The organism is Pseudomonas sp. MF09150, assembly GCF_059862355.1.
In genome coordinates this window covers 1-55803 of record NZ_JCBCUS010000010.1, presented here as the reverse complement: position 1 = coordinate 55803, position 55803 = coordinate 1, and the positions used below count along the sequence as shown (strand labels likewise).

At 60.9% G+C, this 55803-nt stretch carries 52 protein-coding genes and 4 tRNA genes; 27 read left to right on the top strand and 29 right to left on the bottom strand.

All coding sequences use genetic code 11. From position 1 onward, the window contains the following. Positions 1 to 342 precede the first annotated feature (342 nt). Entirely contained in the window at positions 343 to 576 is a 234-nt protein-coding gene (locus AC19YX_RS29045; protein ID WP_020296465.1) for a PP0621 family protein, read from the bottom strand. 128 nt (positions 577 to 704) lie between these two features. Further along, a complete protein-coding gene (locus AC19YX_RS29040) occupies positions 705 to 1727 on the bottom strand; it encodes an outer membrane protein assembly factor BamD (RefSeq protein WP_078471771.1) in 1023 nt (340 codons plus the stop codon). 150 nt (positions 1728 to 1877) lie between these two features. Between AC19YX_RS29040 and rluD the strand changes: the two genes are divergently transcribed. From rluD to AC19YX_RS29005, 7 genes are all read left to right on the top strand, one after another. Continuing rightward, positions 1878 to 2840, top strand: coding sequence for a 23S rRNA pseudouridine(1911/1915/1917) synthase RluD (gene rluD / locus AC19YX_RS29035; RefSeq protein ID WP_020296467.1), 963 nt, complete (start codon positions 1878 to 1880; stop codon positions 2838 to 2840). Continuing rightward, positions 2837 to 3562 (top strand): peptidoglycan editing factor PgeF, encoded by a 726-nt coding sequence (gene pgeF, locus AC19YX_RS29030; protein ID WP_078471772.1) that lies wholly within the window; start codon positions 2837 to 2839, stop codon positions 3560 to 3562. Before rluD ends, pgeF begins: the two co-directional genes overlap by 4 nt. Before the next feature lie 130 nt (positions 3563 to 3692). Beyond that, positions 3693 to 6257 (top strand): ATP-dependent chaperone ClpB, encoded by a 2565-nt coding sequence (gene clpB, locus AC19YX_RS29025; protein ID WP_020296469.1) that lies wholly within the window; start codon positions 3693 to 3695, stop codon positions 6255 to 6257. Positions 6258 to 6558: 301 nt separating this feature from the next. Continuing rightward, positions 6559 to 6634: transfer RNA gene (locus AC19YX_RS29020), tRNA-Asn, on the top strand. Positions 6635 to 6643: 9 nt separating this feature from the next. Continuing rightward, positions 6644 to 6720 (top strand) — tRNA-Pro (locus AC19YX_RS29015). 5 nt (positions 6721 to 6725) lie between these two features. Further along, positions 6726 to 6801, top strand: a tRNA-Lys gene (locus AC19YX_RS29010). 94 nt (positions 6802 to 6895) lie between these two features. After that, a tRNA-Pro gene (locus AC19YX_RS29005) sits at positions 6896 to 6972 on the top strand. 114 nt (positions 6973 to 7086) lie between these two features. Here the strand turns inward: AC19YX_RS29005 and AC19YX_RS29000 are convergent. The 3 genes from AC19YX_RS29000 to AC19YX_RS28990 form a co-directional block, all read right to left on the bottom strand. Continuing rightward, positions 7087 to 8385 (bottom strand): NAD(P)/FAD-dependent oxidoreductase, encoded by a 1299-nt coding sequence (locus AC19YX_RS29000; RefSeq protein ID WP_500607633.1) that lies wholly within the window; start codon positions 8383 to 8385, stop codon positions 7087 to 7089. A 60-nt stretch (positions 8386 to 8445) separates the two neighbouring features. Continuing rightward, positions 8446 to 8619 carry a DUF3094 domain-containing protein gene (locus tag AC19YX_RS28995; RefSeq protein WP_020296471.1) on the bottom strand — a complete coding sequence of 58 codons (174 nt, stop codon included), beginning with the start codon at positions 8617 to 8619 and terminating at the stop codon, positions 8446 to 8448. 106 nt (positions 8620 to 8725) lie between these two features. Then, on the bottom strand, positions 8726 to 9355 hold the full coding sequence (locus AC19YX_RS28990) for a DUF1780 domain-containing protein (RefSeq protein WP_020296472.1): 630 nt from the start codon (positions 9353 to 9355) through the stop codon (positions 8726 to 8728). 117 nt (positions 9356 to 9472) lie between these two features. On the opposite strand from AC19YX_RS28990, the gene AC19YX_RS28985 reads away from it, so the two are divergent. The 3 genes from AC19YX_RS28985 (at position 9473) to AC19YX_RS28975 (ending at position 10904) form a co-directional block, all read left to right on the top strand. Next, on the top strand, positions 9473 to 9940 hold the full coding sequence (locus AC19YX_RS28985; RefSeq protein ID WP_500607632.1) for an FAD/FMN-containing dehydrogenase: 468 nt from the start codon (positions 9473 to 9475) through the stop codon (positions 9938 to 9940). Continuing rightward, a complete protein-coding gene (locus tag AC19YX_RS28980; RefSeq protein WP_078471776.1) occupies positions 9937 to 10626 on the top strand; it encodes an energy-coupling factor ABC transporter permease in 690 nt (229 codons plus the stop codon). The genes AC19YX_RS28985 and AC19YX_RS28980 overlap by 4 nt, the downstream gene beginning before the upstream one ends. Before the next feature lie 62 nt (positions 10627 to 10688). Continuing rightward, positions 10689 to 10904, top strand: a complete 216-nt coding sequence (locus AC19YX_RS28975) for a hypothetical protein (RefSeq protein ID WP_020296475.1) — start codon at positions 10689 to 10691, stop codon at positions 10902 to 10904. 17 nt (positions 10905 to 10921) lie between these two features. Here the strand turns inward: AC19YX_RS28975 and yacG are convergent, their stop codons facing one another. Genes yacG through AC19YX_RS28955 form a run of 4 tightly spaced genes read right to left on the bottom strand, consistent with a single transcriptional unit; the run spans position 10922 to position 13834 of the window. Continuing rightward, positions 10922 to 11125 (bottom strand): DNA gyrase inhibitor YacG, encoded by a 204-nt coding sequence (gene yacG / locus AC19YX_RS28970; RefSeq protein ID WP_020296476.1) that lies wholly within the window; start codon positions 11123 to 11125, stop codon positions 10922 to 10924. Further along, positions 11122 to 11745, bottom strand: a complete 624-nt coding sequence (gene coaE, locus AC19YX_RS28965) for a dephospho-CoA kinase (RefSeq protein WP_078471777.1) — start codon at positions 11743 to 11745, stop codon at positions 11122 to 11124. Before coaE ends, yacG begins: the two co-directional genes overlap by 4 nt. Beyond that, positions 11742 to 12614: a prepilin peptidase gene (locus AC19YX_RS28960; RefSeq protein WP_201128034.1), complete on the bottom strand. Its 873-nt coding sequence runs from the start codon at positions 12612 to 12614 to the stop codon at positions 11742 to 11744. The genes coaE and AC19YX_RS28960 overlap by 4 nt, the downstream gene beginning before the upstream one ends. A gap of 2 nt (positions 12615 to 12616) precedes the next feature. Beyond that, positions 12617 to 13834, bottom strand: a complete 1218-nt coding sequence (locus AC19YX_RS28955; RefSeq protein ID WP_500607631.1) for a type II secretion system F family protein — start codon at positions 13832 to 13834, stop codon at positions 12617 to 12619. Positions 13835 to 14181: 347 nt separating this feature from the next. Between AC19YX_RS28955 and AC19YX_RS28950 the strand changes: the two genes are divergently transcribed. Then, positions 14182 to 14598 (top strand): pilin, encoded by a 417-nt coding sequence (locus tag AC19YX_RS28950; RefSeq protein ID WP_020296480.1) that lies wholly within the window; start codon positions 14182 to 14184, stop codon positions 14596 to 14598. Between the two features lie 331 nt (positions 14599 to 14929). Next, positions 14930 to 15286 carry a BON domain-containing protein gene (locus tag AC19YX_RS28945; RefSeq protein ID WP_078471780.1) on the top strand — a complete coding sequence of 119 codons (357 nt, stop codon included), beginning with the start codon at positions 14930 to 14932 and terminating at the stop codon, positions 15284 to 15286. Between the two features lie 184 nt (positions 15287 to 15470). Here AC19YX_RS28945 and AC19YX_RS28940 read toward each other — a convergent pair whose 3' ends face one another. From AC19YX_RS28940 to dksA, 15 genes are all read right to left on the bottom strand, one after another. Next, complete coding sequence (locus AC19YX_RS28940; protein ID WP_078471781.1) at positions 15471 to 18392, bottom strand: DUF748 domain-containing protein; 2922 nt, start codon at positions 18390 to 18392, stop codon at positions 15471 to 15473. Positions 18393 to 18500: 108 nt separating this feature from the next. After that, positions 18501 to 19517, bottom strand: coding sequence for a class I SAM-dependent rRNA methyltransferase (locus AC19YX_RS28935; protein ID WP_500607630.1), 1017 nt, complete (start codon positions 19515 to 19517; stop codon positions 18501 to 18503). A gap of 147 nt (positions 19518 to 19664) precedes the next feature. Next, the gene (locus tag AC19YX_RS28930) at positions 19665 to 20531 is read right to left on the bottom strand and encodes an oxygenase MpaB family protein (RefSeq protein ID WP_500607629.1); all 867 of its coding nucleotides are present in this window, start codon (positions 20529 to 20531) and stop codon (positions 19665 to 19667) included. Positions 20532 to 20582: 51 nt separating this feature from the next. Beyond that, a complete protein-coding gene (gene acs, locus AC19YX_RS28925; RefSeq protein ID WP_500607628.1) occupies positions 20583 to 22520 on the bottom strand; it encodes an acetate--CoA ligase in 1938 nt (645 codons plus the stop codon). A 218-nt stretch (positions 22521 to 22738) separates the two neighbouring features. Further along, on the bottom strand, positions 22739 to 24403 hold the full coding sequence (pgi, locus tag AC19YX_RS28920; protein WP_078471785.1) for a glucose-6-phosphate isomerase: 1665 nt from the start codon (positions 24401 to 24403) through the stop codon (positions 22739 to 22741). A 241-nt stretch (positions 24404 to 24644) separates the two neighbouring features. Then, the gene (gene panD / locus AC19YX_RS28915; RefSeq protein ID WP_020296487.1) at positions 24645 to 25025 is read right to left on the bottom strand and encodes an aspartate 1-decarboxylase; all 381 of its coding nucleotides are present in this window, start codon (positions 25023 to 25025) and stop codon (positions 24645 to 24647) included. 105 nt (positions 25026 to 25130) lie between these two features. Further along, positions 25131 to 25991 (bottom strand): pantoate--beta-alanine ligase, encoded by an 861-nt coding sequence (gene panC, locus AC19YX_RS28910; RefSeq protein ID WP_078471786.1) that lies wholly within the window; start codon positions 25989 to 25991, stop codon positions 25131 to 25133. Continuing rightward, the gene (gene panB, locus AC19YX_RS28905) at positions 25988 to 26788 is read right to left on the bottom strand and encodes a 3-methyl-2-oxobutanoate hydroxymethyltransferase (RefSeq protein ID WP_078471788.1); all 801 of its coding nucleotides are present in this window, start codon (positions 26786 to 26788) and stop codon (positions 25988 to 25990) included. The genes panC and panB overlap by 4 nt, the downstream gene beginning before the upstream one ends. 235 nt (positions 26789 to 27023) lie before the next feature. Then, positions 27024 to 27503, bottom strand: coding sequence for a 2-amino-4-hydroxy-6-hydroxymethyldihydropteridine diphosphokinase (gene folK, locus AC19YX_RS28900; protein ID WP_500607627.1), 480 nt, complete (start codon positions 27501 to 27503; stop codon positions 27024 to 27026). Between the two features lie 4 nt (positions 27504 to 27507). Next, positions 27508 to 28902, bottom strand: a complete 1395-nt coding sequence (locus AC19YX_RS28895) for a polynucleotide adenylyltransferase PcnB (RefSeq protein ID WP_078471790.1) — start codon at positions 28900 to 28902, stop codon at positions 27508 to 27510. A 721-nt stretch (positions 28903 to 29623) separates the two neighbouring features. Further along, entirely contained in the window at positions 29624 to 31060 is a 1437-nt protein-coding gene (locus AC19YX_RS28890; protein WP_078471793.1) for a sigma-54-dependent transcriptional regulator, read from the bottom strand. A gap of 22 nt (positions 31061 to 31082) precedes the next feature. Further along, positions 31083 to 34037, bottom strand: a complete 2955-nt coding sequence (locus AC19YX_RS28885; protein WP_161955754.1) for a sensor histidine kinase — start codon at positions 34035 to 34037, stop codon at positions 31083 to 31085. After that, on the bottom strand, positions 34021 to 34197 hold the full coding sequence (locus tag AC19YX_RS28880; RefSeq protein ID WP_003176118.1) for a hypothetical protein: 177 nt from the start codon (positions 34195 to 34197) through the stop codon (positions 34021 to 34023). The genes AC19YX_RS28885 and AC19YX_RS28880 overlap by 17 nt, the downstream gene beginning before the upstream one ends. Positions 34198 to 34274: 77 nt before the next feature. Further along, positions 34275 to 35168, bottom strand: coding sequence for a tRNA glutamyl-Q(34) synthetase GluQRS (gene gluQRS, locus AC19YX_RS28875; RefSeq protein ID WP_421549023.1), 894 nt, complete (start codon positions 35166 to 35168; stop codon positions 34275 to 34277). 135 nt (positions 35169 to 35303) lie between these two features. After that, positions 35304 to 35747: an RNA polymerase-binding protein DksA gene (gene dksA, locus AC19YX_RS28870; protein WP_020296495.1), complete on the bottom strand. Its 444-nt coding sequence runs from the start codon at positions 35745 to 35747 to the stop codon at positions 35304 to 35306. A 343-nt stretch (positions 35748 to 36090) separates the two neighbouring features. Between dksA and AC19YX_RS28865 the strand changes: the two genes are divergently transcribed. Beyond that, a complete protein-coding gene (locus AC19YX_RS28865; RefSeq protein WP_078471797.1) occupies positions 36091 to 37263 on the top strand; it encodes a pyridoxal phosphate-dependent aminotransferase in 1173 nt (390 codons plus the stop codon). After that, entirely contained in the window at positions 37263 to 37976 is a 714-nt protein-coding gene (gene sfsA, locus AC19YX_RS28860) for a DNA/RNA nuclease SfsA (protein WP_500607626.1), read from the top strand. The genes AC19YX_RS28865 and sfsA overlap by 1 nt, the downstream gene beginning before the upstream one ends. On the opposite strand, the gene AC19YX_RS28855 is transcribed toward sfsA, so the two are convergent. Beyond that, positions 37973 to 38290: a Rieske (2Fe-2S) protein gene (locus AC19YX_RS28855; protein WP_078471799.1), complete on the bottom strand. Its 318-nt coding sequence runs from the start codon at positions 38288 to 38290 to the stop codon at positions 37973 to 37975. The genes sfsA and AC19YX_RS28855 overlap by 4 nt on opposite strands. Before the next feature lie 215 nt (positions 38291 to 38505). Here AC19YX_RS28855 and AC19YX_RS28850 point away from each other — a divergent pair, with 215 nt between their 5' ends. From AC19YX_RS28850 to AC19YX_RS28835, 4 genes are read left to right on the top strand one after another with little or no spacing between them, the layout of a single operon-like run. After that, positions 38506 to 39390, top strand: a complete 885-nt coding sequence (locus AC19YX_RS28850; protein WP_500607625.1) for a heme/hemin ABC transporter substrate-binding protein — start codon at positions 38506 to 38508, stop codon at positions 39388 to 39390. Between the two features lie 50 nt (positions 39391 to 39440). Next, positions 39441 to 40424 carry a FecCD family ABC transporter permease gene (locus AC19YX_RS28845; RefSeq protein ID WP_178102972.1) on the top strand — a complete coding sequence of 328 codons (984 nt, stop codon included), beginning with the start codon at positions 39441 to 39443 and terminating at the stop codon, positions 40422 to 40424. Then, the gene (locus AC19YX_RS28840; protein ID WP_500607624.1) at positions 40424 to 41191 is read left to right on the top strand and encodes a heme ABC transporter ATP-binding protein; all 768 of its coding nucleotides are present in this window, start codon (positions 40424 to 40426) and stop codon (positions 41189 to 41191) included. Before AC19YX_RS28845 ends, AC19YX_RS28840 begins: the two co-directional genes overlap by 1 nt. A 21-nt stretch (positions 41192 to 41212) precedes the next feature. Next, a complete protein-coding gene (locus AC19YX_RS28835) occupies positions 41213 to 42076 on the top strand; it encodes a ChaN family lipoprotein (RefSeq protein ID WP_500607623.1) in 864 nt (287 codons plus the stop codon). Positions 42077 to 42326: 250 nt separating this feature from the next. Here the strand turns inward: AC19YX_RS28835 and AC19YX_RS28830 are convergent, their stop codons facing one another. The 4 genes from AC19YX_RS28830 to AC19YX_RS28815 all read right to left on the bottom strand — a co-directional run bounded on the left by AC19YX_RS28830 (position 42327) and on the right by AC19YX_RS28815 (position 45626). Beyond that, complete coding sequence (locus AC19YX_RS28830; RefSeq protein ID WP_500607622.1) at positions 42327 to 43127, bottom strand: Crp/Fnr family transcriptional regulator; 801 nt, start codon at positions 43125 to 43127, stop codon at positions 42327 to 42329. A 17-nt stretch (positions 43128 to 43144) separates the two neighbouring features. After that, positions 43145 to 43417: a TfoX/Sxy family protein gene (locus AC19YX_RS28825; protein ID WP_020296504.1), complete on the bottom strand. Its 273-nt coding sequence runs from the start codon at positions 43415 to 43417 to the stop codon at positions 43145 to 43147. Positions 43418 to 43633: 216 nt separating this feature from the next. Further along, complete coding sequence (locus tag AC19YX_RS28820) at positions 43634 to 43978, bottom strand: pentapeptide repeat-containing protein (protein ID WP_078471807.1); 345 nt, start codon at positions 43976 to 43978, stop codon at positions 43634 to 43636. Between the two features lie 91 nt (positions 43979 to 44069). Next, entirely contained in the window at positions 44070 to 45626 is a 1557-nt protein-coding gene (locus AC19YX_RS28815; RefSeq protein ID WP_078471808.1) for a bifunctional aminoglycoside phosphotransferase/ATP-binding protein, read from the bottom strand. 117 nt (positions 45627 to 45743) lie between these two features. Between AC19YX_RS28815 and mrcB the strand changes: the two genes are divergently transcribed. The 9 genes from mrcB to msrQ all read left to right on the top strand — a co-directional run bounded on the left by mrcB (position 45744) and on the right by msrQ (position 55669). Further along, a complete protein-coding gene (gene mrcB, locus AC19YX_RS28810; protein WP_500607621.1) occupies positions 45744 to 48068 on the top strand; it encodes a penicillin-binding protein 1B in 2325 nt (774 codons plus the stop codon). Positions 48069 to 48084: 16 nt separating this feature from the next. Then, entirely contained in the window at positions 48085 to 48795 is a 711-nt protein-coding gene (locus tag AC19YX_RS28805; protein ID WP_078471811.1) for a tetratricopeptide repeat protein, read from the top strand. Then, positions 48795 to 49130: a YqcC family protein gene (locus AC19YX_RS28800; RefSeq protein WP_020296509.1), complete on the top strand. Its 336-nt coding sequence runs from the start codon at positions 48795 to 48797 to the stop codon at positions 49128 to 49130. The genes AC19YX_RS28805 and AC19YX_RS28800 overlap by 1 nt, the downstream gene beginning before the upstream one ends. A gap of 555 nt (positions 49131 to 49685) precedes the next feature. After that, the gene (locus AC19YX_RS28795) at positions 49686 to 51410 is read left to right on the top strand and encodes an acetolactate synthase 3 large subunit (RefSeq protein WP_078471830.1); all 1725 of its coding nucleotides are present in this window, start codon (positions 49686 to 49688) and stop codon (positions 51408 to 51410) included. A 2-nt stretch (positions 51411 to 51412) separates the two neighbouring features. Beyond that, a complete protein-coding gene (gene ilvN / locus AC19YX_RS28790; protein ID WP_003176102.1) occupies positions 51413 to 51904 on the top strand; it encodes an acetolactate synthase small subunit in 492 nt (163 codons plus the stop codon). Between the two features lie 48 nt (positions 51905 to 51952). Then, positions 51953 to 52969, top strand: a complete 1017-nt coding sequence (gene ilvC, locus AC19YX_RS28785; RefSeq protein WP_003228216.1) for a ketol-acid reductoisomerase — start codon at positions 51953 to 51955, stop codon at positions 52967 to 52969. A 145-nt stretch (positions 52970 to 53114) separates the two neighbouring features. Then, complete coding sequence (gene pssA / locus AC19YX_RS28780; RefSeq protein WP_020296511.1) at positions 53115 to 53972, top strand: CDP-diacylglycerol--serine O-phosphatidyltransferase; 858 nt, start codon at positions 53115 to 53117, stop codon at positions 53970 to 53972. A gap of 63 nt (positions 53973 to 54035) precedes the next feature. Then, positions 54036 to 55049, top strand: a complete 1014-nt coding sequence (gene msrP, locus AC19YX_RS28775) for a protein-methionine-sulfoxide reductase catalytic subunit MsrP (protein WP_500607620.1) — start codon at positions 54036 to 54038, stop codon at positions 55047 to 55049. Next, a complete protein-coding gene (gene msrQ, locus AC19YX_RS28770) occupies positions 55049 to 55669 on the top strand; it encodes a protein-methionine-sulfoxide reductase heme-binding subunit MsrQ (protein ID WP_421549031.1) in 621 nt (206 codons plus the stop codon). The genes msrP and msrQ overlap by 1 nt, the downstream gene beginning before the upstream one ends. Positions 55670 to 55803: the final 134 nt, after the last annotated feature.

Here is a 55803-nt window from a genome sequence, read left to right as displayed (position 1 = left end):
AGTCTAGGAGCTGCTTGCGGGGTTCGCCGGGGGGCGAGGCCCTGTAAACGCTCGGGAGGCGGGGGCAGAGGCGGCTTTTGTGTAGCCAATTGTTCGATGGCCAGAGGGGGCTGACAGCGCGTTGCCGCTGACTCGTCAGGCCAATGCTCTGGGGCTCGTCAGGTAATGGGTAAGAAGGCGTGGGAAAGTTATCGATCACCCGATTCATGCGCTGATTAAGGCCTTGAATAATCAGCGTCAGACGCCCATTCGGGTGCTTTGTTCCTCAAATGGGGCGGGGTGGGACCAGTGGCTGCGCAGGCATTGTGCCAGCGAACCGGCACTGTCCCTGGCGCAGAGGCCTCAGCGGTGGCCGGGTCCAGGCCCTTGTTCCAGATGAGTCTGGCTGCAGTACCACTGTTGCTGTTGGCTCAGCGCTCGGTCACGGGGCAGATGCAGGCCGCACTGGGCGCAGCGGACCATGGGGGTGGCGCTTTGCTCAGGGGGTGGGCTGCCAGCGGATGCCTGGCGCTTGAATTTGCGCCAGAACCATACCGCAGCGGCAATCAGGGCGATCCAGAACAGTAGACGAACCATGGCAACCAGCTTTATGAGGAAAGATGGCGCAGTTTAGCCAAGGACCCTGCGGGCGCACAGAACAATAAAACACGGGCATGAAAAAGGGAGACTCGAAAGTCTCCCTTTTCTTGACGGCGTCGGTGCTATCAGTCGAACACACCGAAGGTCATGTAGCTGAACCACGAACGATCGTCGTTGTTGCCTTCGGCTTCATGCTGCTCTTCTTCGATCACGTCGCCGTTGGCATCTTTAGGCTTGAGGTCGGAAGGGATCGCGTCCTTGGCGTCCTGGAACTGCTTGACCACGTCCTGGTTGGCGCGGGTTTCGCCCGGCGGCAGCGGCGGACGTGACTCGATCAGACCCAGGGTGGCCTTGCTCAGCCACGAACGGTTGTCGGCTTCGGCCACTTGCGGCACGAACTGGCCATCAACCAGGCTCGGGTGGTTCGGGTAGTTGAGCTTCAGGGTTTCCAGGCTGGTGGCGGCCAGTTCGTCCAGGTGCAGACGCTGGTAAGCCTCAGTCATCACCGCCAGGCCGTCACCGACCGAAGGGGTTTCCTGGAAGTTCTCCACCACATAGCGGCCACGGTTGGCAGCCGCTACATAGGCCTGACGGGTCAGGTAGTAGTCAGCCACGTGGATCTCGTAGGCGGCCAGCAGGTTGCGCAGATAAATCATGCGCTGCTTGGCGTCTGGAGCGTAACGGCTGTTCGGGAAGCGGCTGGTGAGCTGGGCGAACTCGTTGTAGGAGTCGCGGGCAGCACCCGGGTCACGCTTGGTCATGTCCAGGGGCAGGAAGCGAGCCAGCAGGCCGACGTCCTGGTCAAAGGAGGTCAGACCCTTGAGGTAATAGGCGTAATCCACGTTCGGATGCTGTGGATGCAGGCGAATGAAACGCTCGGCGGCGGACTTGGCGGCTTCCGGCTCGGCGTTCTTGTAGTTGGCGTAGATCAGCTCGAGCTGTGCCTGGTCGGCATAGCGACCAAACGGATAACGCGACTCCAGGGCCTTCAACTTGGCGGTAGCGCTGGTATAGCTGTGGTTGTCCAGGTCGGCCTGTGCCTGCTGGTACAGCTCGACTTCGCTCAAGTTTTCGTCAACGACTTCCTTCGATGAGCAAGCAGCGGTCAGTGCGAGGATGGCGATCAGCAGCAGGTGTTTCACTTGCATGGCGGCTTGCGTCCCTATGACGGCCGCTGTCTTGGGCGGGGCCGTCCTGTTATGATGAGCGCCCCGTTGAAAGCCTCGGGGCAAAAGACGCCGTATTTAACCACAAGCGCGCAGCCGAAACCAAAGGCTGTGCCGACGCCTAGTCTGAGCATGTCCGATAAAATTGAACTTCGCGCAGAGGTGCCGTCCGAACTGGGCGGCCAACGCCTCGATCAAGTCGCCGCCCAATTATTCGCTGAGCATTCACGCTCGCGCCTTTCCGCCTGGATCAAAGACGGCCGCCTGACTGTGGACGGAGCCGTTATTCGGCCGCGTGACATTGTGCATGGCGGTGCGATTCTTGAGCTGACCGCCGAGCAGGAAGCTCAGGGAGAATGGGTCGCTCAGGACATCGAGCTGGATATTGTCTATGAAGACGACGATATCCTGGTCATCAACAAACCCGCGGGCCTGGTGGTACACCCTGCTGCCGGGCACGCTGATGGCACCTTGCTCAATGCCTTGCTGCACCATGTCCCGGACATCATCAATGTGCCGCGCGCCGGCATCGTCCACCGCCTGGACAAGGACACCACCGGTTTGATGGTGGTGGCCAAGACCATTCAGGCCCAGACCCAATTGGTGACCCAGCTGCAAAGCCGCAGCGTCAGCCGGATCTACGAGTGCATCGTGATTGGCGTAGTGACGGCGGGTGGCAAGATCAACGCGCCCATCGGTCGTCACGGCCAGCAGCGCCAGCGCATGGCAGTGATGGAAGGCGGCAAGCAGGCGGTCAGTCATTACCGCGTGCTCGAGCGTTTCCGCTCCCACACCCACGTGCGGGTCAAGCTGGAAACCGGTCGTACCCACCAGATTCGGGTGCACATGGCTCACATCAACTTCCCGTTGGTCGGGGATCCGGCCTACGGCGGTCGTTTCCGCATTCCGCCTGCGGCCAGTGTGACCATGGTCGAGTCGTTGAAGGCGTTCCCGCGTCAGGCGCTGCATGCGCGGTTCCTGGAGCTGGATCATCCGACCACCGGCGTGCGTATGAGCTGGGAGTCGCCACTGCCGGACGACTTCGTCTGGTTGCTGACCCTGCTCAAGCAAGACCGCGAGGCGTTCATCGGATGAGTGAATGGCTGATTCCTGACTGGCCTGCGCCGGCCGGGGTGAAAGCCTGTGTCACCACCCGTGCGGGCGGCGTCAGCCTGGCGCCGTTCGACAGCCTCAACCTGGGCGACCACGTCGATGACAGCCCCGAAGCTGTTGCCGAGAATCGTCGTCGCCTGACGGATCACTTCTCTATAAGGCCCGCCTGGCTGCGACAGGTCCACGGTATTGACGTGGTCGAGGCGGATCCGTCCGTCATCGCCAGCGCCGATGCCAGCTGGACGGCCACGCCAGGTATCGCCTGCGCCTCGATGACCGCTGACTGCCTGCCGGCGCTGTTCTGCGATCGCGCCGGGACCCGTGTCGCGGCGGCCCATGCCGGTTGGCGCGGGCTGGCTGCCGGCGTGCTGGAAGCCACCCTCGACACGCTGGACGTTGCGCCGGCCGAGGTGCTGGTCTGGCTTGGACCGGCTATCGGTCCGCGGGCTTTCGAGGTCGGCCCCGAGGTGCGGGAAACCTTCGTCAGCCAACTGGCGCAAGCCGAGCAGGCATTTGTCCCAAGCCACAATCCCGGCAAGTTCATGGCCGACATCTATAGTCTGGCCCGCTTGCGCCTGGCGGCTCGCGGCGTCACGGCGGTGTACGGTGGCGATTACTGCACAGTCAGTGACGCGCGTTTCTATTCTTACCGTCGCAGTCCTCGTACAGGACGGTTTGCCTCCCTTATCTGGCTCGAGCGCTAGACTCTTCTGACCTGCGTCAATTGTCAGGCGCTTGAAACTCCCAGAATCGACCGCATCTATAAGGGTATCTGGCAGGTTTCTTTATTTAGGTGTGTCCATCGCTCCGGCCTGCTCAAAAGGAAGGTGACTAATGCGTATAGACCGTTTAACCAGCAAATTGCAGTTGGCGCTGTCCGATTCTCAATCTTTGGCGGTCGGTCTCGATCATCCCGCGATCGAGCCGGCGCACTTGATGCAAGCATTGCTTGAGCAGCAGGGTGGTTCGATCAAACCCCTGCTGATGCAAGTGGGCTTCGACATCAACAGCCTGCGCAAGGAGTTGAGCAAAGAGCTCGACCAACTGCCGAAAATCCAAAATCCTACTGGCGACGTCAATATGTCCCAGGATCTGGCGCGTCTGCTCAATCAGGCCGATCGCCTGGCGCAGCAGAAAGGCGACCAGTTCATCTCCAGCGAGATGGTGCTGCTCGCGGCCATGGACGAGAACAGCAAGCTTGGCAAGTTGTTGCTTGGCCAGGGCGTGAGCAAAAAGGCCCTGGAAAACGCCATCAACAATCTTCGCGGCGGCGAGGCAGTCAATGACGCCAATGTCGAGGAGTCGCGCCAGGCCCTTGATAAATACACCGTCGATCTGACCAAGCGTGCTGAAGAAGGCAAGCTCGACCCGGTAATCGGCCGTGATGACGAAATTCGCCGGACCATCCAGGTCCTGCAGCGGCGGACCAAGAACAACCCGGTGCTGATCGGTGAGCCAGGCGTGGGTAAGACGGCAATCGCCGAGGGCCTGGCCCAGCGCATCATCAATGGTGAAGTGCCGGACGGCCTCAAAGGCAAGCGTCTGCTCTCGCTGGATATGGGCGCGCTGATTGCCGGTGCCAAGTATCGCGGCGAGTTCGAGGAGCGCCTCAAAGGCCTGCTCAATGAGCTGTCGAAACAGGAAGGGCAGATCATTCTGTTTATCGACGAGCTGCACACCATGGTTGGCGCCGGTAAGGGCGAGGGCTCCATGGATGCGGGCAACATGCTCAAGCCGGCCCTGGCCCGTGGCGAGCTGCATTGCGTCGGCGCCACCACGCTCAACGAGTACCGCCAATATATAGAGAAGGACGCAGCCCTTGAGCGGCGCTTCCAGAAAGTACTGGTGGAAGAACCGAGCGAAGAAGACACGATCGCCATTCTGCGTGGCCTCAAGGAGCGGTATGAGGTCCACCATAAAGTGGCGATTACCGATGGTGCGATCATTGCCGCGGCCAAGCTCAGCCACCGCTACATCACTGATCGGCAATTGCCGGACAAGGCCATCGACCTGATCGACGAGGCCGCCAGCCGCATCCGCATGGAGATCGACTCCAAGCCGGAAGTGCTGGACCGTCTGGAGCGGCGCTTGATTCAACTCAAGGTTGAGTCCCAGGCGTTGAAGAAAGAAGACGACGAAGCCGCGATCAAGCGCCTGGAGAAACTCCAGGAAGAAATCGTCCGGCTGGAACGCGAATACGCGGACCTGGAGGAGATCTGGACCTCGGAGAAAGCCGAAGTGCAGGGCTCGGCGCAGATCCAGCAGAAGATCGAGCAGTCGCGTCAGGAGTTGGAAGCCGCACGCCGTAAGGGTGACCTGAATCGCATGGCCGAGTTGCAGTACGGGGTCATCCCGGACCTGGAGCGCAGCCTGCAGATGGTCGACCAGCACGGTCACAGCGAAAATCAGTTGCTGCGCAGCAAGGTCACTGAGGAAGAAATTGCCGAAGTGGTTTCCAAGTGGACCGGGATTCCGGTCTCGAAAATGCTCGAAGGCGAGCGTGACAAGTTGTTGAAAATGGAAAGCCTGTTGCACCAACGTGTGATCGGCCAGAACGAAGCGGTGGTGGCAGTGGCCAACGCAGTGCGGCGTTCCCGTGCCGGGTTGTCCGACCCGAACCGGCCAAGCGGCTCGTTCATGTTCCTCGGCCCGACCGGTGTGGGTAAAACCGAGCTGTGCAAGGCCTTGGCCGAGTTCCTCTTCGATACCGAAGAGGCCATGGTGCGGATCGATATGTCCGAATTCATGGAGAAACACTCGGTCGCTCGCCTGATCGGTGCGCCACCAGGCTATGTGGGCTATGAAGAAGGCGGTTACCTGACCGAGGCGGTACGGCGCAAGCCTTACTCGGTGATCCTCCTGGACGAGGTCGAGAAGGCCCACCCGGATGTGTTCAACGTGTTGCTGCAGGTGCTCGAAGACGGTCGCTTGACCGACAGCCATGGCCGTACCGTGGACTTCCGCAATACGGTGATCGTCATGACCTCCAACCTGGGCTCGGCGCAGATCCAGGAACTGGTCGGTGATCGTGAAGCGCAGCGTGCAGCGGTGATGGACGCGGTGTCGACCCACTTCCGTCCGGAGTTCATCAACCGGATCGACGAAGTGGTGATCTTCGAGCCATTGGCCCGGGATCAGATCGCTGGCATCACCCAGATCCAGATGGGCCGTCTGCGCAGCCGCCTGGCCGAGCGCGAGCTGACCTTGGAACTGAGCGACGAGGCGTTGGACAAGCTGATCGCCGTGGGTTACGACCCGGTCTATGGTGCACGGCCGTTGAAACGGGCGATCCAGCGCTGGATCGAGAACCCGCTGGCGCAGTTGATTCTCTCTGGCAGCTTCTTGCCGGGAGCAACGGTCAAGGGAACGGTGGAAAACGACGAAATCGTCTTTGCCTGACCGACACGGACGTTGCTGTGAAAAAGGCCTCGCATTGCGAGGCCTTTTTTTTCGATAGGGCGTTGAACTGAAAGGCAAAGGCTTGTAAAGTGCGCCCCGCAGTATGTCAGCCCAACGGTTCCTTCTCCCCAAGAAGAAATCTGAAACAAGTCGCAAATCATTGTCTTAAAAGCAATTTAAAGGGTTGACAGGGGTTTTTAAGATTGTAGAATAGCGCGCCTCAGAGGCACGAACGCAGCGATGCGGACAGGGTCGAAGAGAGTGAAGTACGCAGTAAATGTTTCAAATTGAAATATGTAGTTCCGTGATAGCTCAGTCGGTAGAGCAAATGACTGTTAATCATTGGGTCCCAGGTTCGAGTCCTGGTCACGGAGCCAATTTCAAACCGGGGTATAGCGCAGTCCGGTAGCGCGCCTGCTTTGGGAGCAGGATGTCAGGAGTTCGAATCCCCTTACCCCGACCATTTTTGGGTCGTTAGCTCAGTTGGTAGAGCAGTTGGCTTTTAACCAATTGGTCGTAGGTTCGAATCCCACACGACCCACCATTTTTGAGACCAGCTAACACTGGAATCGAATCTTAAGATCAGAGGCCAAAAGCCTTGATCGAAGAAGGCGACTTGATAGGTCGCCTTTTTTTACCGGGGTATAGCGCAGTCCGGTAGCGCGCCTGCTTTGGGAGCAGGATGTCAGGAGTTCGAATCCCCTTACCCCGACCATATTTAAAGTCCTCGTATCGCAAGATACGGGGATTTTTTTTGCCTCGAATTTGCTCGCCATCTACCGGCAGGCAAAAAAATGCCCCGATCAGTTCGGGGCATTTTTTATGTGGATCAGTGCAGCTTCAACCGCGGATCCGTCCCGCGTCCAATCCGGCTGCCGAGCATCAGCATGGCGGTGCGGAATGCGCCGTAGAGCGCCATCTGATGCATGCGGTAGAGCGAGATGTAGAACATCCGCGCCAACCAGCCTTCGAGCATGACGCTACCGGTCAGGTTGCCCATCAAGTTACCCACAGCCGAAAAGCGCGACAGCGAGATCAGTGAGCCGTAGTCGGTGTACTTGTATTCAGGCAGGGCCTTGCCTTCGATGCGCAACTTGAGCGATTTGGCCAGCAGTGAGGCCTGCTGGTGAGCCGCCTGGGCCCGCGGTGGCACGTTGCGATCGCTACCGGGTTGCGGGCAGGCCGCGCAGTCACCGAAGGCGAAGATGTTGTCATCGCGGCTGGTTTGCAGGGTCGGCAGGACTTGCAGCTGGTTGATGCGGTTGGTTTCCAGGCCGTCGATGTCCTTGAGGAACCCCGGTGCGCGGATCCCGGCAGCCCAGACTTTCAGGCTGGCGGGGATCACCTGGCCGTCGGCGGTAATCAGGCTTTCGGCGGTGACCTCGCTCACTGCAGCGTTGGTCATGACCCTGACCCCGAGTTTCTCCAGGGTTTTATGCACAGGCCCGCCGATGCGCTCCGGCAGGGCAGGCAGCACCCGTGGGCCGGCTTCGATCAGGGTGATGTGCATGTTTTCCGGCTTGATCTTGTCCAGGCCATAGGCGGCCAGCTCGTGGGCGGCGTTGTGCAGTTCGGCGGCCAGTTCGACCCCGGTGGCGCCGGCACCTACGATCGCCACGCTGATCTGTTCAATCGCATCTGTTTGCCCTGCGTGGGCGCGCAGGTAGTGGTTGAGCAATTGCTGGTGGAAGCGCTCTGCCTGTTTGCGGGTGTCGAGGAACAGGCAATGCTGGGCCGCGCCCTGGGTGCCGAAGTCATTGGTGGTGCTGCCAACGGCGATCACCAGGGTGTCGTAGCCCAGTTCCCGGGCAGGCAGCAGTTCTACGCCACTTTCATCATAGGTGGCGGCCAGCTGGATTCTCTTGCGCTCTCGGTCGAGCCCGCTCATGCGGCCCAGCTGGAACTCGAAGTGGTTCCATTTGGCTTGGGCAACATAGTTGAGTTCATCTTCGGAGGAGTTCAGGGAGCCGGCGGCCACTTCATGCAGCAACGGTTTCCAAATGTGGGTGAGGTTGGCGTCGACCAGCATTACGCTGGCGGTACCGCGCTTGCCCAGAGTCTTACCCAGGCGGGTAGCCAACTCCAGGCCGCCGGCGCCGCCGCCGACGATAACAATACGATGGGTCATGGGGATATCTCGCAAGGCTAAAAGAAATCGGTGCAGTTACCCGAGCGAGCGCAAGGCAGCTCATAGCGTCAGGTAACTGATAAAACGGCTCAGCAGGCCCAGGCCGATGGTCACTGCCAGCACTACCACCAGGAGCATCCACGGCCGAAAGGGCCGGCGCTCGACACGGTGTTGGGTCAGTTGCAGATACTCTTCGACATGTTTTTGGTCGTCGGGGTTCAGGCGGCTGCTCATAAAGGCCTCGTCAGGTAGACGTTGCGAAATGTGGGGAAGCTACAGCTCCAGCCGAAGGTTTGCAGGGCCCTCCGGGAACAGGCGCGTGCCGCAGGGCGCCAGGTTCTCACAGGCTGATCCCGACGTCGAACAGGATGCTGCGTCCCAGGTTACTGCGTAAAAAGTCCGGGGCGTCCGGGTGGGCAAACAGGACTCGGGCGAAGGTCGGGCCGACCAGCGACAGCGAGCGCCAGCCTTGGCGCAGATACTCGGTGGGCGGCGGGAAGTGGCTGTTGAGGTCCAGCACTTCACGCTTGAGGCTGGCGAAGGCAATGATGTCCAGCTCGCCCAGGTCCATGCCGCGCTCTTTATAGTTGTGGGCTTTCTTGCGCAGGGTAGGCGCCAGGCGCAGCAGCAGTTCACTGGCCGGAATGCGCTTGGGCTTGGCTTCGCGACGCACCAGTTGGCTCAGGGAGAATGCGCTGCGGCGCCGTTGTAGTTCGTCCCGCCATTCGTCGTTGAGGCGCCGGCCTTCATCGAGGACGAAAAACACCTCGAAGCTGGCCTCGCGAAACAATACGTCCGGTGGTTCCTGCCCGGCTGGGGTGAACTCGTCGGCGCGGTAACTGATGTTCAAGCCTTGCAGCAGGCGTTGGCAGACCCAACGCTCACGCTCCCATTTGCGGGCATTGGACAGGAACGCATTGGCTTGTTCGGCCTGAATGGTGAGCAGGCGCAAGTAATCTGAGTCATCCATAGGCCAAGCTTAGCGTCCAAACGCCGATTGCTGAAAGGTTCGTTTGACTGGAGGGCTGCGAAGGGCGGTGTAGACTGCTGGCCTGAACAATGTGCGATGCCCAGAGGAGAGAATGCGGTGAAGTATGGCGTGATGCTGTTGCTGAGTGTGCTGTGCCTGGGGGCACAGGCGACTGAAATCGGGGAGCGCCTGGCGCCCTGGACCTTGCTCGACCAGTTCGACCAACCCTACAGCCTGGATCAGCAGACCCATACGTTGCTGGTGGCACGCGGCATGGACGCGGCCAAGCTGGTCAAGGCCGCGTTGGAAGATCGCCCCAAGGGCTATCTGGAGGCGCGATACACGGTATTCGTCGCGGATATCCAGCGCATGCCGACGCTGATCGCGAAAATGTTCGCGGTCCCGGCCATGCGCGATTACTCCTACCGGGTTCTGCTCGACCGCGAAGGACGAGTCGCACCGCGTTATCCCGGCGCCGAGAATAAGGTCTTGTGGTTGCAGCTCAATGAAGGGCGGCTGGTTGCGCAACGTGAGTACGCCACGGCTGCCGAACTGCGCGAGGCGCTGGAGCAACTGCAGCCATGATCAGTGCGGCCGTGCTGTCGGCGCCGACCCTGGTGGTCGGCTGGCTGCTGTATGTGCCGGTGTTGATCTGGGCGATAGCGCGGTCGCCCTGGGTCGAGTTGTTCTCCGACCGTCGACGTCAGCATTTGCTATTTGGCACGGTGTTCGCGCTGTTTATGTTGTGGCTGGTGCGCCGGGACTTCGACACCGGCGTATCTTATCACTTTATCGGCATGACCGCCGTGACCTTGCTCCTGGACTGGCCGCTGGCAGTGGTCGGCGGGTTGGTGGCCCAGTTGGGGCTGGTGCTGCTCGGGCGTCAGGACCTGGCCGCCATGGGGGTCAACGGGGCGTTGCTGATTCTGTTGCCGGTGCTGGTCACCGAATGCTGCGCGATCCTCGTGGAGCGGGCGCAACCGCGTAACCCCTTTGTGTACATCTTTTGCTCCGGCTTTTTTGCTGCGGCACTCTCGGCCTTGCTGTGCCTGTTGGTCGGGCTGGGCCTGCTGTGGTTCGACGAGCGTTTTGCCATGCCTGAGTGGCTGGAGGATTTCGTCGGCTACCTTTGGCTGATCATTTTCCCCGAGGCCTTTATCAACGGCATGGTGATCAGCGCGCTGGTGGTGTTCTGCCCCGAGTGGCTGGAAACCTTCAACCGTACCCGCTACCTCTCGGCACCGTGGAAGGACGACGATCCACGTTCTTGATCCATATCAATTACGTCGGCCAGGCGCCGTCTCATGCTCTGGAAAATTTCTGGAGTACGGTCATGAGTGTCTACGAATGGGCAAGGCAGGAAATGCGCAAGAATCTGGAGCAGGCCCAGGAGCAGGGCTTTGAGCCGGGCCTGAGCCTGCGCGCCCTGCTCAGCGCGGTGGTGCAGCAGAGCAAGAGCGTACGCAGTATTGAGGACCTGGCCGACGAATTGCAGTTTCTCGCGGAGAACCTCGACGACCAGCAGGATTACGGGTTTATGCGTCCTTAGAACGATGCAGCCGGGGTTCAGTGGGCGCGGGGCGGCAGGTCTTCGGAGAACAATTCGTCTTCGGCGTCCGGGCTGACCGGAATCTTGTGTTCTTCGGACGCCCAGGCACCCAGGTCGATCAGTTTGCAACGGTCCGAGCAGAACGGCCGGTTGCTGTTCTCGGCGGTCCATTCAACGGGGGCGCCACAGGTTGGGCATTCTACGGTCAGGGGTTGGCTCATGACTGGCCTCCACGCAAAGTTAGATAAAAGTGGTGCAGGCGCTCGACCTCACTGTGCAACCAGGCAAGGTCGCGGTCGTTGGCCAGCACATCGTCGGCATGGCGCAGACGCTCTTCGCGGCTGGCCTGGGCCTTGAGAATCGCCTGGATCTGCTGTTCGCTGATCTGGTCGCGCTGCAGGGTGCGCTCGATTTGCAGCTGTTGCGGGACATCGATCACCAGCACCCGCTGAGTCATTGCCGCCTGGCCGGACTCGATCAGCAGCGGCGACACCAGGATTGCATAGGGCGATTGTGCACGCGCCAAGTGGACGACGATTTCCTCGGCGATCAACGGGTGCAGCAGGGCTTCGAGCCAGCGTCGCTGCTCCGGGACTTCAAAAATCAGCTTGCGCAGGGCGGCTCGGTCCAACTGGCCGTCAGCCTGCAGCACGCCTGCGCCGAAATGTTCAGCGATGCGCGCCAGGGCCGGACGTCCGGGCTCCACCACCCAACGAGCGGCGTGATCGGCGTCCACGACATGGATGCCCAGGTCGATAAAATGTTGCGCCGCAGCGCTTTTGCCACTGCCGATGCCGCCGGTGAGGCCAAGAATCCAGGGTTTGGTTACAGGGTTAGTCATTGGAGCCCGACAAACTGCAAATAGAGGTCGGTTATTTGACCACCCCAGAGCAAGGCAATCCAGCCGGCAATTGCCAGAAAAGGCCCGAAGGGGATCGGGGTCGAGGTTTGCGCATTGCGCCAGCGCAGCATCAGCGCCCCCACCAAGGCTCCCACCAGCGACGCCAGCATGATGGTCAGTGGCAGGCTCTGCCAGCCGCCCCATGCACCAATCATGGCCAGCAGCTTGAAGTCGCCATGGCCGATGCCGTCCTTGCCGGTCAGCAGTTTGAACAGCCAGTACACCGACCACAGGCACATATAACCAAGCACGGCGCCCCACAGCGCATCGTCCAGGCTGACGAACAGCCCGAAACTGTTGACGATCAGCCCCAGCCACAACAGGGGCAATACCAGCACGTCAGGCAGCAGTTGATGCTCGGCGTCGATCAGGCTCAGCGTCAGCAGCCCCCACGTGAGCAGCAGCACCACACCGGCCTGCCAGCCAAACCCGAAATGCCAGGCAATAAAGGCCGACAGCAGGCCGCAAGCCAGCTCGGTAAGCGGATAGCGTGGGCTGATCCTGGCTGCGCACTGTGAGCAACGCCCGCGCAGCAGCAGGTAGCTGAGCAGCGGGATGTTCTCCCAGGCGCGGATCTGGTGGGCGCAGTGCGGGCAGTGGGAGTGCGGCAACAGCAGGTTATAGGTCGGCGCTGGCGACTGCTCGGGCAGACCCAGCACTTCATGGGCCTGGGCCTGCCAGTCGCGCTGGAGCATTTTGGGCAGGCGCCAGACCAGCACATTGAGGAAGCTGCCGATCAGCAGCCCGAGAATCAGCGCGGATAACACGAAGGCCAATGGGTAGATGGCCAGAACTTCAGTCAAAGACATGCTCAGATCGCTGTGCCGAGTTGAAAGATGGGCAGGTACATGGCCACCACCAGGCCGCCGACGATGCTGCCCAAGATCACCATGATAAAGGGCTCCATGAGGCTGGTGAGGGTGTCGACCAAGTTGTCGACCTCGGCTTCATAGTAGGTCGCCACTTTTTCCAGCATGGAGTCCAGGGCGCCGGATTCTTCGCCGATCGCCGTCATCTGGATCGCCATAGTAGGGAACATTCCACAGGTGCGCATGGCGAAGTTCAGTTGCATGCCGCTGGCCACATCCTCCTTGACCTGCTGCACCGCTTTTTTGAACTGGCTGTGGCCGGTGGCGCCGGCTACCGAATCCAGGGCCTGCACCAGGGGCACACCGGCAGCAAAGGTGGTGGCCAGGGTCCGGGCGTAACGCGCCACCGCCGACTTGTACAACAGCGGCCCGGCCAGTGGCAGCTTCAGCAGGCTGACATCCAGCCAGTCGCGCAGTCCCTGGAAACGCCGATAGCCGTAGCGCGCCGCGAGCAACGCAAGGGCACCAGCCAGCAGCATTTGCCACCAGCGCTCCTGCATAAACTGCGAGAGCCCGATGACGGCCTGGGTAAAAGCCGGCAGTTGGGTATTCAGCCCGGCGAACATCGACTGAAATTGCGGCACCACCTTGACCAGCAAAATGCCGCTGACGATCAAGGCGACGCAGATGACCGCCAAGGGATAGGTCATGGCCTTTTTGATCCTGGCCTTGAGGCTTTCGCTTTTTTCCTTGTAGGTGGCTACCCGTTCCAGCAGGGTGTCCAGGGCGCCGGCTTGCTCGCCGGCATCCACCAGGTTGCAATACAGATCGTCGAACTGCCGGGGATGTTTGCGCAGGGCCCCGGCAAAGCTGTTGCCGGCTTCGATTTCACGCTTGAGCGCGTGGATCAGATTGCGCATGCGCGGCTTGTCGAAGCCCTCGGCGATGATATCGAACGACTGTAGCAGCGGTACCCCGGCTTTCATCATGGTCGCCATCTGCCGGGTGAACAGTACGATATCCCGCGCAACGATGGCTTTGCCGCTGCTGAGCAGCGCCACTGGCTTTTTCCGCACCCGCCCCGGGTTGATTCCTTGCTGACGCAATTGCGCCTTGATCAGTGCCGGATTGTGTCCGGTCAACTCGCCGCTCAGCTTGCGTCCGTTTCGGTCGCGGCCTTCCCAGGCGTAGACACTGACTCTTGCTGCTTTTACCGCCATGGTTCGGTCCTTGCTGGCGCCTTTGGACTATTCCGGGCCGCAGGCAATGGGTGTGACGCCTTTAAGGTCGCGCCGACCGCCTGATAGATCGTGATTGCCCCGAGATGTTCCTGAGCGCTGGGGAACGGCGCCTCCCTGGGCCGTTTTCCTGTGCAAGCCTAGCCAGCAAATACCCTCGGCCCCAGGCTGGCGGCTGACGAAAATTGTCAGTTTGTGCGACTCCTTGTGATGAAAGCCATCGGCCATCCCCGCTGCACGCCTTGATCTACGGGCTTTCAGGTGCTGGCACAGGCCATGCTTCAAGCACTTCAGGTCATGACATTCCCGTTCATGCTTGGAGCTTGTCCATGAAGAGTCAGAAGGGCTTTACCCTGATTGAATTGCTGGTGGTGGTCGCCATCATCGGCATCCTGGCCACCTTTGCCCTGCCGCTGTATTCCAAATACCAGGCTCGGGCCAAGGTGGTGGCGGCATTGGCCGAAGCCTCGGCGCTGAAGGTCAATTTCGAAGATCAGCTCAACCAGGGCAGTGACCCGACCCTTGAACTGGTCGGCGGTACGGCCCTCACCACCAATTGCCGCATGACCGCCAGCGGCACGGCGGCCAGTGGCGAGGGCGTGATTGCCTGCACCATCCTCAACGCACCGGGCCCGGTGCTGAACCAGACCCTGACCCTGAGTCGTACCAACACGTCCGGGTGGCTGTGCAACACCACGGTAGGGGCGGACTACGCGCCCAAGGGCTGCACGGCCGGCGGCGCATGATGTAACGCCGGGAACGAACTGCGGATGTCGCGCCCGCTGGGGCATGGGGCGCGCCAAGCCGGTCTTCCGGTTCAGATACGGCCGGAATCCAGGGCGCAGGGAAAGTTTCGCGATTTCAGACGGTTAAGGTTGAGCAAGAAACCGCAACTTGCACGCAGATCTGCAGGGTGTCATGCAAATTGCATGATTCCGGATTTTTACTGTTTTTATAACTTGTTGTTTTATAAGGGGTTTATCTGTTGTCAGAAGTTGGCACAGCGCCTGCAATATCTCTGGTAACCCTGTTGCCAGGACACGGCGCAGGCTTTCCAGAAAAACAGGAGTTACTCGTATGAAGAAGTTCGCTATCGCTGCCGCAACTGCTACCGCTCTGACCCTGACCATGGCCAACGCAGCATTTGCGCAGACCACTCAAAACACCCAGGCACCGATGGTTGTGGCTGCCGGTGAAGTGACCAAGGCTAAAGAAGCTACCTCCGATACCTGGATCACCACCAAAGTTAAAAGCGACCTGGTTACCGAAAAAGGCATCCCAGGCACCGACATCAAAGTCGAAACCAACAAAGGTGTAGTGTCGCTGTCGTCCACCGTCGCGGTGACCGATGCGCAGAAAGCCACCGCTGTTGCCATCACCAAGAAAATCAAAGGCGTTAAAGCGGTTTCCGCTGACGGCCTGAAAGCCCAGTAAGAGTTCTTGCCTGGACTGGGAGATGAGGTGTAGGGCGAGCTGAGTAACACGCCTGGCGCTTCCTGAAGGTTCATGCGGAAGACCACAAGGATGTGGTCATTACAGGCCCCGGCACTTTGTGTCGGGGCCTGTTCTATTGCGGCGGGAAAAGACCGCGGCCTTCAGGCTGCGGCGCAGTCAGGGGTTATTCCGCATCCAGGTGCATCGGGGTGATGACTCGGCCATCGCTTTCGGCTTCACCGAGGTTGGCGTCGATGAAGTAGACGCGGTCATCGGCCAGTTGGCCCTTGTCCACCAGGAAGTCCTTGATGCTGCTGGCGCGCTCCTGGCCCAGTTGGCGCAACAGTACATCGCTGCCACTCCAGAACTTGATCACCGCTTCACGCATTTTTGCGCTGCGTTCTTCCTTGCCCAGGTCCTTCCACTCGGCCGGCGGCTGGGTCTTGAGGCGAGTGCGATAAATGCCTTCGAGGAGCGGGCTCTTCTCGCTGTCGGGTACTTGCAGCAGCGACGCTTGGGCGGGCACCTTGTCCCCACGACGCTGGAGCATCTTGTAGTAGTTGTACTGGTATTCCCGTTCCAGTCGTTGCTGGGCCAGCAGTGGGCCATCGCTGCTCTGCGCCGCAGTGCCTTCGATCTCCAGGCGGAGGGCCGGACGCTCCTTGAGTGCGTTGGCAAGTTTTACCAGCGCGGCTTCCGAATCCTTGCCCAGATCGCTTGAGCCAGGGGCGAACGACACGCTGCCCAGGTCCTCCGAACCTCCACCCGCGATCAGCCCGCCAATAAGTTTGAAGGGCGCAGCGGCAGCCTTGACGATCAGGTTACGCAGGGTCTGCCAGACAATCGGCATGACACTGAACTGTGGGTTGTTGAGGTCGCCGGTCACGGGCAGCTCGATGGAAATCTTGCCATCGACGTCCTTGAGCAAGGCAATCGCCAGTTTCAGCGGCAGGCTCACCGCGTCCGGGCTGTCGACTTTTTCACCCAGTTGCAGCTGTTCGACCACCACCTTGTTCTCGGCCTTGAGTTGGCCGTTGGTGATCAGGTAGTGCAGGTCGAGGTTGAGTCGGCCCTTGCGGATGCGGTAGCCGGCGAACTTGCCCGAGTAGGGGGTGAGGGTGGTCAACTCCACGCGTTTGAAGCTGGTGGCGATATCCAGCGCGGCCATGGGGTCGAACGGGTTGACGCTGCCCTTGATGGTGACCGGCGCATAACGATCGACCTTGCCCTTGACGTCGACACTGGCCGGTTTTGCCTGGCGACTGTCGATGGTGCCGATCTGCCCGTTGAGTTGTTGCACCGCGGTGGCGAAGTTGGGCGTCAGACTGAAGTCGGCAAAGTTGGCCGAACCGTCATTGATGGCAATCGCACCAATGTGAATCCCCAGCGGTTTGTCCTTGCCTGGCGCGGGTTTGGCAGCAGGCTTGGCGCCGCTGTTGGCCGGTTGCGGAATCAGCAAGTCGTCGACGTTGGTGGTGCGGTCATCGTTGATCATGAACCGCGCATAAGGCTGGTACAGGTTGACCTTGTCGATCGACAGGCTGTCGCCGTGTTGATAGTTGAGACCTTCGACCACGACCTTTTGCCACTTCACGAAGTCGCGGGTTTTCAGGGTGTCGAGGGTGTGCAACTGGTTCACTTCGGCGCGGCCGGTGATGGCGAGTGTCAGCGGGTCGACTTTTTTCAGGTTGACCGCCAGGTCGCTGTCGAGCATGCCGCTGCGCAGTTCCAGGCGAATGAATGGGCTGATATAGGACTGCGCGACCCGCAGGTCGATATCCCGGGTCTGCACCTGGAGCTTGGCCGTGACCGGGTTCAGGTTGACCTCGCCGTTCGCTTGGAGCTTGCCCTGTTTGCCCAGCCCGCTGTCGAGCTTGAGGGTAAAGGGCGACTGGTTGAGGCTGTCGAAATTCTGCAGGTCCAGGTTCAGCGGACCGACTTCCAGGGCCACCGCAGGTTTGGCTTTACGGTCTGCGAGGTGCACCTGGTAATTGCGCAGTTGCACATCCTTGAGCAACACCTGCCAGGGTTTGCTCGGTGCTGCCGGCTGCGCCTTGGGGGTGTCGGCAGTCGCGGGCGCTGGGGCCGGTGCCGGTTTGGCCGGTTGGCTGGCGAACAGTTTTTGCCAATCCAGCTGGCCATCGGCTTCGAGGGCGGCCCAGGTTTCCAGCTTCTGGCTGCGAATCTTGCCGACCACCACCTGCTGCTTGGCCAGGTCTATCGTGGTTTCGCTGACATCCAGGCGCTCCAGGCGGGCCAGGGGACGGCCGTCCGGGGCCTTGATGGCGAAGGGCGCGACGCTCAGCGAAGTATCGCTGAGCAGCAACTCGGTTTCCTTGGACAGGTTGAGCGTGTAGTGCGTGCTGAGGTTGAGGATGCCGTCCTCGAGAACCAGCGGTACGGCGTCGCGAACGTAGGGCCACCAGACTTTCATCTTGCCGTCAGTGACCTTCAGGTTGCCCTCGGAAGTCAGCGGGATCAGGCTGAAGTTACCGGACCAGTCGATCTGTCCGCCTTCGGGCCCGGCCGCGACCAGGGTCATGTCGGCGTTGTCATCGGGCAGGGTGCTGAGGTTCTTCAACTCGAAGTCGAGTTTGTCGTACAGGAACTCGATCGGCTCGCTCGGGCGCAGGTCCTGGAAGTGCACATAACCGCTCGCCAGCTTGATGCGCTCGATACGCAGTGGGAACGGCTTGGCGTCGGGATCGGCAGGGGTCGGTTCGCTGGCCGGGATCTTGAACAGCCCCAGCAGATTGAGTTTGCCTTCCTTGTCGAACAGGATCTCGGTCTTGGGTTTATCCAGTTCGATATCCGCCAGATGCAGCGCGCGGGTCCACAGGCTGTCCAGTTGCAGGTTCAGATAGAGGCGTTCGAAGCCTACCTGCTCTTTACCTGGCGCACCGATATTCAGCCCCCAGAGCGTGAGCTCCAGGCTGTACGGATTGAATTCGATACGTTGGATATGGGCCGGGGTGGTGGCGTAGTTGGCGAGTTGCTGATTGGCCACCCGCAAGGCAATGCCCGGCAAGATCAGAAAGCCCAACAGACTGTAAAGGGCAAGAGCAGTCAACAGGGCGCCGATAGCGCGAATCAATCCTTTGGTCATGCGAGGGCTTCATCTATCTGATATCGGAAGTGCCTTGGAGTATGGCACGCGTTTCCGGTTCCGAAACAATCGGTGGATACAGGATTGTTCAGATTTGCCGCTACCGGGTCAGAGTTGCAGGACCAGGGTCTTGAGCGGTGGCTGTTGGTCCTGCGACGGGAAGTCCGCGCCGGGGGTCAGTACCTGGCAGTCACGCACCGGGCGCCCGGCCTTTTCGGCGCAACGCAGCACCTGTCCACGCCAATCGTCCATCGATACCTTTGCCAGGTTGTTGCAGCAGATCAGCACCCCATCCTCGGCGGTGGCCAGCAACGCCGGCTTCAGCAGGCTCTGGTAATCGCGCAACAGGTCGACGGTGCCGAAGGCGCTCTTGGCCCAGGCGGGTGGGTCGAGCAATACCAGGTCGTATTGACGCTGTTCCAGGCGCGGATAACTGGGCAGTTTCTGCCCGCGACGCTGGCTGATGGGCAGTCCGGCCAATTGGCGAATGGCCGGGAAATAATCGGACTGCACGAACTCCATGGTCGGCAACTGCGGGTTCAGCGCACCGTTCTCCCGGCCCACCGCCAGGTTGCCTTCGGCGAAGTCCAGGTTGCAGACCTCGCGGGCGCCACCGGCTGCGGCACTCAGGCCGACGCCACAGGTATAGGCAAACAGGTTGAGCACGCTTTTTCCGGCGCTGTGTGCCTTGACCCAGCCGCGGGCGTTGCGCAGGTCGAGAAACAGCAGGGGATCCTGCCCCGCATGTCGGCCGCGGACCCGGTAGTTCAGGCCCCATTCATGGCCCACCAGGTCTTGCAGCGCGGCCTCATCGGCGCGATACACCGTGTCTTCGCGGTCGATCCGCGAGTTGCCCCGAGAGCGGTCGTTGTAGACCAGCAGGGTGTCCAGGCCCAGGTGTTGGTTGATGGCCTGGTGCAGTTCCAGCAGCGTGTCGCGTTCCAGGCTCTGGTGAAAGCTCTGCACCAGCAGTTGCGGGCCATAGCGGTCGACGGTCAGGCCGCCGGCCCCTTCCTGGCTGCCGTGGAACAGGCGATAGCAATCGGTGCCTTGCTGATGCAACTCGGCGAGCAGGTCCTGGCGATGATCGAGGGCGGCGCGCAGCGCCTGTTTCAAGGAAGACATGCGGGCGCCTTGCGAATGATTGGGCGCGGCAGTTTACCAGCTATGTCGCCAGAGGGCTTGTTCCTGCTGGCCTGCGCCCTAGGAGCGCAACCTATTCAACCGCCCCCGGGCAACCCATCAGTTTCTGCGTCCTTTACTGCTTCGGTCTTACAGCCCCATGCGCCGTTTCGCCCGTTGTACCGAGCCATTACGCACCGCCCAGCGCAGCATGGGCGCACTGCGGTTGACGCTGGCGCGGATCAATTGGCGTTGCAGCGGGTTCTGGCTGACGTCGAGCATCGCACTGGCCCAGTCCGGCAGCAGATCGATTCCGGCCTTCATCATCAGTGCGCCAAAAGGCTTGGCCAGACGGCTGGGAGCGGGGGCCGCCAGCAACAGCCGCAGCACTTCTCGACTGCGTTCGTCACACAACAACTGCGGTTGCATGCGGGCCAGGTAATCGCCGACCTCCCGGCGCGAGCGCGGGATATCGCGGGCGCCGAGGCGTTCGGCAACCAGCGCGATCTCGGCGTAATACCGGTCTTGATCGGCGGGTGACAAGTTCGGGTTGCGGTAGCGCAAGTGGGCCGCGAGGAAGCTGCTAACTTCAGCCACATGCACCCAGGTCAGCAGGTCAGGGTCGCTGGCGGCGTAGGGGCGGCCGTCGGGCGCGGTGCCCACCACCTGCAGGTGAATGGTGCGCACCTTGTCGATCAGCCATTCAGCATCCAGGCGCGAACCGAAGGTGGTGCCGGAAATGAACTGGCCGGTGCGGCGCAGGCGGCCGAGCATGTCCTGGCGAAAGTTTGAATGGTCCCAGACCCCGGCCAGGGCCAGCGGGTGCAGAGCCTGCATCAACAGGGCACTGATGCCGCCGATCAGCATGCTGCTGAAATCGCCATGCACTTGCCAACTGACCGAGTCCGGGCCGAACAGGCCCGGGTCTCCCTTGGGGTTTTCCAGGTCGAGTTTGCCCAGCGACAGGCCGGACAGGCTCATGACTTGGTTTTCGATGCGGCTACGAATGAATTCCATGACAGCTCGGTGATGTCTTCATGAGAGAAGCGCGGCCTGGGCCGCGCCGATTCAGAGGTTCAGGCGTTTGTCGATCAGCCCCTCGACCACGCTGGGGTCGGCCAGGGTCGAGGTGTCGCCCAGGCTGTCCAGCTCGTTGCAGGCGATCTTGCGCAGGATACGCCGCATGATCTTGCCCGACCGGGTTTTCGGCAAGGCCGGCGCCCATTGCAGCAGTTCCGGCTTGGCGAAGCTGCCGATTTCCTTGCTGACCAGGGCCAGCAGTTGTTTCTTCAGGTCATCGTTGGCTTCGACCCCGTTCATTGGGGTGACGAAGGCATAGATGCCCTGGCCCTTGAGGTCATGGGGGTAACCGACCACGGCGGCTTCGGCAACGCTGTCATGCAGCACCAGCGCGCTCTCGACCTCAGCGGTGCCGATGCGATGGCCGGAGACATTGATCACGTCATCGATGCGCCCGGTGATCCAGTAATCGCCGTCCTCGTCGCGGCGTGCGCCGTCACCGGTGAAGTAGTAGCCGGGGTAAGGTTTGAAATAGGTGTCGACCATGCGCTGCGGATCGCCATAGACGCTGCGGATCTGCCCAGGCCAGCTGGCTTTGATGGCCAGCACGCCGCTGCCGGCGCCGGTGATTTCCTTGCCCTGTTCGTCCAGCAGCACGGGTTGTACGCCAAACATGGGTTGGGTGGCGCAGCCGGGCTTGATCCGGGTTGCGCTGACCAGGGGGCTGAGCATGATCCCGCCGGTCTCGGTCTGCCACCAGGTATCGACGATCGGGCAGCGTTGCTCGCCCACCACATTGAAATACCACTCCCAGGCTTCCGGGTTGATCGGTTCGCCGACGCTGCCAAGCAGGCGCAGGCTGCTGCGCGAGGTCTGCTGCAAGGGTTCGGGGCCTTCGCGCATCAAGGCCCGCAGAGCGGTTGGCGCGGTGTAGAAAATATTCACCTGGTGTTTGTCGATGACCTCCCAGAACCGCGAGCTGCTCGGGTAGCTGGGCACGCCCTCGAAGATCAGGGTCGTGGCGCCATTGGCCAGCGGGCCGTAGACGATGTAGCTGTGGCCGGTGACCCAGCCGACATCCGCAGTGCACCAGAAGACTTCGCCGTCGCGGTAGTCGAGCACGTACTTGAAAGTCATGGCCGCCTGCAGCAGGTAACCGCCGGTGGTATGCAGCACGCCCTTGGGTTTGCCGGTGCTGCCCGAGGTATAGAGGATAAACAGCGGGTCTTCGGCGTCCATGGGCTCTGGCGGGCAGTCATCGTTGACGCTGCGCAGGGCCTGGTGATACCAGAGGTCGCGGCCTTCGACCCAGTTCACCGGGTTTTGCGTGCGCTCGACCACCACGACGGTACTGACTCCGGGGCAGTTGAGCAGGGCTTGGTCGACGTTGTTTTTGAGCGGTACGAACTTGCCGCCGCGCACGCCTTCATCGGCGGTGATGACGGTGCGGCAATCCGCATCCAGAATCCGGTCGCGCAAGGCATCCGGGGAGAAGCCACCAAAGACCACCGAGTGCACGGCGCCGATTCGCGTGCAGGCGAGCATGGCGTAAGCGGCTTCGGGAATCATCGGCATGTAGATGCACACCCGGTCGCCCTTCTTCACGCCACGGCTTTTCAGCACGTTGGCCAGGCGACACACGTAGTGGTGGAGCTTTTTATAGGTGATCTGCAGCGACTCGGCCGGATCGTCGCCTTCCCAGAGAATGGCCACCTGATCGCCGCGCTGTTCCAGGTGACGGTCGATGCAGTTGTAGCTGACGTTCAGCTCGGCACCGGCAAACCAGCTGGCGGAACCGGTTTTCAGGTCATAGCGCTGGACGGTCTGCCACGGTTTGCTCCAGTCGAGAAAACGTGTGGCCTGGTCGGCCCAGAAGACGCTGGGATGTTCGATGGATTGTCGGTACAGGCGCTGGTAATCGTCCTGGCTCAGTTGTGCTACCCGGCGGACGGCATCGGCTTTGGGGAACGTGCTGATATCGAACATGACGGTTCCTTATTCTTGTTTTTGCGACAAGTAATAAAGATGCGCCGAGCGGGGGGAGGGTTCAAGAGGCAGGCCCGCCGTCGAGGTCGAGGCGGGGTTGGCCTGGGTCGCAGCAGGTTAGGCCGTGCGCGGCTTGCGGGTGCATCGCCGGTTGGCCGTTGCCTTTGTTACAGGAGGTGAAAGCGTGGCCCGTTGAACAGGCCACGCCGAACAACCCGTCAGCCGCGGTGGCGACCGCGGAAGTAGTTGATCAAACCCTGAGTGGAGGCATCGTCAGCCGGTGTTTCCTCGCTGCCAACCAGGCGGTTGTAGACGCCTTTACCCAGCTCCTTGCCCAGCTCCACGCCCCATTGGTCGAAGGCGTTGATGCCCCACACGACGCTCTGCACGAACACCTTGTGTTCATACAGCGCCACCAGTGCGCCCAGGCGACGCGGGCTGATGCGCTCGACCACCAGGGTGTTGCTTGGGCGGTTGCCCGGAATCACCTTGTGCGGCGCAAGCTTCTGCACTTCGTCTTCGCTCAGGCCTTTGTCGCGCAGTTCGGTTTCGGCTTCGGCGCGGGTCTTGCCCAGCATCAGCGCCTGGCTTTGCGACAGGCAGTTGGCGTACAGCCACTGGTGGTGGTCGGAGACCGGGTTGAAGCTGACGATCGGCACGATGAAGTCGGCCGGAATCAGTTGGGTGCCTTGGTGCAGCAACTGGTGGTAAGCGTGCTGACCGTTGCAGCCGACGCCGCCCCAGATGACCGGGCCGGTATCAGTGGACACCGGGGTACCGTCCTGGCGCACGCTCTTGCCGTTGGACTCCATGTCCAACTGCTGCAAGTGCTTGGTGATGTTACGCAGGTAGTGGTCGTACGGCAGGATCGCGTGGCTCTGCGCGCCCCAGAAGTTGCCGTACCAGACGCCCAGCAACGCCAGCAGTACCGGCATGTTCTGTTCGAATGGCGCGCTCTGGAAATGCTGGTCCATGGTGTAGGCACCGGACAGCAGTTCCTTGAAGTTCGACATGCCGATGGCCAGGGCGATCGGCAACCCGATGGCCGACCACAGCGAATAGCGGCCGCCGACCCAATCCCACATCGGGAAGATGTTTTCTTCGCGGATACCGAACGCCACGGCAGCGGCGTTGTTGCTGGAAACCGCAATGAAGTGCCGATACAGCTCGGCTTCCGAACCACCCTGGGCCAGGTACCAGGCGCGTGCGGCCTGGGCGTTTTTCAGGGTTTCCAGGGTATTGAAGGATTTCGACGAGACGATGAACAGCGTGGTCTCGGCGCGCAGCTTGAGGGTCAGCTCATGGAACTCACTGCCGTCGATGTTCGCCAGGTAATGGCAGCGCACGCCTTTTTGGGCATAGGACAGCAGGGCTTCGGAAACCAGTTCCGGGCCCAGGAACGAGCCACCGATACCGATGTTCACCACGTCGGTGATCGGTTTTTCGGTGTAGCCACGCCACAGGCCGTCGTGAATGCGACCCACCAGGTCGGTGATCTGATTCAGCACCTTGTGCACGTCAGGCATCACGTTGACGCCATTGACCGACAGTTTGTCGCCTACCGGGCGGCGCAGGGCGGTATGCAGGGCCGGGCGCCCTTCGGAAGAGTTGACCAACTCGCCATTGAACAGCGCCCTGATCGCGTCCTGCAGGCCGACTTCGTCAGCCAGGCCCACCAGCAGGTCGCGGGTTTCGCTGTTGATCAGGTTTTTCGAATAATCGAGAAAAAGCCCACAGCTGCTCAGGCTGAAATGATGAAAGCGCTGCGGGTCGGCATTGAAGGCTTCGCGCATGCTGAAATCCTGCATGGCTTGGCGGTGGTCATTCAACGCCTGCCAGGCGGGCAGAGCGGTAACGTCATGAGGGGTGCGGTAATACGCCATCGCTGCGGTTTTCCTTTTGCTTGAACTGCCTTTTGGACACTGAAAAGCCCGGAACGTCCTGTTGGATGACAGGCCTCGTTCGGTCGACCCTGCGTCAACACGATAAATGGCGCGGGGCAATTACAGTAACCCTCGCGTGTTGATCTGTCTTGGCTTTGTCTGACCTGTGGCCGGTACTTTTTTATACCGGCGCGCACGGCGGGTGCAACAAAGGGGTGTGGATTGTTAGAAAAGAGTGGTTTCAGGCGACCTGAACCGGGATGGCATTGCTGGTGTGGCTCAGCTCGTTGCCGGGGGCCATGTACAGCATGCGCGGCTGGAAGTTGAGCAGCTCGGCTTCGCTGTAGTGGGCATAGGCGCAGATGATCACCCGATCGCCGACCTTGGCCTTGTGCGCTGCGGCGCCGTTGACCGAGATCATGCGCGAACCGGGCTCGCCGCGAATGGCGTAGGTGGTGAAACGTTCGCCATTGTCGACGTTGTAGATCTGGATCTGTTCGTACTCACGGATGCCAGACAGGTCCAGCCATTCGCCATCGATGGCGCAAGAGCCTTCGTAATCGAGCACAGCGTGGGTGACTTCGGCGCGATGCAGCTTGGCCTTGAGCATGATGGCGTGCATGGGGTGTATCCCTTGTCAGATCCTCGGGCGGGGCGCGGCAATAGTGGCTGCGGGCCCCTGGCGGCGGCAGTTTGCCCGAAGGTCCTGCTTCGGGCAATCAGGCTTTTATGCCGTGGCGTCGAGGTTCAGATGAAGGTTATCGATCAGGCGTGTGGCGCCCAGATACGCGGCCGCCAGAATCACCAGGTCGCGGTCATCTGCCGTGGCCAGGCGCAGGTTCGTGGCGTGGCGGATCTCCAGGTAATCGGGACGTAGACCGGCCGCTTCCAGTTGCTGGCGTTGTTCGCCCAGCAGCTTGGGATAATCCCGTTCGCCCTGCTCGATCGCCTGGGCGATCTGGCTCAGGCTGCGGTACAGCGCCGGCGCGATGGCGCGTTGTTGCTCGTCGAGGTAGCCGTTGCGCGAAGACAAGGCCAGGCCGTCGGCGGCCCGTACGGTCGGCTCGCCGATAATCTGGATCGGCATGTTCAGGTCCTGGACCAGGGCACGAATGACCGCCAGTTGCTGAAAGTCCTTCTGGCCAAACACCGCGAGGTCCGGCTGCACCATGTTGAACAGCTTGCAGACCACGGTCGCCACGCCCTCGAAATGCCCGGGACGGCTGGCGCCGCACAGGCCTTCGGAAAGCTGAGGGACGCTGACTCGGGTCTGGCCGCTCATGCCCTCCGGGTACACCTCTTCAACGCTGGGGGCGAAGAGCAGGTGGCAGCCGGCTTGCAGCAGTTTTTCCTGGTCGGCGGCCAGGGTCCGAGGGTACTTGTCGAGGTCTTCGCCCGCGCCGAATTGCAGCGGGTTGACGAAAATGCTCGCCACCACGAAATCTACTCGCTGCGCCGCCTTGGTCACCAGTGCGGCATGGCCGCTGTGCAGGTTGCCCATGGTCGGGACCAGACCGATACGTTTGCCTTCGCTACGGGCGCGAGCCACCGCCGCGCGCAGCTCGCGCACAGTTTTAACAGTATTCATGCAGAGAATCCGTGTTCAGCGCCCGGGAAAGTCCCGGCTTTGACTTCATTGACGTAGGCGGCCAGGGCGGACTGGATGCTGTCCTGGCCGGCCATGAAGTTCTTCACGAACTTGGGCGCACGGCCGCTCAGTGACAGCCCGAGCATGTCGTGGATCACCAGAACCTGGCCGTCGGTGGCGCTCCCGGCGCCGATGCCGATCACCGGGATTTTCACCGCCTGGGTGATTTCAGTGGCCAGCTCGCTGGGCACGCATTCGAGCAGCAGCATCGCTGCCCCCGCCTGCTCCAGGGCGATGGCATCCGCGCGCATCTGCCGGGCCTGGTTCTCGTTGCGGCCCTGGACCTTGTACCCACCAAGGATATTCACCGACTGTGGGGTCAGGCCCATGTGCGCGCACACCGGAATGCCGCGCTCGGCCAGCAGGCGAATCGAATCCGCCAGCCACAGTGCACCTTCGACCTTGACCATGTGCGCACCGGCCTGCATCAGCTGGGCGCTGTTGTTGAGGGCCTGTTCGGTGGTGGCATAGGCCATGAAGGGCAGGTCGGCGAGGATCAGCGCGCCACTGTTACCGCGTTTGACCGAAGCCACGTGGTAGGCCATTTCGGCGGTGGTAACGGGGAGGGTGCTGTCGTGCCCTTGCAAGACCATGCCGAGGGAGTCGCCCACCAGCAGAACGTCGACGCCCGCTTCGCAGCAGGTGTGGGCGAAGGTGGCGTCATAGCAGGTCAACATGGCGATCTTCTCGCCTTTCTGCTTGAGGTTTTGCAGGGTGGTCAGGGTGATATCCGGCATCAAAAGGTCCTCATTCAGGCGCTTTGGAAACTACTGCGAGTAACGCGCGTGATTCTTCGTTTATTCAGGCGCACGGTCTTTTGTCGTGCTTATAAGGCCTGGATTGCGCCCTTTAACGCCAGGTTGGCGGCAACGGGACGCCTATAGTCGTGAGGAGAACTCGGGAAGTCAATTGGATGTGTTACCGCATTGTTACGCCGCGGGTGTTACCGCGGTTACTGATGCGTTTCAGCTGTCAGGCCAGCCGTTCCAGCCCGACAAAAGGGCAGGCCGCGAGGAGTTCGCGCAGGGTACGGCCGTCGGCCAGTTGCAGGTTTTCCGGAGCCAGTTCCGCCAGGGGGTAGAGGACAAAGGCCCGGGCGTGCATGTGGTAATGCGGGACCTTGAGCCGTGGCTCGTCGATCAGGCGGTCACCGAACAGCAGGATATCCAGATCAAGGGTGCGCGGGCCCCAGCGCTCGTTGCGCTTCCGGCCCTGGCTGTTTTCGATGGCTTGCAGCGCATCCAGCAAAGCCAGAGGGGGCAGGCGGCTATCAAGCGCCGCGACTGCGTTGGTGTAGCGCGGTTGGCCGGGCAGCAGGGAGTCGCTCTGATAGAAAGACGACACGCCCACCCACTCGGTCTCGGGCAGCTGCGCCAGGGCATCAGCCGCGCTGCGCAGTTGATGCGTCGGGGCAGCCAGATTGCTGCCCATGCCGATGTAGATGCGCTCCATCAACTTACTCGCCGGATGGCCCCGCGCTGCGTTTGCGCTTGGCGCCGCTGCTGCGGCGGCGTTTACGTGGAGCGCCGCTGGCACTGTCATCCTTGCCGCTGAGGTCGCGGATCATGTCGCGGCGTTCGGCATCGTTGGCATCCTGATAATCAGTCCACCACTCGCCCAGGCCATCGGTCTGCTCACCTGCGCTCTCACGCAGCAGCAGGAAGTCATAGCCGGCACGAAAACGCGGGTTGTCCAGTAACTGGTCGGCGCGCTTGCCGCTACGACGTGGCAGGCGCTCCTGCATGTCCCAGATCTCGCGGATCGGCATGGTGAAGCGTTTCGGAATTGCTATGCGCTGGCACTGTTCGGCGATCAGCTCATGGGCCGCTTCCTGCATCGCCGGAATTGGCGGCATACCGCGTTCCTGCAGGCGCAACACACGGGCAGGAAGGGCCGGCCAGAGCAGGGCGGCGAAGAGGAAGGCCGGGGTCACCGGTTTGTTCTGCTTGATGCGCAGATCGGTATTGGCCAGGGCTTCGCTGATCAGGGTATGGGTATAAGTCGGGTTGTACTCCAGGGCCTCGGCGCTGGCCGGGAACAACGGATCGAACAGTTGCAGGTCCACCAGCATCTCAAAGGTGTCTGCTGCGTGGCCCGAGAGGAACAGCTTGAGCACTTCCTCGAACAGGCGTGCCGACGGGATCTCCCGCAGCATCGGGGCCAGGTCGCGAATCGGTGCGGCGGTGTGCTTCTCGATGCCGAAATCCAGCTTGGCTGCGAAGCGCACGGCCCGCAGCATCCGCACCGGGTCTTCCTGGTAGCGTTGCTGAGGGTCGCCGATCAGGCGGATCAGATGATTGCGGATGTCGTGCACGCCATTGGCGTAATCGAGAATGCGCTCACTGACCGGATCGTAATACAGGGCGTTGATGGTGAAGTCGCGGCGTTGGGCATCTTCTTCGAGGGTGCCGTAGACGTTGTCGCGCAGGATCCGCCCGCTTTCATTACGCGAGGACTGATTGCTGTCTTCCTCTTCGTCGTTCTGCGGGTGGTTGGCGCGGAAGGTCGCGACCTCGATGATTTCGCGACCAAAATGGATATGCACCAGTTTGAAACGGCGACCGATGATGCGCGCGTTACGAAACTCTGCCCGCACCTGTTCCGGTGTGGCGCTGGTGGCGACGTCGAAATCCTTGGGCGTGATATTGAGCAGCATGTCGCGCACGCAACCACCTACCAGGTACGCCTGATAGCCAGCGTTCTGCAGGCGTTCGACGATGTTCACCGCATAGCGGCTGAACTGGGCGCGTTGCAGCGAATGTTGGCTGCTGTTGAGCACTTCAGGCGTGCTACGGATGTGTTGCGTATGACGCTTGGGCGAACGGAATGACTGGAACAACTTCTTCAGCATGGGATGCACTGTTTGAAGGAATGTTCGGCCATAACGAAGAATGACCGCATGATGGGCCGGGATTCTAGCATTTAGTCGGGGGATGGTGTAGGACGGCGGAGTTTTGAGCTGAAAGCCGTGAGCGGCATGGGTTGGGCGGGTAAAGCTGAATCGCGGAAACTACAAGGGGAGCCGAAGCTCCCCCAGAAGTAGTTGCGTGCTCTATTTTTATTATTGGTTTTGGGCTTCTTGTTTTTGTTTAACGCCCGTGTCACCTGGTTTACCCAGAGTGACCCTCCCAATCGGGAGCCAAGAGCAAACGGATTGCTTTGATCGCTGTGTTGCAATGATCTGATGATCCAACCAGTTCAGGCTCTGCCTTAGGGCAGTTTTTGTTGTTCTCGGCCTGGTTGTGGGGCAAGCCCCAAATACAACGCCTCTCCAAAAGAATCAGTTAGCTGCGCCTCCGCCGTGTTGTTTTTATTATGCGTGAGTCGATTCGTCTTATTTTTATTGTCTTATGCATTGCTTGTTATTGTTCTTGTACCAGACATATAGCAGATGCCGTGCCAACTTTTGCGAGCCCCAATGAAACTGGGGGTTGACCGGTGTTTTGGGTTTTTTACGGGCAAAAAAAGCCGGGGCTTCGTTACCTTTAGCCCCGGCTTTTGTTACGTGAAATTGCAGAGGTAACAGTTTTTTCACAAAGTCGAGTGTTACCCGCACTCCCTACAGCCAAGGTTCAGCTTTCGCTGGCAACCCCGGTTTTGCGGCGTGGAATGCCCAGGCGCTGGCGCCGTTCCCACAGGCACTTGCGGCTGACGCCCAGTTTGCGTGCCAGTTCGGTCTCGGTCATATGGTCCTGATGCTCGAGCACGAAATGCTGGAAGTAGTCTTCCAGAGACAGATCTTCGGTGGGCTCGTGGCTGGTGGTATTGGCGCCGCCCTGTTGCGGAGCCAGGCCGATGAAGTCGTCATCGTCCAGGTCGCTCAGTTCGATATCGATGCCCAGCAGCTCGGCAGAAATCTCCGGGCTTTCACACAGGATCACCGCACGCTCGACGGCGTTTTCCAGTTCCCGCACGTTTCCTGGCCAGGAATAATGACGAATGGCCTGTTCGGCGTCCGGGGCAAACCTCAGGTCGGTGCGGCCGACACGTGCGCTCTGGCGTGCCAGAAAGGCGGTGGCGATCTCGTTGACGTCGGCGCCACGCTCACGCAGTGCGGGCAGCTTGAGGGCAATCACGTGCAGTCGGTAATAAAGGTCTTCACGGAACTGGCCGATCTTGGCCAGGCTCTTGAGGTCCCTGTGGGTTGCAGCGATCAGGCGCACATCCACCTTCTGCGACTGCACCGAGCCGACACGACGGATTTCGCCTTCCTGCAGTACCCGCAACAGGCGCGCCTGGGCTTCCAGGGGCAGCTCGCCGATTTCGTCGAGGAACAGCGTGCCGCCGTCCGCTGCTTCCACCAAGCCGGCGCGCCCGGCGCTGGCTCCGGTGAATGCACCTTTTTCGTGGCCGAACAGTTCGGACTCGATCAGGGTTTCCGGAATGGCTGCACAGTTGACCGAAATCATCGGCGCCTTGGCGCGTTTCGACAGATTGTGCAGGGCGCGGGCCACCAGTTCCTTGCCAGTCCCGGATTCGCCCTGGATCAGTACATTGGAGTCGGTCGGGGCGACCTTGCGGATCTTGCTGTACATGTCCTGCATCGGCGGGCATGAGCCGATGATGCCGATCTCGCCATTACTGTTGCCGGCGCCGGCTTTCTCGCCAGCGTTGGCTGCCTTGCCCGCCGGACGCTCAGCCGGGTTGGCCTGGGCGCTTTGCCGATCGCGCAGGATGCGCGCCACGGCCTGGAGCATTTCGTCGTGGTCGAAAGGTTTGGCGATGTAATCCACCGCGCCCATCTTCATTGAGTCAACGGCCGAACGCAGGCTGGCGTAGCTGGTCATGATCAGCACCGGCGTGCCCTGGCCGAGCTTGATCAGCTCGGTACCGGGGGCGCCCGGCAAGCGCAAATCACTGACGATCAGGTCGAACGTGGGGATGCTGAAACGCTCCTGCGCTTCCTGCACCGAGCCGGCTTCGCTGACCTGGTACTGGTTGCGCTCCAGCAGACGACGCAAGGCGGAGCGGATGATGGTTTCGTCTTCGACGATCAGAATGTGCGGCATTGATTCAATTCTCTCGACGGTCTCAGTTCACAGCGGACGTCGCTTCGACATGACGCGGTAGAGTCACCCGGATACGGGTGCCGCGTTGGCTTTCGGTGTCAGCCGGGCTGTCGATGGTGATTTGTCCATAATGCTCTTCAACGATGGAATAGACCAGTGCAAGGCCCAGTCCGGTGCCTTCGCCAGGATCCTTGGTGGTGAAGAAAGGTTCGAACAATCGGTCCATGATGTTCTTCGGAATGCCGCTGCCTTCGTCTTCTACGATCAGATCGATCGTATGTTCCGAGGCCTCGCTTTTCACTCGTACTGCACTGCCCGCCGGTGAGGCGTCGCGGGCGTTGGACAGCAGATTGATCAGAACCTGGGCGAGCCGTTGCGGGTCTCCGTCGACCCAGTGATCGGGGTCGCACAGGTTGAAAAATTGCACTTCGAAATTGCGCCGGTTCAGCGCCAGCAGACCGATGGCGTCCTGGGCGACTTCGGCCAGGCAGACCGGCTCGTCGTTGTGCTGATGGCTGCCGGCATGGGCGAAGCTCATCAGCGATTGCACGATGCGCGACACCCGCTTGGTCTGCTCAAGGATCTGGCCGCTGATTTCGGTCAGCTCGCTGTCATCTTCCCGTTCTTCGCGCAGGTTTTGCGCCAGGCAGGCGATACCGGTGATCGGGTTGCCAATTTCGTGGGCCACGCCCGCAGCCAGGCGGCCGATGCTGGCCAGTCGCTCGGAGTGCACCAGCTTGTCTTCGAGCATCTGGGTTTCGGTCAGGTCCTCCACCAACAGCACCAGGCCGCTATTGCCCGGGGCCAGGGGCTCATCGATGGCAGCCTTGTGCAGGTTGAGCCAGCGGGTCTGGCCGTCGAGGGCCAGGTGCTGTTTGTGCAAATGTTCGTCAGGCAGGTTGATGAAACCCTGCAGCAGTTCTTTCCAGGGATCGGCAATGGTGCTCAGGCGCGAGCCGACCACGTGTTGCGCCGGGATGTTGGTCAGCTCCTCCATGGCCTTGTTCCACATCAGGATCTCCTGATCCTTGGCCAGGGAGCAGACCCCCATCGGCAGTTCCTGCAGGGTTTGCCGGTGGTAGCGGCGCAAGGCGTCGAGCTCGGCGGCAAGGCCTGTCAGGCGCGAGTGGTAATCCTCCAGCCGGCTCTCAATAAAGTGGATGTCTTCAGTGACGTAGTTTTCGCCGCTGGCCTTATAGGGCAAGAAGGTCTCGACCATGTCCTGGGCCACGCTGGGCCCCATCAGCCCGGACAGGTTGGCCTCGATGCGGTCGCGCAGGCGGCGCAGGGCGTACGGACGGCGCTCGTCGAAGGGCAGATAAAGGTCGCGCAAGGCCTGCTCGACTTCCTTCTGCGCAGCCTTGGCGCCCAGGGGCTTGGCCAGCTGTGTGGCGAATTCCTGGGGTGAAGCCGCATGCAGTTCACGGCGCTGTGGGCGGCGCACGTTGTCCACCGCGCAGGCTTCGGCGGCGCTGGCCTCTTCGGCGCTGGCGTTGGTGAACAGCGAGATCAGGGTGAACATCAACACGTTGGCGGCCAGGGAGGCGATCGCCGCCATATGCCAGCTGGTGTCATCCAGCACGTAGATCATGTTCAACAGCGGAATATAGAAACCCTGCAAGTTGCCGATCAACGGCAGCAGCATGGTCACCAGCCATACCAGGATCCCCGCCAGCAAGCCGGCGATAAAGCCCCGGCGGTTGGCGGTCGGCCAATAGAGTACGGACAGCACGCCGGGCAAGAATTGCAGGGTGGCGACAAAGGCAACGATGCCCAGGTTCGCCAGGTCCTGCTCGGCGCCCAGCAGCAGGTAGAAGGCGTAGCCGGCCATGATGATGGCGACGATCAGCGCGCGACGGGTCCATTTCAGCCAGCGGTAGATATTGCCCTCGGCCGGTGGCTGATACAGCGGCAGCACCAGGTGGTTCAGGGCCATGCCCGACAGCGCCAGGGTCGTGACGATGATCAAGCCGCTGGCCGCCGACAGCCCGCCGACATAAGCCAGCAGCGCCAAGGCCTTGCTGTTGGCGGCGATGCCGATGCCAAGGGTGAAGTATTCCGGGTTGGTGGTGGCGCCCAGTTTCAGGCCTGCCCAGAGGATCAGCGGCACCGCCAGGCTCATCAGCAGCAGGAACAACGGCAGGCCCCAGCTGGCGCTGACCAGTGAGCGCGGGTTGAGGTTCTCGGTGAAGGTCATGTGGTACATGTGCGGCATCACAATCGCCGAGGCGAAGAACACCAGCAGCAGGGTGCGCCACGGACCTTCCTGCAGCGGGGTGTGCAGGGCGGCGAGGGCGGTCTGGTTCTGCAGGAGCCAGATTTCCAGCTGCTGCGGACCATCGAACACGCCATATAAGGCGTAGAGGCCGACGCCGCCGATGGCGATCAGCTTGATCACCGACTCGAAGGCAATGGCAAACACCAGGCCTTCGTGTTTTTCCCGGGTGGCGATATGCCGGGACCCAAAGAAGATGGTGAACAGGGTGATCAGTGCGCAGAAGCTCAGGGCAACCCGATGCTGCACCGGCTCGCGGGTGAGAATGCCAATGGAGTCGGCGACCGCCTGGATTTGCAGCGCCAGCAGCGGCAGCACTCCGATCAGCATGAAAATCGTGGTCAGTGCGCCGGCCCAGGTGCTGCGAAAGCGGAAGGCGAACAGATCGGCCAGGGATGACAGCTGGTAGGTGCGGGTGATTTTCAGAATCGGGTAGAGCAGTACCGGTGCCAGCAGAAAGGCCCCGGACACCCCCAGGTAACTGGATAGGAAGCCGTAACCGTACTGATACGCCAGGCCGACCGTACCGTAGAACGCCCAGGCACTGGCGTAGACCCCGAGGGACAGGGTGTAGGTCAGCGGGTGGCGAATGATCGAGCGCGGAATCATTCCGCGTTCACTGATCCAGGCGACGCCGAACAGCACGGCCAGGTAGGCGGCGCTGATCAGGATCATCTGGGTCAGGCTAAAGCTCATCGGCATCTTTTTGGCTCTGCAGGATGAAGGTCACGACGATCAGAATCAGCCAGAGCAGATACGGGCGATACCAGGCGCCGGTAGCATCGATCCACCAATCCATGATGGCGGGGGAAAACAGATAGATCCCCACTACCAGGAGCAGGACCAAGCGATAGATGTACATCCCGGCCTCTCTTTATTGTGTGCGTGCCCGAAAACGTGCGGCGATGGTAACGGATGGGCGCCAAGCTGCAAGTGGCGTCAGCGTAATTGCGCTTCCGGCACGCTGAGGGTGCGCGGGATCAACCCGGCGTCCCAGTGAGTGATACCCCAGTTCAGCACTTCTCGCGGGGTGGCGTCGTCCAGTTCACTGCCGGGTATCTGGCCCAGTGCCCGCAATGCGCGCAGTAACAGGGCGGTGGCCTGATCTTCGGCCAGCGGCGGTGAGCGGTAGGACTTGCCCAGCTTGTTGCCGTCCGGCTGGGTTATCAAGGGCACGTGTAGGTAGCGTGGCTGCGGCAGCCCAAGCAACTCCTGCAGGTATAGCTGGCGTGGGGTGGAGTCCAGGAGGTCGGCGCCGCGCACAATATCGGTCACGCCCTGCCAGGCATCGTCCAGCACCACCGCCAGTTGATAGGCGTACAGGCCGTCACGCCGTCGAATCACGAAATCGCCGACCTCACGCCCCAGATGCTGGCGAAACTCGCCCTGTACTCGATCGTTGAAATGGTATTCCAGCTCCGGCACGCGCAGACGGATCGCGGCATTATCCTGGCCATGGCCAGCGTTGCGGCACAGCCCAGGGTAGATCCCGTGGTAGGGCTCCAGCTGTTTGCGCGAGCAGGTGCAGGCGTAGGCCAGGCCATGGTTGAACAGGCGATTCAGGACCTCGGCGTAGGCGTCATGGCGCTCGCTCTGGCGGACCATTTCGCCGTCCCATTCAAAGCCGTAGCTTTCCAGGGCCTTGAGAATCGCCGCCTGGGCGCCGGGCTCTTCCCGTGGTGGATCAAGGTCTTCCATGCGCAACAGCCAGCGCCCACCGGCGGCGCGTGCGTCCAGGTACGAGGCGAGGGCTGCCACCAGCGAGCCGAAATGCAGGTAGCCGCTGGGAGTCGGGGCGAAACGCCCGATGTATGAGGAGTTCGAGGCAGTCATGGGAGGGCGATTACATGCTCTGGTTCGGTCGACACGAGGTTGGCGCGTGCTGCGGGTTCAGGGAGCACCATCGGTTGAAATGCCAGAAACAAAAACGGAGCGTTCGCACGCTCCGTTTTTCACTCGGGCCGGCTGTTATTTGCCGACCTGTTTTTCCTTGATTTCGGCCAAGGTCTTGCAGTCGACGCACATGTCGGCTGTAGGACGGGCTTCCAGACGGCGAATACCGATCTCGACGCCGCAGGATTCACACCAGCCGTATTCTTCGTCTTCGATCAGTTGCAGGGTCTTGTCGATCTTCTTGATCAACTTGCGCTCACGGTCGCGGGCACGCAGTTCAAGGCTGAACTCTTCTTCCTGGCTGGCACGGTCGGCCGGGTCAGGGAAGTTGGCGGCTTCGTCTTTCATGTGGTCAACCGTGCGGTCGACCTCCTGCATCAAGTCCTGTTTCCACTTGTTCAGGATCTTGGTGAAGTGCTCGCGCATGGGCTTGCCCATGTACTCTTCGCCCTTCGTTTCAACGTAGGGTTCGAAGCCACTGATCGATTGGCTGCTCTGTTGCTTTGCTTGGGTGGGCATGAATGGACCGCCTCTACTCTTGTAATCCATTGCGCAGGATTGCTCCATCTCCGACGGTTGCCGGCCCTGCGCCTGCAAGCGGGCGAACTTACCAGAACAAGTCGGACCGCGCTACTCCCGGTTGTCGAGCCCCCAGCCCACGGCGCTTGCAGATCCTGGAGAGGGTTGCTCCGGCCAGTCCGAGGGCCTGGCCAAAATGTAATTTTAGTCAGTTTTTTGCCCCACGTTGGTGCTCATGGCTCCCGGCCATCGGGCGGAGCCAAGCGCTTTAGACTCTCTCCTCGCTCCCCGGTTGGGTAGAATCGAGCTTTTGTTCCCTCTCTTATTATATGAAGGAAGGCTAATGGCTCAGCCCTACAGTGCGCGCAGCCGCGCTATCGAACCTTTCCATGTGATGGCCCTTTTGGCACGTGCCAATGAATTGCAGGCCGCCGGTCGGGATGTCATTCACCTGGAGATCGGCGAGCCGGACTTCACCACGGCCGAGCCGATCATCCAGGCCGGCCAGGCCGCGCTGACCGCCGGTAAGACCCGTTACACCGCTGCTCGCGGCATTCCCGAGCTGCGCGCGGCCATTTCCGGCTTCTATCAACAGCGCTACGGCCTGGATATCGACCCGCAGCGCATCCTGATCACCCCGGGCGGCTCCGGGGCCTTGTTGTTGGCCAGCAGCCTGCTGGTCGATCCCGGCAAGCACTGGCTGCTGGCGGACCCGGGCTATCCGTGCAACCGGCATTTCCTGCGGCTGGTGGAGGGGGCGGCGCAGTTGGTGCCGGTTGGCCCGGATGTGCGTTACCAGCTGACTCCGGATCTGGTGGAGCGCTACTGGGATCAGGACAGTGTCGGCGCACTGGTGGCGTCGCCGGCCAACCCGACCGGGACCATCCTGACTCGCGATGAGCTGGCCGGCCTGTCGGCTGCGATCAAGGCGCGAAATGGTCACCTGGTGGTGGACGAGATCTACCACGGCCTGACCTACGGCACAGATGCCGCCAGTGTGCTGGAGGTGGATGACAGCGCCTTTGTGCTGAACAGTTTCTCCAAGTACTTCGGCATGACCGGCTGGCGCCTGGGATGGCTGGTGGCCCCGCCAGCGGCCGTCGGTGAGCTCGAAAAGTTGGCGCAGAACCTCTACATCAGTGCCCCGAGCATGGCCCAGTATGCGGCGTTGGCCTGTTTTGAGCCCGCGACCATCAGCATCCTTGAAGAGCGCCGCGCAGAGTTCGGCCGGCGGCGGGACTTTCTCCTGCCGGCGTTACGCGAGCTGGGCTTTGGCATTGCCGTCGAGCCCGAAGGTGCGTTTTACCTGTATGCAGACATCAGCGCGTTTGGCGGTGATGCCTTTGCCTTCTGTCGACACTTTCTCGAAACCGAGTCCGTGGCGTTCACCCCGGGCCTGGATTTCGGTCGGCATCAGGCCGGGCACCATGTGCGCTTTGCCTACACCCAAAGCCTGCCGCGCCTGCAGGAAGCGGTGGAGCGCATTGCCCGTGGCTTGCGGAGCTGGCAAGGCTGATGCGCTTTCATCCTCCTCTCGAAGAAGGCCGTCTGATACGGCGCTACAAACGGTTCCTGGCAGATATCGAGACCGCCAGCGGCGAGCTTCTGACAATCCACTGCCCCAACACCGGCTCGATGTTCAATTGCATGGTCGAGGGCGGGCAGGTCTGGTTCAGTCGGTCCAACGACCCCAAGCGTAAGTTGCCCGGTACCTGGGAAATCAGCGAAACCCCACAAGGGCGCCTGGCCTGTGTCAACACCGCGCGGGCCAACCCGCTGATTGAAGAGGCGCTGCGCGCCGGGCTGATCAGTGAACTCAATGGGTTTACAGCGCTCAAGCGCGAGGTGCCGTACGGCCAGGAAAACAGCCGCATCGATTTTCGTCTCGACTATGCCGACGGCCCGGCCTTTGTCGAAGTCAAAAGCGTGACCCTGGGGTTCGACGGCACGCCGGTGGCAGCTTTTCCGGATGCGGTGACCCAGCGTGGGGCCAAGCATTTGCGCGAATTGGCATTCCTGGCGCGCGAAGGCGTGCGGGCAGTGCAGTTGTATTGCGTCAACCTGAGCGGGATTGAGGCCGTGCGCCCGGCCCAGGAAATCGACCCGGCCTACGCTGCCGCATTGCGCGAGGCGGTGGCGGCAGGAGTTGAAGTGCTGGCCTATGGCGTGCGTCTGACGGCTGAAGAAGTCTGTGTCGAGCGGCGTCTGGAGGTCTTGCTCAACGGTTAAAGCTGGACCCAGACCCCCTGCTGATCTTCGCGGCAGGGGATGGCAGTCAGGGACTGGCCGGCGCAGGGGCCGGCGACGCATTCACCGTCCTCGATCAGAAACAGGGCGCCGTGGGTCGCGCATTGAATGAGGCTGGCGCTCTGATCAAGGAATTGGTCGGGCTGCCACTCCAGGGCCACGCCCCGGTGCGGGCAGCGGTTGGCGTAGACGTACACCTGCTGGTTGCGGCGCACGGCGAACAGCTTGACCCCGTCAAGCTCGAAGCCCCGGCTGCAAGCGTCGGGCAGGTCGTCATTGGCGCAAAGAAACTTCATTTCAATCCTCGGGCGCCGGAGGCTCTAAGCTCAGGCTGTCGGTGCGTTTTCGGGTGATTTGCTGAAACACGTCTGTGCTTGACTGCTAAATGCAAACAATTATCAAATAGCCGCTTCGCCCGTTTGTGGCGCTTGCTCATTTCGATGCCCGGGTTGCAGGGCATGTCACATGGACGGCGGCGTCATCGGCTCAATCTTCTATAGGAAATGCTTTTATGCGCCTGAGTGCCAGCGCAATCGCGCTCTGTATCGCAATGCTGGCCGGCCATGCCAACGCGGCCGATTTGCCGCAACGTTGGGTGAGTGCCGGCGGTGCATTGTCCGAGTGGGTCAGTGCGCTGGGAGCCGAATCGAAGCTGGTCGGTGTCGACACCACCAGCCAGCATCCGGAGTCGCTCAAGGCGCTGCCGAGTATTGGTTATCAGCGTCAGTTGTCCGCCGAGGGCATCTTGAGCCTGCGTCCGCAGATTTTGGTCGGCACCGAGGAAATGGGGCCGCCACCCGTGCTGTCGCAGGTTCGCAGCGCTGGGGTGCAGGTCGAATTGTTCTCGGCCCAGGCTGATCTGCCGACGCTGCAGCACACGCTAGAGCATCTGGGCCAACTGCTGGGTAACGAGGCCCAGGCCGCGCAATTGTTCCAGGGTTATCAGCGGCAGCTTGAGCAACAGCAGGCCAGCGTCAGCCAGGCCCAGGCCAAGCATGCGGCCCCGGGTGTGCTGTTGTTGCTCGGGCATGCCGGTGGCAAGCCGCTGATCGCGGGCAAGGACACGGCGGCTGATTGGGTATTACGCCAGGCGGGCGGCCGTAACTTGGCGACCCACAGCGGTTACAAGCCCTTTTCGGTGGAATCGCTGGCCAGTCTCAGCCCGGATGTACTGGTGTTTGCCGACCGCAGCTTGACCGGTGATGCGGCGCGCGCGGCCTTGTTCAAGGAAAACCCGATTCTGGCCTCCACCGCGGCAGCCAAGTCTGGACGCGTGGTTGAGCTGGATCCAACGCTCCTCGTGGGTGGGTTGGGGCCGCGCCTGCCGCAAAGCCTCAAGGTGCTGTCGGCTACCTTCTACCCTGATGCAGCGAGTGCGGCGAACTCCGCTCCATGAAGCCTCTGGTCAAACCTCGTAGTTTATTTATCGGCCTGAGTTGTCTCTGCCTGCTGGCGATCTGGCTGTCCCTGGCCCTGGGGCCGGTCAGCCTGCCTCTGCTGGATACTCTGCGCGCCGCCTTACGCATGCTCGGGCTGCCGATCGACGGCCAGGGCCTGGAGCAGGCCGAACTGATCCTTGGGCAGATCCGCCTGCCGCGTACCTTGCTGGGCCTGGCCGTGGGCGGGGTGCTGGCGTTGTCCGGGGTGGCGATGCAAGGCCTGTTTCGCAACCCGCTGGCCGATCCCGGGCTGGTGGGGGTCTCCAGCGGCGCAGCCTTGGGCGCGGCGCTGGCGATTGTCGGCGGTTCCCTGTTTGGTGGACTGCCGGAGGCCGTTGGGCCTTATTTGCTGTCGTTGTGCGCGTTTCTTGGTGGCTTGGGAGTGACCGCACTGGTATATCGCCTGGGGCGGCGTAATGGCCAGACCAACGTGGCGACCATGCTCCTTGCGGGCATCGCGCTGACTGCCCTGGCGAGCTCAGCGGTGGGGCTGTTCACTTATCTGGCGGACGACGCCACCTTGCGCACCCTTACGTTCTGGAACCTGGGCAGCCTCAATGGCGCCAGTTACTCGCGCTTGTGGCCATTGGTGCTGGTGAGCGCGGGCGTGGCGTTGTGGTTGCCGCGCCGCGCTCGGGCGCTGAATGCCCTGTTGCTGGGGGAGTCGGAAGCCAGTCACCTGGGCATCGATGTCGAGCGGCTCAAGCGTGAACTGGTGTTCTGTACTGCGCTGGGGGTCGGCGCGGCAGTTGCCGCCGCCGGGATGATCGGCTTCGTCGGGCTAGTGGTGCCGCACCTGATACGTCTGCTGGCGGGCCCAGATCATCGGACTTTGTTGCCTGCTTCGATCCTGGCGGGCGCCAGCCTGTTGCTGCTGGCGGACCTGGTGGCGCGCCTGGCCCTGGCGCCGGCCGAGTTGCCCATCGGTATCGTCACCGCCTTCATTGGTGCTCCGTTCTTTTTGTATTTGCTATTGCGAGGGCGTGCCTGATGTTGTGCGTACACAACCTGCATGTCCTGCGCGGCAAAAAAGCGGTGCTGAGGGCCATCGACCTTGAGCTCAAGCCGGGTGAAGTGCTTGGCGTACTAGGCCCCAATGGCGCGGGCAAGAGCACCTTGCTGGGGGCGTTGTGTGGTGAGTTACAGCCCGATCAGGGCCAGGTCCTCCTCGATCAGCGCGAACTGGCGCAATGGGGAGGCGCACAACGGGCCCAGCGGCTGGCGGTCTTGCCTCAACACTCAACGCTGGATTTTGCCTTTCGTGTGGAAGAGGTCGTAGGGATGGGGCGCTTGCCGCACCAGAGCGGGCGGGTCCGGGATGACGAAATCGTCCTTGAGGCCCTGCAAGCAGCAGACGCCGCCCATTTGCGAGGGCGCAGCTACCTCGCGCTGTCTGGCGGTGAGCGCCAGCGTGTTCACCTGGCGCGGGTGTTGGCTCAGCTATGGCCAGGGCAGGTGGGGCAGACGTTATTGCTCGATGAGCCCACCTCGGCCCTTGATCCCTTGCACCAGCACATCACCTTGCAGGCAATTCGGGCATTTGCCGATCGTGGGGTCGCGGTGCTGGTGATCCTGCATGATCTGAACCTGGCCGCGCGCTATTGTGACCGGGTGCTGCTGCTTCAGGGGGGCAGTCCCCATGCGCTGGACACTCCGGAGCAGGTCCTGCGCCCCGAGCCGCTCAAGGCGGTGTTTGGCCTGGAGGTGCTGGTGCAGGCACATCCGGAGCGCGGTCATCCCCTGATCATTGCTCGTTGAGCCATTTGCGGAGAGCGATCCATGCGCGGGCTGATAGGGTTACTCGCGGTACTGCTGGTTGCGGGGTGCCAAGGCGTGGCGCTGCCGCCGTTACCTGAGGCGCAGCGGGCCAGCGAGATTATTGAGTTGCGCAGCGGACGGTCACTGTCGGCTGCGGAGCTGGTCGAGCGACTGGCTCAGGCGCCCCGGGTGATTGTCGGCGAGCAGCACGACAATGCCGATCACCATGTCCTGCAACTGTGGCTGATGCGGGCACTGGCCAGCCAACGCCCGCAAGGCAGCCTGTTGCTGGAGATGTTGGTTGCGCAGCAGCAATCGCGGGTCGATACCGTGCGTCAGCAATTGAAGTCCCAGGGTTGGCCCGAGGATTTGCCGGCGGCGCTGGCCTGGCAGCCGGGCTGGGATTGGTCCTTGTATGGGCCGATTGTGCGCTTCGCCCTGGCGCAGCCTTATCCACTGCTGGCGGCCAACCTGGACGCCAGCGAAATTCGCCGTATTTATGCGCAGCCTCCGGTTCTGAGTGGCGTCCATGCCAACTCCCAGGCGGTCAAGGACCTTTTGCAGACCCAAATTCGCGATGCGCATTGCGGTTTGTTGCCCGAGAGCCAGGTGCCAGCCATGTTGGCGGTCCAGCAGCAGCGCGACCGGCGCATGGCCGAACGTTTATTGGCGGCGCCGGTTCCAGCACTGTTTTTCACGGGGGCTTACCACGCCCGCAAGGATGTGGGAGTGCCGGTGCACCTGGCCGATCTCGGCGCGGCCCAGGGCACGGCGGTGCTGATTCTTGCCCAGCAGGGGACACCGGTGGCTGCCGACAGCGCCGATTACGTCTGGTACACCGCACGGATGCCGGATCAGGATGACTGCGCGCCCTTGCGCAAATAAAACTCGGACGTTGTTACCAGGGACTTTTCCACAGGCAAAAAAAGACCCGGCAAGAGCCGGGTCAAATAACCGTGATTAGCCTGATGAGGAGATAATCTGAGAGTCCGAACCACTGGTCTTCCAGGTTATCGACTGATCTCGCGATCAGTTGTGATAATCATAACGATTCTCATTTCTATGTCAACAAAGGTTTTTCAAGTTTCTTTGATTTCTGCCAAACGCTCGTTTGGATTGCCCGTAAACAGTGGTCTCAGGCGCGGTTGCTCAGGGCGTGCAGCCGGGTGACTTCCTTGTTCAGCAGGTCGATGCGCCGCGCCATGCTCTCGATAAGGCTGTGGGCGATGCGCGGATTGCTCATGGTCAGGCTGAGAAACTGCTCCTTGGGAATCAGCATCACGGTGCTGGGCTCGCTGGCAATCACGCTGGCGCTGCGTTTTTCGCCGGTGAATACCGCCATCGCACCGAAGATTTCATCTTTGGGTACTTCACCGACGTTGTGACCGTCGACATAGGCCTGCGCATGGCCTTCGATGATCACGAACACATGGTCGGCCTCATCGCCCTGCTGGATCAGCACCTCGCCGGCGTCCACCCGCCTGAAGCCGTTGCTGCTGCGAAACTCCGGTGGTTTCAGCCGCGCCACCGCGTCCGCGAGCAGGGCGGTCTGGCCAAGCAGGTATTGCAGGAACAGCTCGGCACGCTGCTCGTCGGCGTAGATATGCTGGAACACCGCCGAACGCAGGTACGGAATCAGGCTCAACTCGGTCTCGCAGCGCAAATGCCAGGCTGGCTGCTCACTGCCGCGCCGTAGCCCAAGCAGGTCACCCTCATGCAGATAGAACAGCGGGCGCTGGTCGATGCTGGCCTGCACCTGGCCACTTTCGAGCAGGAACAACTGATGTCCCGCAAGCACACTGGAGAGGTCCTGGGTGGCGTCGATCAGCACGTGATCGCCTGCCGCAGCCAGGCCTTCCAGCAGCTGTGTCGGGATACTTTGCAGTCGATTGATCAGGCTGTCGGCATACGCCGGTTGTTCCCCCAGTAAGTACATGCAGCCCCCTCGCGAGGTCAGTTCTGATGGCGCGCGGAAATCGCTTCCAGCTGCCGGTTCAGCGCTTCTTTGCGCTCGGCCGGAATGTCGTTCCAATGCACATCCATCAATGCACCTTCAATGGCATACAGCAGAACTTTCGAGGCACGAAAGCCGCGGGTGCGTACAGCCCTGTAAGCATCCACCGCGCCCAGGCGACGCAAGTCCGACGCACTATGGATACCCACTGCATGCAGCCATTGTGCGGACGTCTTGCCAAGGTTTTTCAGATGTTGCAGTTCATCATTCATCAAGCCTCCTTGCGACGGCCGAATGGTGCGTGGGCAAGTCTCAGAGGAGTGTAGCGCTCAGTAGGAAAAGCGCTGTTCTTTGGTCGGTTTCAACGCAAATGCTTCTAAGCCGGACGCTGCGGGGTGCTCAGTGGGGCATTTGGGGGGAGGAAAGGAAGAGGCAAAGCGAGGAGTCCAGCGCAAATTCTGGGGCGCCGGACCTGTAGCAGCAGGTTGTTACTTGGTGCGATAACGCAGGCGGGTGCCGAAATTGACCGACATGAGAATTTCATCTGCCGTCAGTTCCGGAGGAAAGTAGGTCCCGGAGATCTGCGCATGGGACAGGCTCGCGCCTTCCATGGCCGAACTGCGCAAATCCAGGCCGCGCAAATCGGCGGAGCGGAAATAGGCGTCGGTGAAGTCGATACCCTCGGCGTTCAGATCGCGCAGGTCGAGGCCACGAAAGTCGCCGCCACGCATGTCGATCGGCTGGTCCGTTGGGCGTTCGCGGTTGAATCCGGTGATGTCATCTTTGTGCAGCAGGGCGTACAGCGGGGTGTCGAGAAGCTTTGGTTGGCTCATGGCAACGTCACCTGTTGGATTTATGACGCCATTATAGTGCCACTGTTTTTCAGCCGCGAAGTCTTTCCCTCTTCGCGGCTGAAATAGTTGCTTACAGGCCTGGCAGACGCTGGCGAATATTCGCCACCAGCGCGTCGAGGCTTCCGCTTTCATTGGTTTCCACGCGCTTGCTGCGCAGTACTTCTTCGGCGCTCAGCGGTTCGCGATTGGCCTGCTGAGCTTCGATGACGGCCAGGTTGGCATCCGATGGGTCGTTTTGATCCGCCTGACGCTGCGCCAACCAGCTGGCGATGACCGCGGGTGGAGCATTGCAGTCGATGATCAGGCAGGGCGCGCCAGTGGCTTCGGCCACCTGGGCCGCGGCATCGCGTTGCGCACGTTTGAGGTAGGTGGCATCGATGACCACCGGAAAACCGGCCCGCAGGATGATGTCGGCGATTTCGTGCAGGCGTGCGTAAGTCGCAGCACTGGCGTCGCTGCTGTAAATGCCGGCATTCGGGTCGTTTTGCACCTGCTGCTCACCGAACAGACGCTTGCGCTCGACATCGGAACGAAGGCGCACTGCGCCCAGGGCCTCGACCAGGCGCATCGCGACGTGGCTTTTACCGACAGCAGACACACCGCAGGTGATCGCCATGAACCGCGAAGGGATGGTGCTGTAGCTTTCCGCCAGGTTGGCGTAGTTGCGGTATTGGCGCAGGGTCGTGGCACGCTGCACCGGAGTGGCGTCGGCCGGCATGCTGAACAGGCTGACCTTGGCCCGGACCAGGGCACGGTAGGCTTTATAGAAGTTCAGCAACTCCAGGCCTTGATAGTCGCCGGTCAGCTCCAGGTACTGGCTGATAAAGCGGCGAGCGAGACTTTTCAGGCCACGGTCTTCAAGGTCCATCGCCAGGAAGCCGGTATCGGCATAGACGTCGGTGAAGCGGAACGGTTCGTTGAATTCGATGCAGTCGAAGATCACTACCTGGCCGTCGATCACGGTGGCGTTGCCCAGGTGGATATCACCGTGGCATTCGCGAATGAAACCGTCAGCCTTGCGCTGGGCGAACAGTGGCTTGAGGCGTTCGAAGCTGCTTTCGGCCCAGGCCTGCAACGCATCCAGTTGCTGCAGGTCAGCCTTGTCGCTGAGGAAAGGGCGGATCTGCTCGAAGTTCTGCCGCACCGGTGCCATCACGCTGTCCGGAGTGCCGGCTTCGTGATCGGCTGGAACACGCGGTGCGTTGAGGTGGAACTGGGCAATCTGCTTGGCCATCTGGTCGATATGCGCGGCGGTCAGTTCGCCGTTGGCTTGCAGTGTGCTGAGCAGTTGGCTTTGCGGGAACTGGCGCATTTTCAGGGCGTAGTCGACAACCGGCCCGCTGCCACCAAACTCTGGGGCCTCGGCGCTGCCGGTGATCGGCAGCACTTCAAGGTACAAATCTTCGGTCAGGCGCTGATTCAAACGCAGCTCTTCGCCACAGAAATGCTCGCGAGCCTCGAGGCCGGTGAAGTCGAGGAAGCCGAAATTGACCGGTTTCTTCACTTTATAAGCAAAGGGGCCAGTGAGCAGCACCCAGGAAATGTGGGTCTCGATGACCTGGAACCCGTCGACGGGGTGTGGATAAAGGGCCGGGTTTTGCAGGGCGGCGATCAGGGACTGGCTCACAGGCGATCCTTCAGAGACGGAGAAAATTCAAGGCCGTCATTATGGCCGCTCGGGGGGCTGACGCAAACCTCGGGACGCTCCTGTTGAGTATGAATAAAGTGCGTATAATCCGCCGCCATGACTCGTACTCGATCCCCTCGCTCCGCTAAAAAACGTCCCTCTGGTGGCCTGCGCCCCTGGCTGGGCTGGGCTCTTAAGCTCAGTCTGGTCGGCTTGGTGGTGCTCGCCGGCTTTGCGGTTTATCTCGACGCTATCGTCCAGGAGAAATTCTCCGGCAAGCGCTGGACTATTCCGGCCAAGGTCTACGCCCGGCCGTTGGAACTGTTCGTCGGCCAGAAGCTGAGCAAGGAAGACTTCCTCACCGAACTCGACGCTTTGGGCTATCGCCGCGAAAGCGTGGCCAACGGCCCGGGGGCGGCGGCCGTGAATGGCAATGTCGTGGATTTGAATACCCGCGGCTTTCAGTTCTATGAGGGCCTGGAGCAGGCGCAGCCGGTACGGGTGAGATTTTCCGGTGACTATGTAGCCGAGCTGGCGGGAGCCAAGGGGTCGAAACTGGCGGTGGTGCGCCTGGAGCCCTTGCTGATTGGCGGGTTGTATCCGAAGAACCTCGAAGACCGGATCCTGATCAAGATCGATCAGGTCCCGCCGTACCTGCTGGAAACCCTGGTGACCGTGGAAGACCGGGATTTCTACCATCACTTTGGCGTCTCGCCGAAGTCGATTGCCCGGGCGGTCTGGGTCAACACCTCGTCCGGAAAGATGCGTCAGGGCGGTAGTACCTTGACCCAGCAGTTGGTAAAGAACTTTTACCTGACCAACGAGCGCAGCCTGTCACGCAAACTCACCGAGGCCATGATGGCCCTGCTGCTTGAGATGCATTACGACAAGCGCGAGATTCTCGAGGCCTACCTCAACGAGGTTTTCGTCGGGCAGGACGGTCAGCGCGCGGTGCATGGTTTCGGTCTGGCCAGTCAGTTCTTCTTCAGTCAGCCGCTGTCCGAACTCAAGTTGCATCAGGTGGCTTTGCTGGTGGGCATGGTCAAGGGGCCTTCGGCCTACAACCCTCGGCGGTATCCGGAGCGCGCGCTTGAACGGCGCAACCTGGTGCTCGACCTGCTGGCGCAACAAGGCGTCGCCACGCCCGAGCAAGTTGAAGCGGCGAAGAAGATGCCGCTGGGCGTGACCAAGCGCGGCAGCCTTGCCGACAGCTCATTCCCGGGCTTCCTCGACCTGGTCAAGCGTCAATTGCGTGAAGACTACCGCGACGAAGACTTGACCGAGGAAGGGCTGCGTATTTTCACCAGCTTCGACCCGATCCTGCAGATGAAGGCCGAAGCCTCGGTCAACGACACCTTCAAGCGCCTGGCAGGGCGCAAGGGGTCCGAGGATGTCGAAGCCGCGATGGTCGTGACCAACCCGGAAACCGGAGAGGTTCAGGCCATGATTGGCAGCCGCCAGGCCAGCTTTGCCGGTTTCAACCGGGCGCTGGACGCAGTTCGCCCGATCGGCTCGCTGATCAAGCCGGCGGTCTACCTGACAGCGCTGGAAAAACCCAGCCAGTACACCCTGACCAGTTGGTTGTCCGATGAGGCGTTCTCGGTCAAAGGCGCGGACGGCCAGGTATGGAAGCCGCAGAACTACGATCGCCGCTCCCACGGTACGGTATTCCTCTATCAGGGCCTGGCTCATTCCTACAACCTGTCGACCGCCCGTCTTGGCCTGGAAGTCGGCGTGCCGAACGTGCTCAAGACCCTGGCGCGGCTGGGCGTTACCCGCGAATTCCCGGCATTCCCTTCGATGCTGCTGGGGGCGGGCGGCTTGAGTCCGATGGAAGTGGCGACCATGTACCAGACCCTGGCCAACGGCGGTTTCAACACGCCGATGCGCGGGATCCGCAGCGTGCTTACGGCCGAGGGCGAGCCGCTCAAACGCTACCCGTTCCAGATCCAGCAGCGTTTTGACCCAGGTTCGATTTACCTGATCCAGAGCGCCATGCAGCGGGTGATGCGTGAAGGTACTGGCAGCTCGGTCTATAACGTGCTGCCCAAATCCCTGGCGTTGGCGGGCAAGACCGGTACCAGTAACGACTCGCGCGACAGTTGGTTTGCCGGGTTCAGCCAGGATCTGCTGGCCGTGGTCTGGCTGGGGCGTGACGATAACGGCAAGACGCCGTTCACCGGTGCCACCGGTGCACTGCAGGTCTGGACCAGTTTTATGCGCAAGGCCGACCCATTGCCGCTGGATATGCCACAACCGGATAACGTGGTTCAGGCATGGGTCGATTCCCGGACCGGACAGGGCTCCGATGCCAACTGTCCGGGAGCGGTGCAGATGCCGTATATTCGCGGCAGCGAACCGCCTCCCGGCGCTGCGTGCGGTGGCGAAAGCCCTGCATCCGGCGACTCGGTGACGGATTGGATCAAAGGCTGGATGAACTAAGCGAAGAGGGTTTGACGTGAACAAGTGGTGGGTTCCAGCTATTACAGCTCTGGCTTTGCTCAACGGCTGCTCCAGTGTGCAGCGCGGTTCGATCCCGGTGGTCGATGCCGGTACTGCGGTCTCCAACAGTGAGCGGATTTCGGCTAACGGTGGCTTCCGGCAGACGACTATCAAGCGTCCGGCTCAGGCGCAGTCGCAAAATATCCCGCAGGATTCCGGCGTGGTGGTGATGGTGCCAGGAGGCGGTGCGACGACATCGGCCCCTATCAGCTCATCGCCTATTACCCCGGGTCCGATTATTCCAGGGCCGGTTGATTCGGCGCCGATCAACCAGGGCACCTACAACATGCCGTCGAGTTCGATCCCGTCGGCCAGCGCCGGCGGTTTGTCGGCGGACGAGCAGTTGGATGGTCCGGTGCTGGCCTTGCTCAGCACCGCCCAGCAACAGCAGGCCAGCGGTGACCTGAATGGCGCCTCGTCGAGCCTTGAGCGAGCGCAACGGGTAGCCCCGCGCGAGCCACAGGTGCTCTACCGCCTGGCGCAGGTGCGCATGGAGCAGGGCGACGCGCCTCAGGCCGAACAGTTCGCTCGCCGTGGGCTGACCCTGGCTTCCGGTCGTCCGGCCCTGCAGGCTAGCTTGTGGGGGCTGATCGCCCAGGCGCGAGAGAAGCAGGGCGATGCCGCCGGCGCCGCGCTGGCTCGTCAAAAAGCCAAGGTCGCACTCTGATGGATGGGCGCTTTCCCGAGATCGCCGAACAGTTGCTGCTGATCGAGCGTGAACTGCGGCTTCTGGGGTTGTGGGATGAGGTTTCGCCCAGTGCCGAAGCCTTGTCCAGCCAAGAACCGTTCAGCGTCGACACGCTGGATTTCGAGCAGTGGCTGCAGTGGATTTTCCTGCCGCGCATGAAACTGATTCTGGAGCAGGACCTGCCGTTGCCCAATGCCTCGGGCATTCAGGAAATGGCCGAGATGGTCTTCGCCAGTCGGGACATGCAAGGCCGGGATCGGCAGTTGCAGGTCTTGCTCAAAGAGTTCGATCAACTGATCGTCGCCACGCGTTGAACCTCAACCGCCAGTTTTCACTGGCGGTTTTTCTTTGGGCGTCGGACGCCTGACTCAGGCTCCTGGTCTTTCAAGCCGCGCACATTTTTACCGGTCAGAGTTCAGTGGCGTGCAGCTCATGAGAGGTGTCCGCCAAGGCTTGCGGGTTCGCAGATGTCCCAGACCTGCGAGAGATTGCGCAATTGAGACTTACGCAGTTGCCGTTTTGAGGTTTTTTCTTGCGTTCTCATGCGCTTAGTTCGAATTAAGTACATTGACGTCTTGACTTGGAGAGGGCGAAACAGAAGAATCTCAAGTCCGCTGTAGAGGGACTGCCAGAAGCAGGCCCACTCAGCAGATCATGAGGCGCATATCCGCGCCGACCTGCTACACCCGCAACGCGTTACCTCGCGCTGGGTGGGAAGCCCCCGCAACACTTTGGGGCGCTCCCAATACTTGCTCAGTCAGTGCTGACGTAGTCGGCGACCACCGTCGCTCATGCTCTGCTGAGAAGTAAACCTATTAAGACCCGCCTCCTTTTGAGGGCGGTATTCTGGCGTTTTAGAGGTGAACAACGTGGAGCTTTTATCTGGCGGTGAGATGCTCGTCCGCTTTTTGCGTGACGAAGGCGTCAAATATATCTATGGGTACCCAGGTGGTGCTCTCCTTCATGTCTACGATGCCCTGTTCAAAGAACCGGAAGTGACCCATATCCTGGTTCGTCACGAACAGGCTGCTACCCATATGGCTGACGGCTATGCCCGTGCCACCGGTAAAGCCGGCGTGGTACTGGTGACTTCCGGCCCTGGCGCGACCAATGCCATCACCGGTATCGCCACTGCCTATATGGACTCGATTCCAATGGTGATTATCTCCGGTCAGGTGCCCAGCACCATGGTCGGCACCGACGCGTTCCAGGAAACCGACATGATCGGTATCTCCCGGCCGATCGTGAAGCACAGCTTCATGATCAAGCACGCTTCGGAAATCCCGGAAGTCATGAAGAAAGCCTTCTACCTGGCGCAATCCGGTCGTCCGGGCCCGGTGGTGGTCGATATCCCTAAAGATATGACCAACCCGGCTGAAAAGTTCGAATACGTTTTTCCCAAGAAAGCCAAGCTGCGCTCCTACAGCCCGGCGGTCCGCGGTCACTCCGGGCAAATCCGCAAGGCGGCAGAAATGCTCCTGGCGGCCAAGCGTCCCGTGCTGTACGCAGGGGGTGGGGTGATCCTCGGTGGTGGTTCCGCACCGCTGACCGAGCTGGCCAAGATGCTCAATCTGCCCGTGACCAATACCTTGATGGGCCTGGGCGCCTATCCGGGTACTGATCGGCAGTTCGTCGGCATGCTCGGCATGCACGGCAGCTACACCGCCAACCTGACCATGCACCATGCCGACGTGATTCTGGCAGTGGGTGCGCGCTTCGATGACCGTGTTATCAACGGTGCGCCGAAGTTCTGCCCGAATGCCAAGATCATCCATGTCGATATCGACCCGGCTTCCATCTCCAAGACCATCAAGGCCGATGTGCCTATCGTGGGTCCGGTGGAGAGCGTCTTGACCGAGATGGTCGCGGCACTCAAGGAAATCGGTGATTCCCCGAACAAGGACACGGTTGCCAGTTGGTGGAAGCAGATCGAAGAGTGGCGCGGTGATCGTGGCTTGTTCCCTTATGACAAGGGTGACGGCAGCATCATCAAGCCGCAGACCGTGATCGAAACCCTGTGTGAAGTGACCAAGGGCGATGCCTATGTTGCTTCCGACGTGGGCCAGCACCAAATGTTCGCGGCGCAGTACTACAAGTTCGACAAGCCTAACCGCTGGATCAACTCCGGCGGCCTGGGCACCATGGGCTTCGGTTTCCCGGCGGCCATGGGCATCAAGTTGAGCTTCCCGGATGCCGACGTCGTCTGCGTGACAGGCGAGGGCAGTATCCAGATGAACATTCAGGAACTGTCCACCTGCCTGCAATATGGTTTGCCGGTCAAAATCGTCATCCTGAACAACGGTGTTCTGGGCATGGTTCGCCAGTGGCAAGACATGAGCTATGGCAGCCGTCACTCCCATTCCTACATGGAATCGCTGCCTGACTTCGTCAAGCTGGCTGAGGCCTATGGCCACGTTGGCATGCGTATCAGCGACTCGAAAGAATTGAAGTCGAAGATGCAAGAGGCGTTTGCCATGAAGGATCGCCTGGTGGTGCTCGATATTTCGGTCGACACCAGCGAGCACGTCTACCCGATGCAGATCAAAGACGGCTCGATGCGCGATATGTGGCTGAGCAAGACGGAGCGTACTTAATCATGCGGCACATTATCTCCTTGCTTCTGGAAAACGAACCGGGCGCTTTGTCTCGTGTAGTCGGCCTGTTTTCGCAACGTAACTACAACATCGAAAGCCTGACCGTGGCCCCGACCGAAGACCCGACCCTGTCGCGTCTGACGCTGACCACTGTCGGCCACGATGAGGTGATCGAGCAGATCACCAAGAACCTGAACAAACTGATCGAAGTGGTCAAGTTGGTCGACCTGTCGGAGAGCGCTCATATCGAGCGTGAACTGATGCTGGTCAAGGTCAAGGCCACCGGCGCCCAGCGCGCCGAGATCAAGCGCACCACCGATATTTACCGTGGGCAGATCGTAGATGTCAGCGCCAGCGTGTATACCGTTCAATTGACCGGTACCAGCGACAAGCTCGACAGCTTCATTCAGTCCATCGGCACCGCCTCGATTCTGGAAACCGTCCGTAGCGGCGTAACCGGCATTGCTCGCGGCGACAAAGTACTCAGCATCTAAACCAAATTAGCGAATGGCCTGAACGGCCTGGATATATAGGGGAAATTCATGAAAGTTTTCTACGATAAAGACTGCGACCTGTCGATCATCCAGGGCAAGAAAGTTGCCATCATTGGTTACGGTTCCCAGGGCCACGCTCAAGCGTGCAACCTGAAAGACTCTGGCGTTGACGTTACTGTTGGCCTGCGTAAAGGCTCGGCTACCGTTGCCAAGGCTGAAGCTCACGGTTTGAAAGTGACTGACGTTGCTTCCGCTGTTGCTGCTGCCGACCTGGTCATGATCCTGACCCCGGACGAGTTCCAGTCCTCGCTGTACAAGAACGAAATCGAGCCGAACATCAAGAAAGGCGCCACCCTGGCCTTCTCCCACGGCTTCGCGATCCACTACAACCAGGTTGTGCCGCGCGCTGACCTCGACGTGATCATGATCGCGCCGAAAGCTCCGGGCCACACCGTACGTTCCGAGTTCGTGAAGGGCGGCGGTATTCCTGACCTGATCGCTATCTACCAGGACGCTTCGGGCAACGCCAAGAACGTTGCACTGTCTTACGCCGCAGGCGTGGGCGGCGGCCGTACCGGCATCATCGAAACCACCTTCAAGGATGAGACTGAAACCGACCTGTTCGGCGAACAAGCCGTTCTGTGCGGCGGTACCGTTGAGCTGGTCAAGGCCGGTTTCGAAACCCTGGTTGAAGCTGGCTACGCGCCAGAAATGGCCTACTTCGAGTGCCTGCACGAACTGAAACTGATCGTCGACCTCATGTACGAAGGCGGTATCGCCAACATGAACTACTCGATCTCCAACAACGCCGAGTACGGCGAGTACGTGACCGGTCCGGAAGTGATCAACGCCGAATCCCGTCAGGCCATGCGCAACGCCCTGAAACGCATTCAGGACGGTGAGTACGCGAAGATGTTCATCAGCGAAGGTGCAACCGGCTACCCTTCGATGACTGCCAAGCGTCGCAACAACGCTGCACACGGCATCGAAATCATCGGTGAGCAACTGCGCTCGATGATGCCGTGGATCGGTGCCAACAAGATCGTCGACAAAGCCAAAAACTAAGTCGCGAACTTGCACGGAAAACGCGGCCTAGGCCGCGTTTTTTCGTTTGGTGGGCTGGTTCTGGTATAAAGCTGCATCGTTTGCGATGCGAACCGTTGTTGCAGACACCTGTCGAAACTTTCCACACCGTTGCAAGGTAATGTCCATGAGCGAACGTCCCGAAGAGCCAAACCAGGCCTCTGACGCCGAAAGCCTGCTACCGATCGATGAGCATGTCGAAGAAGGGCATGATGCTGAAGGCCGTAAAGTCCGGCATCGTGGTATCTATCTGCTGCCGAATCTGTTCACCACTGCGAACCTGTTCGCGGGGTTCTACTCCATCATCAGTTCCATGAGTGCGCAAAGTGCAATGAGTGCGGGCGACTCCGTTGCCGCGAGCAAGTACTTTGCCTTCGCCGCCATTGCGATTTTCGTCGCCATGGTGCTCGACGGTCTGGACGGTCGCGTTGCCCGGATGACCAATACCCAGAGCGCCTTTGGCGCCGAATACGATTCTTTGTCTGACATGGTCGCGTTCGGTGTCGCCCCGGCCTTGCTGGCATTTGGCTGGGCCTTGGGCGATATGGGCAAGGTCGGGTGGATGGTTGCCTTCATCTATGTGGCTGGGGCGGCGTTGCGCCTGGCCCGGTTCAATACCCAGGTCGGGACTGCCGACAAGCGTTACTTCATCGGTCTGGCCAGTCCGGCAGCGGCGGGTGTCGTGGCGGGGATTGTCTGGGCGTTCAGCGACTACGGGATCCAGGGCTCGAAGATGTCGTTCCTGGTGGCGCTGCTGGTTGCGGCGGCCGGCATGCTGATGGTCAGCAACATCAAGTACAACAGCTTCAAGGAACTGGACCTCAGGGGGCGTGTGCCTTTTGTGGCGATCCTGGCGGTGGTCCTGGTGTTTGCGGTGGTGTTCAGCGACCCGCCGCGTATTCTGCTGCTGGTTTTCCTCGCCTATGCGGCCTCTGGCCCGGTTCAGTACTTGTTGCGCCTTCGTCGGCATAAAAGCGGCGAGTGATGTAATTTCCCCCATACTCCGCAGTCTATTGGTGCATCAGTTCTCCAATCCTGCGGAGTTGCCATGTTGATCAAAGTGCCAAAGGCGTCTGACTGCAAAGAGTCGGACGTCACCCCGGAATCCCTCTATTTCTCTCGACGCACCCTGCTGGGCGGAGCGATGGCCGGCCTGGCGGTCAGTGGCCTGCCGCGTTGGGCTAGCGCCGCTGAGGCATCGCGTTATGCGGATGTCGAGGCGGACAGGGCGCCCTCGTGGTTCGCCGAAAAGTTGCCAGCCACACACTGGCAGGCGGTGACGGTCAAGGACGAGGCGATCACACCCTTCAAGGATGCGACCCACTACAACAACTTCTATGAATTCGGCACTGACAAGGGGGATCCGGCGGCTAACGCGGGATCGCTGAAGACCGAGCCCTGGAGTGTGGTGATCGACGGTGAAGTGGCCAAGCCAGGTCGCTATGCGCTGGAGGACTTCATGAAGCCCTACGCATTGGAGGAGCGCATCTACCGTCTGCGCTGTGTCGAGGCTTGGTCGATGGTGATCCCCTGGATCGGTTTTCCCATCTCGGCGTTGCTCAAGCAGGTCGAACCAACCGCCAGCGCCAAGTTCATTCGTTTCGAAACCCTGCAGGATCCTAAAAGCATGCCCGGTCAGCGTTCAGGTTTCGCCTTGATCGACTGGCCTTATGTAGAGGGCCTGCGTCTGGATGAAGCGATGAATCCGTTGGCGATCCTCGCCGTCGGCATGTACGGGCGTGAGCTGCCCAATCAGAACGGTGCTCCACTGCGGCTGGTGGTGCCGTGGAAATATGGTTTCAAGAGCATCAAATCCATAGTGCGTATCAGTCTGGTGAGCGAGCAGCCGAAAACCACCTGGCAGAGCATTGCGGCCGATGAGTACGGCTTTTATGCGAACGTGAATCCCACCGTCGACCACCCGCGCTGGACCCAGGCGCGGGAACGGCGTCTGCCCAGCGGCCTGTTCAAGCCCAATGTGCGTGAAACCCAGATGTTCAACGGTTACTCGGATGAGGTCGCCTCCTTATATAGTGGCCTCGATTTGCGGACGAACTACTGATGCGTTATCCGCTCTGGCGCGTGGCGGTATTTATCGCAGCGGCGGTATGGCCGCTGTATTGGCTATTCCAGGCGGGAGACTCGGCGCTGGGGCCGGATCCTGGCAAGGTGCTGGTTGATCGCCTGGGGCTGGGTACTTTGATTCTGCTGTTGATCACCCTGGGCATGACCCCTTTGCAAAAGCTGACGGGGTGGGCTGGCTGGATTGCGGTGCGACGGCAACTGGGTTTGTGGTGTTTTGCCTATGTGGTGCTGCACTTGAGTGCCTACGCCGTGTTTATCCTCGCGCTGGACTGGTCGCAGTTGGGTGTGGAGCTGCGCAAGCGGCCTTACATTATTGTCGGCACCCTGGGTTTTGCAGGATTGCTGGTGTTGGCGGTGACATCCAATCGCTACAGTCAGCGTCGGCTCGGTAGTGGATGGAAGAAGTTGCACCGTTTGGTCTACGTCATTTTGGGGTTGGGTCTGTTGCATATGCTGTGGATCGTTCGTGCCGATCTCAAGGAGTGGGCGATCTATGCCTTTATAGGGGGGTTGTTATTGGTGCTGCGCATACCCCCTGTAACGCGCCGGATACCCCGCTTAATAGCTAAAAAGTCATCTTCTGCAACAAAAGCGTAATTAACCCTTGACGGCAGATTCTGGAAGTCTATAATTCGCCCCACTTCCGGCGCAGTCGAAACGGAAAACTCCTTGGTAAACAAAGAGTTACGCGGTTTTCGACAGCGAGCTGCTTCAGATCATCGAAGCCCAGA

What these genes read in the sequence shown, in the direction of transcription:
- AC19YX_RS29045 (WP_020296465.1), bottom strand. Translation starts at nt 576, where the DNA reads ATGGTTCGTCTACTGTTCTGGATCGCCCTGATTGCCGCTGCGGTATGG.
- AC19YX_RS29040 (WP_078471771.1), bottom strand. Translation starts at nt 1,727, where the DNA reads ATGCAAGTGAAACACCTGCTGCTGATCGCCATCCTCGCACTGACCGCT.
- rluD (WP_020296467.1), top strand. Translation starts at nt 1,878, where the DNA reads ATGTCCGATAAAATTGAACTTCGCGCAGAGGTGCCGTCCGAACTGGGC.
- pgeF (WP_078471772.1), top strand. Translation starts at nt 2,837, where the DNA reads ATGAGTGAATGGCTGATTCCTGACTGGCCTGCGCCGGCCGGGGTGAAA.
- clpB (WP_020296469.1), top strand. Translation starts at nt 3,693, where the DNA reads ATGCGTATAGACCGTTTAACCAGCAAATTGCAGTTGGCGCTGTCCGAT.
- AC19YX_RS29000 (WP_500607633.1), bottom strand. Translation starts at nt 8,385, where the DNA reads ATGACCCATCGTATTGTTATCGTCGGCGGCGGCGCCGGCGGCCTGGAG.
- AC19YX_RS28995 (WP_020296471.1), bottom strand. Translation starts at nt 8,619, where the DNA reads ATGAGCAGCCGCCTGAACCCCGACGACCAAAAACATGTCGAAGAGTAT.
- AC19YX_RS28990 (WP_020296472.1), bottom strand. Translation starts at nt 9,355, where the DNA reads ATGGATGACTCAGATTACTTGCGCCTGCTCACCATTCAGGCCGAACAA.
- AC19YX_RS28980 (WP_078471776.1), top strand. Translation starts at nt 9,937, where the DNA reads ATGATCAGTGCGGCCGTGCTGTCGGCGCCGACCCTGGTGGTCGGCTGG.
- AC19YX_RS28975 (WP_020296475.1), top strand. Translation starts at nt 10,689, where the DNA reads ATGAGTGTCTACGAATGGGCAAGGCAGGAAATGCGCAAGAATCTGGAG.
- yacG (WP_020296476.1), bottom strand. Translation starts at nt 11,125, where the DNA reads ATGAGCCAACCCCTGACCGTAGAATGCCCAACCTGTGGCGCCCCCGTT.
- coaE (WP_078471777.1), bottom strand. Translation starts at nt 11,745, where the DNA reads ATGACTAACCCTGTAACCAAACCCTGGATTCTTGGCCTCACCGGCGGC.
- AC19YX_RS28960 (WP_201128034.1), bottom strand. Translation starts at nt 12,614, where the DNA reads ATGTCTTTGACTGAAGTTCTGGCCATCTACCCATTGGCCTTCGTGTTA.
- AC19YX_RS28955 (WP_500607631.1), bottom strand. Translation starts at nt 13,834, where the DNA reads ATGGCGGTAAAAGCAGCAAGAGTCAGTGTCTACGCCTGGGAAGGCCGC.
- AC19YX_RS28950 (WP_020296480.1), top strand. Translation starts at nt 14,182, where the DNA reads ATGAAGAGTCAGAAGGGCTTTACCCTGATTGAATTGCTGGTGGTGGTC.
- AC19YX_RS28945 (WP_078471780.1), top strand. Translation starts at nt 14,930, where the DNA reads ATGAAGAAGTTCGCTATCGCTGCCGCAACTGCTACCGCTCTGACCCTG.
- AC19YX_RS28940 (WP_078471781.1), bottom strand. Translation starts at nt 18,392, where the DNA reads ATGACCAAAGGATTGATTCGCGCTATCGGCGCCCTGTTGACTGCTCTT.
- AC19YX_RS28935 (WP_500607630.1), bottom strand. Translation starts at nt 19,517, where the DNA reads ATGTCTTCCTTGAAACAGGCGCTGCGCGCCGCCCTCGATCATCGCCAG.
- AC19YX_RS28930 (WP_500607629.1), bottom strand. Translation starts at nt 20,531, where the DNA reads ATGGAATTCATTCGTAGCCGCATCGAAAACCAAGTCATGAGCCTGTCC.
- acs (WP_500607628.1), bottom strand. Translation starts at nt 22,520, where the DNA reads ATGTTCGATATCAGCACGTTCCCCAAAGCCGATGCCGTCCGCCGGGTA.
- pgi (WP_078471785.1), bottom strand. Translation starts at nt 24,403, where the DNA reads ATGGCGTATTACCGCACCCCTCATGACGTTACCGCTCTGCCCGCCTGG.
- panD (WP_020296487.1), bottom strand. Translation starts at nt 25,025, where the DNA reads ATGCACGCCATCATGCTCAAGGCCAAGCTGCATCGCGCCGAAGTCACC.
- panC (WP_078471786.1), bottom strand. Translation starts at nt 25,991, where the DNA reads ATGAATACTGTTAAAACTGTGCGCGAGCTGCGCGCGGCGGTGGCTCGC.
- panB (WP_078471788.1), bottom strand. Translation starts at nt 26,788, where the DNA reads ATGCCGGATATCACCCTGACCACCCTGCAAAACCTCAAGCAGAAAGGC.
- folK (WP_500607627.1), bottom strand. Translation starts at nt 27,503, where the DNA reads ATGGAGCGCATCTACATCGGCATGGGCAGCAATCTGGCTGCCCCGACG.
- AC19YX_RS28895 (WP_078471790.1), bottom strand. Translation starts at nt 28,902, where the DNA reads ATGCTGAAGAAGTTGTTCCAGTCATTCCGTTCGCCCAAGCGTCATACG.
- AC19YX_RS28890 (WP_078471793.1), bottom strand. Translation starts at nt 31,060, where the DNA reads ATGCCGCACATTCTGATCGTCGAAGACGAAACCATCATCCGCTCCGCC.
- AC19YX_RS28885 (WP_161955754.1), bottom strand. Translation starts at nt 34,037, where the DNA reads ATGCCGATGAGCTTTAGCCTGACCCAGATGATCCTGATCAGCGCCGCC.
- AC19YX_RS28880 (WP_003176118.1), bottom strand. Translation starts at nt 34,197, where the DNA reads ATGTACATCTATCGCTTGGTCCTGCTCCTGGTAGTGGGGATCTATCTG.
- gluQRS (WP_421549023.1), bottom strand. Translation starts at nt 35,168, where the DNA reads ATGACTGCCTCGAACTCCTCATACATCGGGCGTTTCGCCCCGACTCCC.
- dksA (WP_020296495.1), bottom strand. Translation starts at nt 35,747, where the DNA reads ATGCCCACCCAAGCAAAGCAACAGAGCAGCCAATCGATCAGTGGCTTC.
- AC19YX_RS28865 (WP_078471797.1), top strand. Translation starts at nt 36,091, where the DNA reads ATGGCTCAGCCCTACAGTGCGCGCAGCCGCGCTATCGAACCTTTCCAT.
- sfsA (WP_500607626.1), top strand. Translation starts at nt 37,263, where the DNA reads ATGCGCTTTCATCCTCCTCTCGAAGAAGGCCGTCTGATACGGCGCTAC.
- AC19YX_RS28855 (WP_078471799.1), bottom strand. Translation starts at nt 38,290, where the DNA reads ATGAAGTTTCTTTGCGCCAATGACGACCTGCCCGACGCTTGCAGCCGG.
- AC19YX_RS28850 (WP_500607625.1), top strand. Translation starts at nt 38,506, where the DNA reads ATGCGCCTGAGTGCCAGCGCAATCGCGCTCTGTATCGCAATGCTGGCC.
- AC19YX_RS28840 (WP_500607624.1), top strand. Translation starts at nt 40,424, where the DNA reads ATGTTGTGCGTACACAACCTGCATGTCCTGCGCGGCAAAAAAGCGGTG.
- AC19YX_RS28835 (WP_500607623.1), top strand. Translation starts at nt 41,213, where the DNA reads ATGCGCGGGCTGATAGGGTTACTCGCGGTACTGCTGGTTGCGGGGTGC.
- AC19YX_RS28830 (WP_500607622.1), bottom strand. Translation starts at nt 43,127, where the DNA reads ATGTACTTACTGGGGGAACAACCGGCGTATGCCGACAGCCTGATCAAT.
- AC19YX_RS28825 (WP_020296504.1), bottom strand. Translation starts at nt 43,417, where the DNA reads ATGAATGATGAACTGCAACATCTGAAAAACCTTGGCAAGACGTCCGCA.
- AC19YX_RS28820 (WP_078471807.1), bottom strand. Translation starts at nt 43,978, where the DNA reads ATGAGCCAACCAAAGCTTCTCGACACCCCGCTGTACGCCCTGCTGCAC.
- mrcB (WP_500607621.1), top strand. Translation starts at nt 45,744, where the DNA reads ATGACTCGTACTCGATCCCCTCGCTCCGCTAAAAAACGTCCCTCTGGT.
- AC19YX_RS28800 (WP_020296509.1), top strand. Translation starts at nt 48,795, where the DNA reads ATGGATGGGCGCTTTCCCGAGATCGCCGAACAGTTGCTGCTGATCGAG.
- ilvN (WP_003176102.1), top strand. Translation starts at nt 51,413, where the DNA reads ATGCGGCACATTATCTCCTTGCTTCTGGAAAACGAACCGGGCGCTTTG.
- ilvC (WP_003228216.1), top strand. Translation starts at nt 51,953, where the DNA reads ATGAAAGTTTTCTACGATAAAGACTGCGACCTGTCGATCATCCAGGGC.
- pssA (WP_020296511.1), top strand. Translation starts at nt 53,115, where the DNA reads ATGAGCGAACGTCCCGAAGAGCCAAACCAGGCCTCTGACGCCGAAAGC.
- msrP (WP_500607620.1), top strand. Translation starts at nt 54,036, where the DNA reads ATGTTGATCAAAGTGCCAAAGGCGTCTGACTGCAAAGAGTCGGACGTC.
- msrQ (WP_421549031.1), top strand. Translation starts at nt 55,049, where the DNA reads ATGCGTTATCCGCTCTGGCGCGTGGCGGTATTTATCGCAGCGGCGGTA.